The organism is Rhizobium sp. WYCCWR10014 (genome assembly GCF_001657485.1).
Lineage (GTDB): Bacteria > Pseudomonadota > Alphaproteobacteria > Rhizobiales > Rhizobiaceae > Rhizobium.
On the sequence record NZ_LXFU01000045.1, the window covers coordinates 114,086 to 170,010 of the forward strand.

Consider the following 55,925-nt stretch of genomic DNA (forward strand, 5'->3'; position numbering starts at 1 on the left):
GCTCTAAAAATCGGCCGCTTTCCGGACATGGGGCGACCTCTTTCCCGGCTACTGTAAAAATTGAACGCAACACATTCGTTTTGCTGGATTCCGGGGCATTTCTCGCCTTGCAGTCCAGAAAACCGCTCCTTATATACGCCGCATCACCGCAATCACGATTGCGTAATCTCAAGTAGACCCATCCCGTAAGGGGCTGTCAGGGAAATGCCTTCTCGGGGTTCCGACAGCTTGCTTCAAGGAGAGAATGACATGGCAAAAGTAATTGGTATCGACCTTGGAACGACGAATTCCTGCGTCGCAGTCATGGACGGCAAAGACGCGAAGGTTATCGAGAATGCGGAAGGTGCGCGTACGACCCCTTCCATGGTGGCATTTTCCGATGATGGCGAACGCCTTGTCGGCCAGCCGGCCAAGCGCCAGGCAGTCACCAACCCGACGAATACGCTCTTTGCAGTCAAGCGCCTGATCGGCCGCCGCTACGAAGATCCGACCGTCGAGAAGGACAAGCACCTCGTTCCCTTCACCATCGTCAAGGGCGACAATGGCGACGCCTGGGTCGAAGCTAATGGCAAGGGCTACTCGCCCGCACAGATTTCCGCAATGATCCTTCAGAAGATGAAGGAAACCGCCGAATCCTATCTCGGCGAAAAGGTCGAGAAAGCCGTCATCACCGTTCCCGCCTACTTTAACGACGCGCAGCGCCAGGCGACCAAGGATGCCGGCCGCATCGCCGGTCTTGAAGTTCTGCGCATCATCAACGAGCCGACCGCCGCAGCGCTGGCCTACGGTCTCGACAAGAAAGAAGGCAAGACGATTGCCGTCTACGACCTTGGCGGCGGCACTTTCGATATTTCGATCCTCGAGATCGGTGACGGCGTCTTCGAAGTGAAGTCCACCAACGGCGATACCTTCCTCGGCGGTGAAGACTTCGACATGCGTCTCGTCGAATATCTCGTCGGCGAGTTCAAGAGGGACAATGGCATCGACCTGAAGAACGACAAGCTTGCCCTGCAGCGCCTCAAGGAAGCTGCGGAAAAGGCAAAGATCGAGCTTTCGTCCTCGCAGCAGACCGAAATCAACCTGCCGTTTATCACGGCCGACGCCTCCGGCCCGAAGCATCTGACCCTGAAGCTGACCCGCGCCAAGCTCGAAAGCCTGGTCGACGATCTCGTCCAGCGCACGATCGCGCCGTGCAAGGCAGCGCTCAAGGATGCCGGCGTCACGGCTGCCGAAATCGACGAAGTGGTTCTCGTCGGCGGCATGAGCCGCATGCCGAAGGTACAGGAAGTCGTCAAGCAGCTGTTCGGCAAGGAGCCGCACAAGGGCGTCAACCCCGATGAGGTGGTCGCCCTCGGCGCCGCCATCCAGGCCGGCGTTCTGCAGGGCGACGTCAAGGACGTCCTGCTCCTCGACGTGACCCCGCTGTCGCTCGGCATCGAGACCCTTGGTGGTGTTTTCACCCGCCTGATCGAACGCAACACGACGATCCCGACGAAGAAGAGCCAGACCTTCTCGACCGCCGAAGACAACCAGCAGGCCGTGACCATCCGCGTTTCGCAGGGCGAGCGTGAAATGGCTGCCGACAACAAGCTGCTCGGCCAGTTCGACCTCGTCGGTCTGCCGCCGTCGCCGCGCGGCATGCCGCAGATCGAAGTCACCTTCGATATCGACGCCAACGGCATCGTCCAGGTTTCGGCCAAGGACAAGGGCACCGGCAAGGAACAGCAGATCCGTATCCAGGCTTCCGGCGGTCTTTCCGACGCCGACATCGAGAAGATGGTAAAGGATGCCGAAGCCCATGCCAGCGAAGACAAGAAGCGCCGTGAGGCCGTCGAAGCCCGGAACCAGGCTGAAAGCCTGATCCATTCCTCGGAAAAGTCGCTGAAGGATTACGGTGACAAGGTTTCCGAGGCCGACCGCACCGCGATCTCGGATGCGATCGCTGCATTGAAGACGGCGTCGGAAGCGTCCGAACCCGATGCCGACGACATCAAGGCCAAGACCCAGACGCTGATGGAAGTGTCGATGAAGCTCGGCCAGGCGATCTATGAAGCACAGCAGGCTGAAGGCGGCGCTGCCGGTGATGCCTCTGCGGAAAGCGGCGACAATGTCGTCGATGCCGACTACGAGGAAATCAAGGACGACGACCGCAAGAAGTCCGCGTAATCCGCGACGGCGTGGTTATGCTTCAACATCTGATCCGGCTGCTCACCATGGCAGCCGGAAAATCCATTTCCGGGGTTTAATCCTTAATGGCAAAAGCGGACTTTTACGAAACTCTGGGTGTAGCCAAGTCGGCGGACGAGAAAGAGCTGAAAAGCGCCTTTCGCAAATTGGCGATGAAATACCATCCGGACAAGAACCCGGATGACAAGGACGCCGAACGGAAGTTCAAGGAAATCAACGAAGCCTACGAGATGCTCAAGGACCCGCAGAAGCGGGCGGCCTATGATCGCTATGGTCATGCGGCCTTCGAGCATGGCGGCATGGGCGGCGGCGGCGGCGGATTTGCCGGCGGCGGTTTCTCCGACATTTTCGAGGATATCTTCGGCGAGATGATGGGTGGAGGGCGCGCGCGCCAGCGCTCGTCGGGCGGCCGCGAACGCGGCGCCGATCTTCGCTACAACATGGAAATAACGCTGGAAGAGTCTTTCTCCGGCAAGACGGCGCAGATCCGCGTTCCGACGTCGATCACTTGCGACGTCTGTTCGGGTTCAGGCGCCAAGCCCGGCACGCAGCCGAAGAACTGCGGCACCTGCCAGGGAACGGGGCGCGTGCGCGCGGCACAGGGCTTCTTCTCGATCGAACGGACCTGCCCGACCTGCCACGGCCGCGGCCAGATCATTCCCGATCCGTGCCCGAAGTGCCACGGCCAGGGCCGGGTGACGGAAGAGCGTTCGCTCTCGGTCAATATTCCCGCCGGCATCGAGGACGGCACCCGCATCCGCCTGCAGGGCGAAGGCGAGGCCGGCGCCCGCGGCGGACCGGCAGGCGACCTCTATATCTTCCTCTCCGTCAAACCGCATGAATTCTACCAGCGCGACGGAGCCGATCTCTATTGCGCCGTTCCGATCTCGATGACGACGGCCGCGCTCGGCGGAACCTTCGACGTAGCGACGCTCGACGGCACCAAGTCGCGCGTCACCGTGCCCGAGGGCACCCAGGTCGGCAAACAGTTCCGCCTCAAGGGCAAGGGCATGCCGGTGCTGCGTTCGGTGCAGACGGGCGACCTCTACATCCAGATCCAGATCGAGACGCCGCAAAAGCTCACCAAGCGCCAGCGCGAACTGCTTCAGGAATTCGAGCAGCTTTCCTCCAAGGAGAACAATCCCGAATCGACGGGCTTCTTTGCCCGCATGAAGGAATTCTTCGAAGGCTGAGCTGCGATCGACACGCCTATTGGGAAAGCCGGGGACGGAAACGTCTCCGGTTTTTTTGTTCCCGGAATCCTAAAGCGCGGCGCGATCTTTCAGATTCGTCCCTTGCGCTTTAAGTCTTTGTTTTTACGCATGTCGTTATCGCAAAACCGCTGCACACTTTTGCGCGACATGCCTCAATTTGCGACATCCGCCGTCCATGCCGGCGAATCTGTCCCGGATCGATACGGCCGCGGGCGGGACGACGACTTGCGTTAACGCAGCCAGATGATGCTGCTTGCAAGTTTTCCAAATGAATTCAGTCTCTGTCGTCAGTGCATGGCCCCGGGAATCGGAATCGAATTCGGGGTCATGAACCAAATCAAGTGATAGAGCGTCCTTAGCGCTAGCGGGAACAAACAAACCAAGGGTATCAGCCATGGCGCCAGCCTTTTCATCTCAGTCCGAAGACGTCGACGTTCTCGCCGGCGCCATCTACACTTGGTGCGCCGAGCGCAACATCAAGCTTCGCAGCCAGCAGGGCCTTTCCATCGCCAACATCGCGATCGATCTCTATCATGCCGGCCACCAGACGCAGGACGATCTGCTGATGGCGCTGCACGAATGCGAGATTCACTGAAGCGCGCCATCGAACCTCAATCAGGCGGGCCGCTTCCGGTCTTTGCCCTGGTGCACGTCATCCCCCCAATATTGCTGCACACCCGCATGTGTCCGGAAATCGTCCAGACCTTGAATAGGTCGTGCTTTCCGTGGGAGCCGTGATTGCTGCGGTGGAATCAGGCGGCGGTTTCGGCCGCTTCGCCCGTCATGAGGGTGACGATGGTCTTGACCGCTTCCTTGCCTGCCGGTGAGTTCAGCTTGTCGTAGCTCAGCGCAAGCGCATAGGCGTCGGGGCTGAGTTCGACACGGCTGCCGAATGGCGACATGCCGGCACCCTCGAAGAGCGCAGAGATCTCGACCTCGAGAAAAACCGCGATCTGGTGCAGCTTGCTGGCGGAAACGCGGTTCGTCCCCTTTTCGTATTTCTGGATCTGCTGGAAAGTCAGTCCGAGTGCTTCTCCAAGCTCGAGCTGGGAAACACGGCGAAGGGCGCGAAACTGTCTGACGTTGCGACCGACGATAATATCAACCGGATCTGGCACTTCATCACTCTCTTATACATAAACGTTCCGTTTACCATATCGTCTGCATCGGATAACTCAACCCTACAGTTGCAAAATTCAACCAACTTTTTTTGGGCTTTACGTTACGTCAGTAGCGTTAGAGGATGGCGGCAAACCCTGAATATCCGAAGCTGGAAGACATTGGCAATGACTGTCGACGGTATCGGTTTGGCGATGTCAGGGCATCTGCGATGGTTGTATTTTTAACCGAATTTCGAAAGTGTCATGGCTGCCGTTACACTTGGACGATGTCGGACATCAGGACTTCGGTCACGGGATCATCTGGAATATAGGTCCAGCGTGGCGCCAGCCGCCGCGTCCTGACGTCCGGCAGCATCAGCGGTACACGATCCACGGCCAAAAAGCTCCCAGCCTTGCCATCAGCGCCGCTTCGGCTTAGCTGTCACGCTTTATGATTCCGGACATTCGATGCCGCACAAGGTTTCTCTTTCCCGTCTGAAGCTGACAGACTTCCGCAACTATGTGGCGGCGGCCCTTACTCTTGATGGTCGGCATGCCGTGCTGACGGGAGACAATGGCGCCGGCAAGACCAATCTCATGGAGGCCGTCTCGCTGCTTTCGCCTGGCCGCGGTCTGCGTCGCGCAGCTTATGGCGATATCACCCGGGTCGGCGCGGCGGGCGGCTTTTCGATCTTCGCCGCGCTCGACGGCATGGAGGGCGACGTCGAGATCGGCACCGGTATCGAAACGGGCGAGGAGACCATCGCCCGCAGGCTGCGCATCAATGGCACGACGGCAAAGACTGCCGACGAACTGACCGACCATCTGCGCCTTCTCTGGCTGACACCGGCGATGGATGGTCTCTTTACCGGCGCCTCTTCCGACCGCCGCCGCTTTCTCGACCGGCTGGTGCTGTCGCTCGATCCCGCCCATGGCCGCCGCGCCAGCGATTTCGAGCGCGCCATGCGCAGCCGCAACAAATTGCTAGATGAAGGGCGTTTCGATCCCTCCTGGCTTGCCGGCATCGAGGAGCAGATGGCAAGCCTCGGCATCGCCATGGCGCTCGCCCGGCAGGAGATGCTCGGGCTGCTGACCCGGCTGATCGAGGAAAGCCGCGAAAGCTCGCCCTTCCCTTCGGCGTCGCTGCAGCTCTCGGGCTTCCTGGACGGTCAGTTCTCGCGCCCCTCGGTCGACCTTGAGGACGACTACGCGGCGATGCTGGCGGAGAGCCGCTACCGCGATGCCGGCGCAGGGCGCACGCTTGAGGGACCGCACCGGGCCGATCTGATCGTGCATCACCGCGAAAAGGCGATGGAGGCGGAGCGTTGCTCCACCGGCGAGCAGAAAGCGCTGCTTGTCGGCCTGGTGCTTGCGCATGCGCGGCTCGTCGGCAATCTCACCGGCCATGCGCCGATCCTGCTGCTCGACGAGATTGCGGCACATCTCGACGAGGGTCGCCGCGCCGCGCTGTTCGACCTTATCGACGGGCTCGGCGGCCAGGCCTTCATGACCGGAACGGATCGCGCGATGTTTTCAGCACTCGGCGACAGGGCACAGTTTTTCACGGTGGCCGACGGAAGGGTGTTCGAATGACGGAGGCGGCTTTTCCCGGCGTCGGGCGTCATGATAACATCGGCGCCATGGAACCGCTCAGCCCGGAAGAAATCGCGCGCTATCACCGCCACATCCTGCTGCCCGAGATCGGCGGCGCCGGCCAGCAGAAACTGAAAGCCGCCCGCGTGCTGGTGATCGGCGCCGGTGGCCTCGGTGCGCCGGTCCTGCAATATCTGGCCGCAGCCGGCATCGGCACGCTCGGGATCGTCGACGACGACCGGGTGTCGCTGTCGAACCTGCAGCGCCAGGTGATCCATGATTCCGGCACGATCGGCGAACTGAAGACGGAGAGTGCCGCCTTCGCCATCGCCAGGCTCAATCCGCATGTCCGACTGATACGCTTCGAGGAACGCTTCTCCCCGGAGGCCGCCCGCCGTCAGCTCTCGGGCTTCGATCTGCTGATCGATGGCTCCGACAATTTCGACACCCGTTATGCCGCCGCCGATGCGGCTGATGAAGCGCGCATTCCGCTCGTCACCGGCGCCGTCGGGCGGTTCGACGGCTCACTGACGGTTCTCAAGCCCTATGAAACGGCTGAGGACGGAACGCCCAACCCTAGATATCGTGACCTGTTTCCGGAAGCGCCGCCGGCCGGATTGATTCCCGCGTGCGCCGAGGCCGGCATCATCGGCGCGCTGACCGGCGTCATCGGCACGATGATGGCGATGGAGGCGATCAAGCTCGTCACCGGCACCGGTGAACCGCTGGTTGGACGGTTGCTGCTCTACGACGCACTCTCGGCCCGGTTCGACACCATCCGCTACAAACGACGCCGTACCACGCAGAGACAGGCGGGATGAGGATTGTTCCGCTTGATCAGGCTTTTACGCGCTGGGATGAACTGCTGGCGCTCATCCTTTCCGCCTTCGCCTCCATGAATGGCAGGATCGACCCGCCATCGTCGGCGCTCAAGCTGACGACGGCGTCGCTGGCCGAAAAGGCCGGGACCGAGATCGGCCATGTCGCTATCGACGGCGAAAAACTGATCGGTTGTCTCTTCCTGCGGCCGGAAACCGATTGTCTCTATGTCGGCAAGCTCGCCGTTCTGCCGGAAGCGCAGGGCAAGGGCCTCGGCAAGCGGCTGCTGACAATAGCCGAAGAGACGGCGGCAGCGCTCGGCCTTCCCGCTTTGCGGCTGGAAACGCGCATCGAACTCACCGACAACCACGCCGTCTTTGCCGCCTGGGGATTTTCCAGAACCGCCGAAAAGGCGCATCCCGGCTTTGCCAGGACGACATTCGTCGAGATGCGCAAGGTCCTTGCGCCTCCAATCTGCGTCGCCTGATTTACAGATTTCTTCAACGACCCGGCAGCACCCGATTCGGCGGCCTGTGACCGTCGATGAAGGTGCGGATATTGATGATGACCTTGTCGCCCATGTCGATGCGGCCTTCGATCGTCGCCGAACTCATATGCGGTAGCAGCACGACCTTACCCTCATTGGCGAGCTTGATGAGCTTCGGGTTGACGGCGGGCTCGTTTTCGAAGACGTCAAGGCCGGCGCCGGCAATCCGGCCCTCCCTCAGGCATTTGATCAGCGCCGCTTCATCGACCACGTCGCCGCGCGCGGTGTTGACGAGATAGGCCGTCGGCTGCAACAGCGCCAGACGGCGGGCCGAGATCAGGTGGAAGGTCGCCGGCGTCGACGGGCAATTGACCGAAACGATGTCGACGCGGGCAAGCATCTGGTCGAGGCTTTCCCAATAGGTCGCCTCCAGCTCGTCCTCGACGGCCGGATTGACGCGCTTGCGGTTGTGATAGTGGATCGACAGGCCGAAAGCTTTGGCGCGGCGGGCCACCGCCGTGCCGATGCGGCCCATGCCGACGATGCCGATCCGCTTGCCGTGAATGCGCCGGCCGAGCATCCAGGTGGGAGACCAGCCTGCCCATTCACCCGGCTTGTCGGTCAGCACGCGCGCACCTTCGCCGAGCCTTCTCGGAACAGCGAGAATCAGCGCCATGGTCATATCGGCGGTGTCCTCGGTCAGGACGTTCGGCGTGTTGGTGACGGTAATGCCCTTGCGCGCGGCCGCCTCGACGTCGATGTGATCGGTGCCGTTGGAGAAGCTCGCAATCAGCTTCATCTGCGGTCCCGCCTGCTCGATCAGCGCCGCGTCGATACGATCGGTGACGGTCGGCACCAGCACATCGGCGGTCTTGACCGCAGCGATCAGCTCGGGAACGGAGCGCGGCGCGTCGTCGATGTTCAGCTCGGCGTCGAAGAGTTCGCGCATGCGGGTTTCGACGGCATCCGGCAGCTTGCGGGTGATGTAGACCTTCGGTTTTTTCTTCGCTGTCATGGCTGCCTGTGGTGCCTTGTTCAGAGGTCTTTAACCAAGAGGGGTGATAATTTTCCCATTCCGGGCATTTTCTACCAGACCCGCACGCGAAGACAAACAAAACTCGTGGTGCAGCCGGGGAATGTCAGAGCCCGGACCGCGAGCAGGCCGGGCCTGCCCGCGAATTCGAGCAAACGGAAACTTCCATGCGCAGCAAAGTCCTGAAGTCCTGCCTCGCCCTTGCCATCGCTCTGGCTGCATCCATGGGAAGCGTCGAGTTCGCCCATGCGCAGGCGGCCAAGGGGCCAAGCGGACTGCCATTGCCGCGTTTCGTCACGCTGAAATCCAAGCGCGTCAACCTGCGCATCGGTCCGGGAACGGATTACGCCGTGTCGTGGATGTACCTGAAATCCGGCCTGCCGGTGGAGATCATCCAGGAATACGACAACTGGCGCCGCATCCGCGATGCCGACGGCACCGAAGGCTGGGTCAACCAGTCGCTGTTGTCCGGCCAACGCGCGGCGATTGCCGCCCCGTGGATGAAGACCAAGGGCAAAGGCATTTATGTCAATCTGCGCCGCGAGGCGCAGCCCTCCGCCTCGATCGTCGCCAAGCTGGAACCCGGCGTGATGATCACCATTGGCGAATGCAACGGCGACTGGTGCCGCGCCGAAACCGACGGCGCCTCGGGCTGGGTGGCGCAGTCGGAGATCTGGGGCGCCTATCCCGGCGAAGCCTTCAAATAAGCCCTGCCCGTTTGGCGGCCTCGGAAAGCGAGGTCATCGGGCGCGGGCCGATCTGCTGGATGACGATGCCGGCGGCCAGGCAACCGAGCTTGCCGCAATCCTCGAGAGACCGTCCCTGCGTGTAGCCATAGAGGAAGCCGGAGGCGAACAAATCGCCGGCACCCGTCGTATCCACAACTTCCTTGATTCGGATGGCATCGACGTAAAAACGCTCACGGCCCTTCAGGATGACGGCACCATTCTCGCTCATCGTCACGGCGGCGATCTTGCAATCGGCGGCGATCCTGTTCAGCGCCTCCTCGAAATCATCGGTCTCGTAGAGCGACAGCGCTTCCTGGCGATTGGCGAAGACGATATCGACCTTGCCGGAGCGCATCAGATCGAGGAATTCGCCGCGATAGCGGTCGACGCAGAAGCTGTCGGACAGCGTCATCGACACTTCGCGGCCATTTTCATGGGCGATGCGGGCACAATCGAGGATGGCTTCCTTGGCGCGCGGCGGATCCCAGAGATAACCTTCGAAATAGGTGACCTTGGCGTCGGCCACGACGTCGGTCTCGACATCTTCCGGGCCGAGCTCGACGCAAGCGCCGAGATAGGTGTTCATCGAGCGCTCGCCATCCTCGGTGACGAAGATCATCGAACGTGCCGTCGGCGGGAAGGTGCCCTTGGGTCGGGTCTGGTAGTGAACGCCCTGGGCGCGGATGTCGTGCGCGAAGATGTCACCGAGCTGATCTTGGGCGACATTGCCGAAATAGGCAGCCTTGCCGCCGAGGCTCGCCACGCCCGCCGCCGTGTTGCCGGCGCTGCCGCCGGAAGCTTCGAGCGCCGGTCCCATGCGCGAATACAAGAGTTCGGCACGTTCGGCATCGATGAGGTTCATCGCCGCCTTGGTGATCTTGTTGTCAATGAGGAACTGGTCGTCGCAGCGGGCAATGATATCCACGATTGCGTTGCCGACTGTCAGAACATCGAATCTTGTCATGAAATGGGGGGTCCCGGAATTTGTGATAGCCGGGGTTTGGTCTTAGCGAAATTTCCGCGGTTTGGAAGGATAAATGGTGGATGGCCTATCTATTTCTTCGCAAAAGTGCCGCCTATTCGTCATGTCCCTGTCATTTTCAATATCTAGAAATACTCGCAAGAAGACCGGCATGAGCAGCTTTCAGTTGCAGCCGGGCGCACGAGGGATGATCCCTTCGATCTTACCGGCGCGATGCTGACCACGGATGAACTGGCAGCTTCGTGATCCGGGGTTCCGGCAAGACCGGAGCGGAAAAGCGGGCTATGCCCGCTTTTTTTGTTTTGCCGATGCGGTTGATTGGACGGCGATTGGCTTTTCAATCCAAGCCGTTTGCTGCTACTGCATAATTCCTTAAATCGTAATCGATTTAAGGAATTATGCAGCAATTCAAAGTGCTACAGCGTCCTTTGCGCGTCTGAAAAGACGCGCGGCGCTGTAGTCGTCGAATACTCCCCGCGCAGAGCAGCCTCCCCTATGTCAGCCATCATTTTCGACGTCCTTCCCATCTTCATCCTGATTCTCATCGGCTGGGTGATCGTTCGTAGCGGATTGATGGCGTCGAATGTCGGCGAAGCGCTCAGCGAATTCGTCTTCAAGATCGCCGTGCCGCTTCTGCTTTTCCGCACCATCGCCGAGGCGGATTTTCACGGCGCCTCGCCCTTCCGTCTCTGGATCGTCTATTTTTCCGGCGTCGCCATCACCTGGACGGCCGGCCATATCGCCGCCACACGCCTCTTCGGCCGCGACGAACGGATCGGCGTGCTGGCCGGTGTTTCCTCGGCCTTCGCCAACAATATCTTCATCGGCCTGCCGCTCGTCGAACGCACCGTCGGCGACGAAGGGCTGGTGGCGCTGTCGATCCTGCTTGCCGTGCATCTGCCCGTGATGATGGTCGCCGGCACGGTGCTGATGGAGCATGCCGAGCGCAAGATCGCCGGCAAAAGCGATCGCAGCATGGTGCTCGTGCTTCGCCAGATCGCAGTCAACCTCGTGCGCAACCCGCTGGTGATCGGCCTTGCGGCCGGCATGGCCATGCACCTTTCCGGTCTCACCATGCCGACAACGCTGGCAACGGTCGTCGGGCAGATCGCCGGCATTGCCGGCCCGGCGGCGCTGATCTCGCTCGGCATGGCGCTGGAGAGATACGGCGTTTCCGGCAATCTCGGCATCGCCAGCGTCACCTCGAGCCTGAAGCTGCTGCTGCTGCCCGGCTGCGTGTGGGCGGCGAGCCGTCTCCTCGGTCTCAGCCCCGAATGGACGGCCGCGATCGTGCTGACCTCCTCCGTCCCAACAGGCGTCAACGCCTGGCTGATCGCCAATCGCTTCGGCGTCGGTCACAGCCTTGCCGCCTCGACGATCACCGTGACGACGGCGCTCGGCGCCATCACGGTCTCGCTCTGGGCCTATTTCCTCGGCGCCTGAGCTGATATCCGCACAAAGAAAAGCCCGGCTTGCGGGCCGGGCTTCGATGTCATGCGATTGTCTGCCGCATTACTGCGTCGCGGCGTTCGGATCCGGCAGCGGGCCGGGCGAATCGGCAAGCGTGTGCAGGTAGAGGATGACGTTGGCGCGCTCCTGATCCTTCGCCAGACCGGCGAAGCCCATGGCGGTGCCCGGAACGTCCTTCTTCGGCGCCAGCAGGAACTTGTTGAGATATTCGAAGGTCCACTTCTCGCTGCCACCCTTGGAGAAATCCTTCATGGGAGCGGAATAGGCGAAGCCTGCATGCGAGGCGATCGGGCGATCTACGACACCAAAGAGGTTGGGACCGACCTTGTTCGGTCCCCCTTTGGTGCCGTCATGACAGGCCTGACACTTCTTGAAGACAGTTTCACCGGCCTTGGCATCTGCAGAAGCGAGCAATTGCGCGATCGGAACGGCAACGGCAGGCGCAGCCTCACCGCCAGCAGCGGGCGCCTCTTCGGCAACGATCGCGAAACCTTCCTTTTCCGGTGCTTCGGAATGGAAGATCCCTTCGGACGCGATGGAGACAGACATCAGAACGAAAATCGTTCCAAGCAGCGCCCCGACGGCCGTATTGACGTATGAATTCATCTGCAATGCTCCCCTTGCAGCCGGCAGATCATAAACCGGACCATCTTGAAATCGCGCGGAACCTATGTCTTTTGGCTGTTCGTTGCAACTGTCTAAATGGTCTTGCGCATGAGACTTTTTGACACTTTTCAGCCCGGAATAGAAGGCCCGAACAATGAGTGATTCAAATTTAGACGGCGTGCTCGTATTGATCCCGGCGCGCATGGCCTCCACCCGCCTTCCGGGCAAGCCGCTGGCCGATATTTGCGGTCTGCCGATGATCGTCCAGGTGGCGATGCGCGCCAGGGAGGCCGCCATCGGCCGCGTCGTCGTCGCCGTCGACGACACCCGAGTGTTCGATGCCGTGGCCGCCGCCGGCTTCGAAGTCGTCATGACCCGTGAAGATCATCAATCGGGTTCCGATCGGATCTTTGAGGCGCTGACGAAAGTCGATCCGGACGGAAAGGCGAAGATCATCGTCAACGTCCAGGGCGATCTGCCGACGATCGATCCGGAAACGGTGCGTGCGGCCTTGTGCCCACTCGAGAACGAGGCGGTCGATATCGGAACGCTGACGACCGAAATCGACAATGAGGAGGACAAGACCGCGCCTCACATCGTCAAGATCGTCGGCTCACCGATTTCCGACGCCCGGCTGCACGCGCTCTACTTCACGCGCGCAACCGCCCCTTACGGCAAAGGGCCGCTCTACCATCATATCGGCCTTTATGCCTATCGGCGCACGGCGCTCGAACGATTCGTCTCGCTCGGTCCCTCGACACTCGAAAAGCGCGAATCGCTGGAGCAACTGCGGGCGCTGGAAGCCGGCATGCGCATCGACGCCGAGATCGTTGACACGGTTCCGCTCGGTGTCGATACTCCCGCCGACCTCGAAAAAGCGCGGCGCATCCTCTCCGCAAAGTCGAACTGACGGAACCATCATGAACATCAAGACCAACAGGATCGCCTTCCAGGGCGAATTCGGCGCCAATTCCGACATGGCCAGCCGCGACATGTTTCCGACCATGGAGCCGCTGCCCTGCCAGACCTTCGAGGATGCATTCACGGCGGTCGACAACGGCGATGCCGATATCGGGATGATCCCGATCGAAAACACGATCGCCGGGCGCGTCGCCGATATCCACCATCTGCTGCCGGAGTCGCGGCTGCACATCATCGGCGAATATTTCATGCCGATCCGCTTCCAGCTGATGGTGCTGCCCGGTGTTACCAAGGACGAGATCCGCACGGTGCACAGCCATATCCACGCGCTCGGCCAGTGCCGCAAGATCGTTCGCGCCAATGGCTGGAAGCCGGTGATCGCCGGCGATACCGCAGGGGCGGCGAAACTCGTGCAGGAAACCGGCGACCGCTCGATGGCCGCCTTGGCGCCCCGCCTTGCCGCCGATCTCTATGGGCTCGAGATTATCGCCGAAAATGTCGAGGATACGGAAAACAATGTGACCCGTTTCGTCATCCTGTCCCGCGACGAGGAATGGGCGCAGCGGAATTCGGCGGAAGAAAAGGTCGTCACCACCTTCGTCTTCAACGTCCGCAACATCCCGGCCGCGCTCTACAAGGCGCTCGGCGGCTTTGCCACCAACAACATCAACATGACAAAGCTGGAAAGCTACCAGCTCGGCGGAAAATTCGTGGCGACGCAGTTTTACGCCGATATCGAAGGCCATCCGAACGATCCGAACGTACGCCGGGCGTTGGAGGAACTGCGGTTCTTTTCTGAGAAAGTGCGCATCCTCGGCGTCTACAAGGGGCATGCGATGCGAGGCCTGCTTTAGAACAGGAAGAAGTCATCCTGTTCTAAATTAAATAGTTAGAGCATGATGTTGTCCGAAAACCGCTGACACTTTTCGGCATCATGCTCCAAGGCAAGCCCCGCAAGTCGCCTGAATTATTTATCCGGCTCACAGACACGCAACCGATGCCCATCCGGATCGAGCACGACGAAGGTCGGGCCGAAATCCAGTTCGGTTAGTTCCTGGGCGATCGGCAGACCGCGCTGGCGCCAGTCTTCATAATGTCTGGCGACGGCATTTTCTCCTTCGACCATGAAGGCCACTTCGCCGCGGTTGCCGATGGCGGAGGGCTGCGGCTCGACCTTGCTGCGCCGCCAGAGGCCGAGCGTGAAGCCGCCCTCAAGCGGAAAAGCGACGAAATTCGGCGCTTCCACGGCCGGTTCGCGGTTCAGTAGATTCCGGTAGAAGCTGGCGCTTTCACCGGGGTCCTTGACGTAAAGAATGATGAGATTAGGGCTGGTCATTTCGGTTCTCCCGTTGTTTAAGAATGGCGCCGCGAGAGATCTCGTCTGCTGACAAATCATGGCAGCAGACTACCGAGGGCGTTGCGATCGCAACGCCCCGCTCTCGTCGGGCAGAATGTTGATAAGGATGGGCGGCCTAAAGCGGTCGCGCATGTCGTTGTCGCAAAACCGCTGCACACTTTTGCGCGATATGCTTTAGAGCGGAAAACGGTCCTCGCAGCGCGGGTCGCGTCCGTCGATGAAGCCGAGGTCGCGCTTCAGGTAATCCGGTGTAGCTTCAAGATCGAGGCCGGTGCGGTCTCCTCTGCGAAATCGGAAAATGTTCATGACCAGGTGCAGCAGGCCGGACGGCGCTGACTGGCGGACATCGGCAAAAGTCTCGGCCGAAATGACATCGGCAAAGGACTCGGCCGCAAAACGGTCGTTGGTGAAATGAATGGCTGGAGGCGTTACCATGATCAGTACTCCTTCCTGGTGGATTGGCACTGATAATAACCCCATCTGCTGACAGTTTATGGCAGCAGCGTTCAGTTCTCCATCGGCACGTCCTGCGTCTCGCGCCATTCCTTGAGCAGCACCGTGCGGCGGCGCGGATAACGCACCTCGTGCAAGGCCATGTCGATGATGCGATCGGTGCGGAAATGGCGGAAATCCTGGCGCAGTTCGCACCAGGCCATGAGGACCCGCACATGCTCGTAATAGCCTAGCCCGAAAGGCCAGACGCGACGGCGCGAGATACGGCCCTGCTCGTCGCCATAGTGCAGTTCGAGGATACGCTCCAGGCGGATAGCCCTGCGGATGGCCGAGACGTCAGCCTTGTCCTCGTCCCTGCGTTTGGGACCGACGAAAAGTGCTGCCGAATCGATCATCTCGCGCATATCGGCCGGCAGCACGGCGGCAATCTTGGCCAGTGCATCGGCGCCGGCGCCGGCAAGGCGCGGCTCGGCGGCGCGGGCCACCCAGCGCGAGCCGAGGACCAAAGCCTCCAGCTCTTCTTCGGAAAACATCATCGGCGGCAGCATGAAGCCGGGCTTCAGCACATAACCGATGCCGGCTTCGCCTTCGATCATCGCGCCCTGGGCCTGCAGGCTGGCAATATCGCGATAGAGCGTGCGCAGACTGACCCCGGTCTCTTGTGCCAGCACCGTGCCAGTCACCGGCCGCCGGTAACGCCGGAGCGTCTGGAGCAGCGTCAGCAGCCGTTCCGAGCGGGCGACCGGCATGGCGCTACCGCTTCCACTCCACCCAATCGCGCATCAGGCGGTGGGCGATCGCCCCTTTCGGCGGCGAGGCCCTGCCTGTCGCGCTTGGGCGTTCCAGCATCTCGATCGTTTCCTCGCGGGTGAACCAGCGGCAATCCTCCAGCTCGGTCTCGTCGCGGCTGATTTCGGTGGATTTCGCCTCGGCGTAACAGCCGATCATCAGTGAATGCGGCATCGGCCAGGGCTGCGAGGCGTGGTAGCGGATGCGGCCGGTACGGATGCCCGATTCCTCCAGCGTTTCGCGGCGCACGGCGTTCTCGATCGTCTCGCCGGGTTCGAGGAAGCCGGCAAGGCAGGAATACATGCCGGGCGCGAAATGCGGGCTGCGGCCGAGCAGGCAGAGGTCGCGCTGCTCGTCAACCGTCAGCATGATGACGACGGGGTCGGTGCGGGGGAAGATCATGTGCTCGCAGGCGGCGCAGACACGCTTGTAGCCGCCGATGTGGATTTCCATCGCCGAGCCGCAGCGGCCGCAGAAGCGGTTGTCGCCATTCCAGCGGATGAGGCTTGCGGCCTGGGCGAATTCGCCGAGCAACACCTCGTCGATCAGCATTTCGCGAAATAGCGTGCGGCCGTCGGCGGGCTTGTACTGGCTGGTGAGGTCGTCGACGTCGATGCCGACGGGAACGGCAAGGCGCGGCTCGCCGCTCTTGCGGTAGCCGAGAAGTATGGTCTCGTCCCAATTCGGCTGCAATTCCTGCAGCTCGTAGCGGGCAAAGAGCGGATCGAGCACCTGGCCGTCATGCTTCAGCACCAGCTTATCTCCCGCGAAGGCGAAGATATGGGTGCCTTCCTTGGCCAGCGCCTTTTCGACGGACTGCTCGTCGCGATGCTCGGAATCGCGGTTGAGATCGTTAGCGGCAAAGGCCGTGAGATTGCTGGGTTCCGGATGCGGCACATCCGAATCGAAAAGCGAATGACTCATGATGAAAGGGCTTCCCGCAGCTTCGCTATAAATTCGTCTCTCTTTCCGTCCTCGTAGGGCTCAGCGCGCCCGAAGCCCCAGACGGGACCCGGCCAGTTGGCATCGCCTTCGAAGCGGGCAATGATATGAACATGAAGCTGGCGGACGATATTGCCAAGAGCCCCGACATTGATTTTTGTCGCTCCGGTGATCTCCTTCAGCGCTTTAGCGACCAGCTCTGTTTCGAAGGCAAGCAGGACCTGGTCGAGCGGTGTCAGCTCGAAGATTTCGGTGATACCAGCCCGGCGCGGCACGAGAATGAGCCAGGGCCAGCGGGCATCCCTCGACAATCTCAGATCGCAGAGGCCGGTGACCATGATGCTGACGCTGTCGTTTTCCAGCCGAGGGTCGAGCGCGAAACCTTTCAAAGGGCATTCCTCCTGTCTTTTCCTACGACTAGCAGTTTTTTTGCATGTTGGCTTGCTTTTGATGACGATATTGCCGATATGTGCATCCGGGAGGTTGGTGGTGGACGAGCCACTCGCCAACCGGGTCAGGTCCGGAAGGAAGCAGCCCTAACGAGCCCGGCACGGGTCATCGTGCCAGCCTCCCACCTTCTCTCCACGAAGTGCCCGACAGTCCGGGCGACAAGCAGGGCGATGAGCGACACCGAGCGACAATCAAAAGATGCCGCCTCGACGGGCACCGGATACCGAGTGCTGGCTCGCAAATACCGCCCCAAGGATTTCACGGACCTGATGGTCGGCCAGGAGCCGATGGTCCGCACCCTCACCAACGCCTTCGAGACCGGTCGCATCGCGCAAGCCTACATGCTGACCGGCGTGCGCGGCGTCGGCAAGACGACGACGGCGCGCATCCTGGCGCGGGCGCTGAACTACAAGACATCAGAAATCGACAAGCCGACGATCGACCTTCGCACGCCCGGCGAGCACTGCCAGGCGATCATGGAAGGCCGGCATGTCGACGTGATCGAGATGGATGCCGCCTCCCATACCGGTATCGACGATATCCGCGAGATCATCGAGCAGGTGCGCTACCGGCCGGTTTCGGCGCGCTACAAGGTCTATATCATCGACGAAGTTCACATGCTGTCGACGCAGGCGTTCAACGGTCTGTTGAAGACGCTGGAAGAGCCGCCGGAGCATGTGAAGTTCATCTTCGCCACCACCGAAATCCGCAAGGTGCCGATCACCGTGCTGTCGCGCTGCCAGCGCTTCGACCTGCGCCGCATCAGTGCCTCCGATCTCGTCGGGCTGTTCACGACGATCGCTGCCAAGGAAGGCATCGAGGCGGAAGCCGACGCGCTGGCGATGATCGCGCGTGCTGCCGAAGGCTCGGCGCGCGACGGCCTGTCGCTGCTCGACCAGGCGATCGCCCATGGCGCAGGCGTCGTGCAGGCGGAAGCCGTGCGCGGCATGCTCGGCCTTGCCGACCGCGCCCGGATCGTCGATCTCTTCCAGCACATCGTCAAAGGCGATGTGGCCGCAGCACTCGGCGAGTTCCAGAACCAATACGAAGCCGGCGCCAATCCGGTGGTAGTGCTGACCGATCTTGCCGATTTCACCCATCTGGTGACGCGGCTGAAATATGTGCCGGATGCGGCAAACGATCCTTCGCTCAGCGAGGTCGAGCGCACCAAGGCGGCGGAATTTGCGAAGGGCGTTGCGGTGACGACGCTGTCGCGCATCTGGCAGATGCTGCTCAAGGGCATTCCGGAAACGGAAGGCTCGTCGCGGACGGCAGGGGCAGCCGAGATGGTGCTGATCCGGCTTGCGCATGCCGCACATTTGCCGGCGCCCGAGGATGCGGCGCGGCGGCTTGCCGAATTTTCCGGCGACAATGCCGGGACACGGCCCTCCTCTCCGCCGTCCGGCAATGGCGGCGGCAACGGAACACGGGTTCCCTATCAAAGCAGTGTCGCAGCGCGTGCCGCGGAAACCGCGCCGAGCCAGCCGCCGTCTTCCGCGCCGGTGGCGATGCTGCGTGCCGTGCCGAGCAGCCAGCCGGAGACAATGGCTGTCGGGCGGATCGAGCCAAAACCGGCGGAAGCCCTGAAGCCGCTCGTCCCGGTCAATTCGGTCACTGATATCGTCAACCTCGCCACCGAGAAACGCGATCCGAAGCTGAAGGCGATGGTGCGCACCTTCCTGCGCCCCGTCCGGATCGAAGCTGGCCGGCTCGACGTCAGCCTGGCTCCCGGTGCGCCGACGACGCTGCTCAACGAGCTTGCCGTCAAGCTGAAGGAATGGACCGGCATCCACTGGATCGTCAGCCTCAGCCGCGACGAGGGCCTGCCGACGCTTGTCGAAGCGGAGGCCAGGACCCGGGAACAGCATGTGATCGACGCGCGCCAGGACCCTGACGTGGCGGCAATCCTTGCGCATTTTCCGGGTGCCAAGATCATCGACGTGCGCGTCCGGGCGCCCGAACCGGAGGAGGAAGGCGAGGCGACGCCGCCCGCCGCCGCCGAATCCGAGGAAGGTGACATCCTGCCCGGCGACGACATAGAATTCTAAAGTTTCAACAAGGAGCGAGACGATGCGCGACATCATGGGCATGATGGGCAAAGTCAAGGAAATGCAGGCCAAGATGGAGCAGATGCAGGCGGAGATCGCCGAGCTCACGGCCGAAGGCAAGGCGGGCGGCGGTCTCGTCGCCGTCGTCATATCAGGCAAGGGCGAGCTGAAGAGCCTGAAGATCGATCCGTCGCTGTTCAAGGAAGACGATGTCGAGATCCTCGAGGACCTGATCGTCGCCGCCCACAAGGACGCCAAGGACAAGGCCGAGGCACTCGCCGCCGAAAAGACCAAGGCGCTGACGGCAGGCCTGCCGATCCCGCCAGGCTTCAAGCTGCCGTTCTGAGGCGGCCCACATATCAAGGTGTGTGATCTAGTGCGCTTCGTCGGCTTGGGATTCCAGCATGGCCCGAAGCTTGTAGTGAATTGGGGCCGCTAGATATCGCGCCCGGTGTGCGCCCTGAAGCCTTCGGCCGAAGGTCTCCATTAGCTCGGGCATCGTAATCTTGTCTCCCGAAAAAGACGTGTATTCCATCGGCATCCCGGGCTCGACCACGCCGCCCCGGATGACGCGGCAATAGATGCCCGGACGGGCGGCGGCGGTGTAGCGTTTGACGAATTTCGGATCGGCCATCCTGGCGGCGAAGGTGGCGCAGGGCATACGGCATGCCGTGACCTCGAGGATGAGATCGCCGGCGGCGAAGCGGTCACCGACGGCGACGTCGCGATTGTCCAGATCCGATATCACCATGTTCTCGCCGAAAGTACCGGCCTCGTAGGGTCGGCCTAGTTGCTGCGCCCACCAGTCGAGCGTCAGCGATCCCTCGACATAGACCGCCTGGTCGACGCCGCCATGGTGTTTGCGGTTGCAGATCGCATCGCCGACAAGACCTTCGGCGTCGATCATCACCGCGCCGTTGACGGCGTGTTTGAAGATGCCGGTCTTGTAGCTCTTGCCCGGCAGTCTTTCTGGATTGCCGGTGCACAAGGCCAGGATTTTCATGGGATGGGCGATCCTTCAGCGATTCCGTTTTCGTTCCATATCAGTTAAGAACGGCGCATGGCAAAACGAGTCACCGGACCCGAAATCGAAAAACTCATCCAGCTTCTGGCGAAGGTGCCGGGCCTCGGGCCGCGCTCAGCGCGCCGGGCGGCACTGCATCTGATCAAGAAGAAGGACCAGCTGCTCGGCCCGCTGTCGAATGCGATGGGCGAGGCCTATGACAAGGTGAAGATCTGCTCGCGCTGCGGCAATGTCGATACGGTCGATCCCTGCATTGTCTGCACCGACACGCAACGCGATCAATCCGTCATCATCGTCGTCGAGGACGTATCGGATCTCTGGGCGCTGGAACGGGCAGGCGCGATGAACGCCGCCTATCACGTGCTCGGCGGCACGCTGTCGCCGCTCGACGGGGTCGGTCCTGACGATCTCAACATTCGCGGCCTGATCGACCGGGTCGGCGAAGGCGGCATCCGGGAACTGATCATCGCGGTCAATGCCACCGTCGAGGGACAGACGACGGCGCATTACATCACCGACCAGCTGCAGGGGCTCGACGTGAAGATCACGCGGCTGGCGCATGGCGTGCCCGTCGGCGGCGAGCTCGACTATCTCGACGAGGGCACGCTTGCGGCCGCGCTTCGAGCGCGGACGGCGATATGAGAGGTTTTCATATGCTGAAAGATGGTCCACGGCGGCTGCGGACATTCGCACTCGCTTTAACGGCAGCTCTCCTGCCCCTCTCCTGTTACGCGGCCCCTTCAAAAGCCGAGGTCGAGGTGCAGTTCGAAAAATGGGTGCAGGCCGACCTCTGGCCGGAGGCGAAGGCGAACGGCATTTCGGAGAAGGTCTTTCAAGCCGCTTTCTCCGGCATCACGCTGAACTGGAACTTGCCCGATCTTGCGCCGCCCGGTTTCCCGCCGCCGAAGGAGCAGAAGCAGACGCAGGCCGAATTTTCCTCGCCCGCTCCCTATTTCAACGAGGAGCAGTTGAAGAAGCTTGCCGCAACGGGACGCGGCTTTGCCGCCCAATACGGCTCGACGCTGAAGCGGATCGAAAAGACCTATGGTGTGCCGGGCTCGATCGTGCTGGCCATCTGGGGCCGGGAGACGGGCTTCGGTGCGGCGAAGATCCCGAATTCGGCGATCGAGGTGCTGGCGACCAAAGCCTTCATGTCGACGCGCAAGGAGATGTTCCGCACCGAGCTGGTGGCCGCACTCCATATTCTCGACGGCGGCGACGTCACACCGGCCAACTTCAAGGGTTCGTGGGCGGGCGCACTCGGCCAGCCGCAATTCATGCCGACCAGCTATCTAAAATATGCCGTGGATTTCGATGGCGACGGTCACCGCAATATCTGGACCTCGGTGCCCGATACGCTCGCCTCGATCGCCAATTACCTGGTCAAGAAAGGCTGGCAACGCGACCGCGACTGGGGCTTCGAGGTGTCGATACCCGAAGCGGTCTCCTGCGCGCAGGAAGGACCCGATCTGGCAAAACCGCTGTCGCACTGGGCCTCGCTCGGCATCGACCGCATCTCCGGCAAGGGCTTTCCCTCCGGCGAGATGAAGGCTGAGGGCATGATGCTGGTTCCGGCGGGCCGCGACGGACCGGAATTCATCGTCACCCCGAATTTCTACATCATCAAGGAATACAATAATTCCGATCTCTACGCGCTCTATATCGGCAACCTCGCCGACCGGATCGCCTATAATGGCGGCGCCTTCCAGGGCAGATGGGGCGATGTCGGCAAGATGCTGCGCTCGGACGTCGCCGCCATGCAGAAGGCGCTGGAACGGCAAGGCTATGATGTCGGCGGCTCCGACGGTCTGCCGGGCTACAAGACGCGGCGTTCGATCGGCCAGTGGCAGGCAAAGAACGGCATGAAGCCGACATGTTTTCCCGAGGCGACGATGAAGGGCAAGCTGAAGTAGGCGGCTTTAGAGACTGCGTTTCAAACCTTCATGGCTGGCGACGAAACCGAGCTTCTCGTAGAAGCGGATCGCATCCCCCCGCGTCTTGTCCGATGTCAGCTGCACGAGGCCGCAGCCGCGCTCGGCGCATTGGGCGATCGCCCATTCGATGAAGTGCGCGCCGAGGCCGGAGCCGCGAAGATCGCTTGCGACACGCACGCTTTCGATCTGGCCGCGACATGCCCGTCCTCGAAAGGCCGGGAACAAAACTCAGCTGCAGACAGCCGACGACCCGATCGGCCGCATCGGTTGCGACGGCCAGAAGCTGATTGGCGTCCGCCTCGATCGCGGCAAAGGCCGAGAGGTAACGCGCGTCGACGGGATCCGAAACGATCTCCCTGCTGCCGCCAAGATCGTCATCGGCCAGAAGCCGGACGATGGCAGAAAGATCGGATTGGCGGGCGAGCCTCAATCTATACATGCCTGATCTCTGCATATGGTCTCAATGATGCAGATCGATCGGCGCCTTGTGGAAGACGTCGTCGCCCGGCGGAATGGCCTGGCGTTCGATCATGCGGTGGACATGCAGCGGACCTTCGCCGCGGTGAAGCGCACGCAGCCTGTCGGTATTTTCGGCATCGGCCTGCGTGCGCCGCTGGTTGTGTCTAATGTATTCGACCCAGGTCGGCGTATGGTAGGTTTCCGTCCAAAGGCTGGGATTTTCGAGATCACGCATCAGAGCCCAGTTGCGGGCGCCGTCGCGGATGCGGATACGGCGGCGTTCGCCCATCAATTCCATGAACTCGGCAAGGTCCTCATCTCCGATCTCGTAATCGACCTGGATGACGATCGGGCCGCTGCGCGGCGTGATGTCGAGACTGAGGGCCGGTTCGGTGAAGCGGTTCAGCGGGTCGAGATTGAGCGAGGCGAAGGCCGGCATCGAAAAGCGCAGGCCGATCGCGATGCCGAGCAGCATGACGACGGATGACATCAGCAGCGCATCGGCAACGCCATAGCGATCGGCGGCAACACCCCACAGCCAGCTGCCGCCGGCGATGCCGCCGAAGGTGACGGTCTGATAAAGCGACAGCGCCCGGCCGACCACCCAGCGCGGCGTCGAAAGCTGGACGATGGTGTTGAACAGCGAAAGTGCGGAGACCCAGCAGGCGCCGGAAACGAGCAGCCCGGCTGAGGTGAGGACGGCACTCGGGCTGAAGGCGGCGATAACAGCACTCAGTGCAAAGCCGGCAAAGGAGAGACGGATGATCATCTCGCTGGAAAGCACCTGGCGAAGCCTGGCATTCAGCACCGCGCCGCCGATCGCGCCGATGCCGAAGGCACCGAGCATGAAACCATAGGTTAACGGCCCGCCGGCAACGAGATCGATCGCAACGACCGGCAGCAGCGCCAGGATCGAGCTGGCGCCGATGCCGAAGAGCAGCCCTCTGACGAGGACCTTTTCGAGATTGGGCGACATCGAGACATAGCGCAGGCCGGCAAAGATGGCGCTGCCGAGCGCCTCGCGCGGCAGGGTCGAGACGGGCGCGGCTGGCCGCCAGCGCAGCAGGGCATAGATCAAGGCGAAGTAACTCAGCGTATTCACTGCGAAGGCCGCGGCCGCGCCGGCAGCCGCGACGATGACGCCGCCGATTGCCGGGCCGACGCTGCGGGTGATGTTGAAACCCATGCTGTTCAACGTGACCGCGGCCGGCAGATCGGCGCGCGGCACCATGTCGCCGACCGAGGCCTGCCAGGAGGGATTGTTGAGCGCGGTGCCGCAGCCGATCAGGAAGGTGAAGAAGAGCAGCAGCCAGGGCGTGATCCAGCCGAGAAGGGCTGAGGCCGTCAGCAGCGCCGAGACGGTGAGCATCATGCACTGCGCCGTCAGCATGACCCGGCGGCGGTCATAATTGTCGGCCAGCGCACCCGATATCAGCGAAAACAGCATGATCGGCAGCGCCGTCGAGGTCTGCACCAGTGCGACCATGTCCTCCGATGCGGTGATCGTCGTCATCATCCAGGCAGCGCCGACCGCCTGGATCAGGCCGCCGAAATTCGAAGAAAGGCTCGCAAACCAGATGGTGCGGTAGGTATCATGCCGCAAAGGCGCCAATGTCGACGAAGTGTAGGCCACGATTTCTCCCGCTTTTGTTATTGCGCGCCAACGGCAATATATGCGCAAGACCGGCGCTGGCCATAGGCCTCATCACGTCGCCGGAAGCGAATTGGCCGAATCGGTCGCAGACCTTGCAATTTCGGAAAAACCCGACTATATGCCTCTCAAATTCTTGATCGCTTGATGAAGAGTGGGCCGCAAGGACCCGCTCTTTTTTATTAGCGCGATCGCCGAAAAAGCATGAAATTGCGAGGAGCGCACCGCTTGTCGGATCTGACAAACGCAGACAATGAACGTGAGCCGCGGCTGATTACCGAAACCGGGCTCGACCAGCGTCTTGCCGATATCATCGAACCCGTTCTCGTCGACCTGGGCTTCCGCCTTATCCGCGTCCGCATGATGAACCAGAACGGTGCGACGATGCAGGTCATGGCCGAACGCAACGACGGCACGATGACGGTCCAGGATTGCGAAGAAGTCTCGATGGCGATTTCTCCCGTCCTCGATGTGGAAGATCCGGTCGATAAAGAGTATCATCTGGAAGTGTCTTCGCCCGGCATCGACCGTCCGATGGTGCGGAAATCCGATTTCGTCCGCTGGCAGGGCCACCTTGTGAAATGCGAGACGTCGATCTTGATCGACAATCGCAAGCGCTTCCGCGGCAAGATCGTCGAAGCAGGCACAGATGGTTTCACGCTCGAGCGTGACCAGATCGCCTATGGGGAAGAGCAGAAGGTCACCATTCCCTTCACGGCGCTTAGCGATGCGAAGCTCATTCTGACCGACGACCTGATCCGCGACGCATTGCGCGCCGACAAGCTGGCGAAAGCCCAGGCCGCCAACCAGAACGAAGCGGACGACGAAGAATAACCGATCAACAGACCGCTCCAGGGACGGGAACCCTGGAGTAAAGACGGAGAAACAAGACAATGGCAGTCAGTGCGAACCGGCTCGAACTTCTGCAGATCGCAGATGCAGTGGCGCGCGAAAAAGTCATCGACCGCGAGATCGTGCTGGCCGCAATGGCCGATGCCATCCAGAAGGCGGCACGCTCCCGTTACGGCACCGAGTCCAACATCCGAGCCGACATCAATCCGAAGACCGGCGAAATCCGTCTGCAGCGCCTGCTTGAAGTCGTGGAGAAGGCCGAGGATTATTCGACGCAGATCCCGCTGGAGCTTGCCCGCGACCGCAACCCGGACGCCGCACTCGGCGACTTCATCGCCGATCCGTTGCCGCCGATGGATTTCGGCCGTATCGCCGCACAGTCGGCCAAGCAGGTAATCGTGCAGAAGGTGCGTGAAGCCGAGCGCGACCGTCAGTTCGACGAATTCAAGGATCGCGTCGGCGAAATCGTCAACGGTACCGTCAAGCGCGTCGAATACGGCAACGTCATCGTCGATCTCGGCCGTGGAGAAGGCATCATTCGCCGCGACGAAATGATCCCGCGCGAAAACGTCCGCTATGGCGATCGCGTCCGTGCCTATGTTTATGATGTCCGTCGCGAGCAACGCGGTCCGCAGATCTTCCTATCGCGCACGCATCCGCAGTTCATGGTGAAGCTGTTCACCATGGAAGTGCCGGAGATTTACGACGGCATCATCCAGGTGAAGTCGGTCGCCCGCGACCCGGGTTCGCGCGCCAAGATCGCGGTGATCTCGAACGACAGCTCGATTGATCCGGTCGGCGCCTGCGTCGGTATGCGCGGCTCACGCGTTCAGGCCGTCGTCGGCGAACTCCAGGGCGAAAAGATCGACATCATTCCGTGGAGCCAGGACCCGGCGACCTTCGTCGTCAACGCCCTGCAGCCGGCTGAGGTCGCCAAGGTCGTTCTCGACGAGGATGCCGAGCGTATCGAAGTCGTCGTTCCCGACGAGCAGCTGTCGCTTGCCATCGGCCGCCGCGGCCAGAACGTGCGCCTCGCTTCGCAGCTGACCGGCTGGGATATCGACATCATGACGGAGGCCGAGGAATCGGAACGCCGCCAGAAGGAATTCAACGAGCGCACCAACCTGTTCATGGATTCGCTCGACGTCGACGAGATGGTCGGCCAGGTTCTGGCTTCGGAAGGTTTTGCCGCGGTCGAGGAACTGGCTTATGTCGATCTCGACGAAATCTCTTCGATCGACGGTTTCGACGAGGAGACGGCGCAGGAAATCCAGCAGCGCGCCCGCGAATTCCTCGAGCGTCTCGAAGCCGAGATGGACGAGAAGCGCAAGGCGCTCGGTGTTCAGGACGAACTGCGGGAAATCAACGGCATGACCGCCCAGATGATGGTGGCGCTCGGCGAAGACGGCATCAAGACGATCGAGGACTTTGCCGGCTGCGCTGCCGACGATCTCGTCGGCTGGTCGGAGCGCAAGAACGGCGAAACGAAGAAGTTCGAGGGTCTGTTCTCGAAGTTCGACGTGTCGCGCGTCGAAGCAGAACAGATGATCGTCCAGGCCCGCCTTTCGGCTGGCTGGATCACGCAAGAGGACCTGGATAAGGGGACCGAAGAAGAGGTCACCGAAGCCGAACAAGAAGCATGATGACCGCGCATGAACCGGACGCTCCTCTCGAGGACGACGATCTTGCAGGGTATGACGTGAACGGACGCATGTGCATCGTGACGCGCGAAAGCGGATCGCCGGAAGAGCTGATCCGCTTCGTCGCCGCTCCCGATGGAACAGTTGTCGCCGACCTGAAGCGCGAGCTTCCGGGACGCGGATGCTGGGTGAAGATCGACCGGTCGCTGGTCGACAGGGCAGTGGCGAAGAAGCTCTTCGCCCGCGCGCTGAAGACGGATGTAAAGGCGGCGGACGATCTCGGCGCGAGTGTCGATCGGCTGCTCGCGGCGCAATTGATGCAGATGATGAACATGGCGCGGAAAGCCGGCCAGTTCGTCAGCGGGTCCTCGAAAGTGGATGCCGCAGTCAGAAGCGGAGCAGCCCTTGCGGTGTTCCACGCGACTGGCGCAGCGGACGACGGCGTCCGGAAAATCGACCAGGCCCGCAAGGCCTGGCACCTCGGAATGGAGACCGAGGAGGAGATACCTTCCTTCCGTCTCTTCTCGGAGAGCGAAATGGAAGGCCTGATGGGCCAGAATGCTTTTATCCATGCCGCAGTGCTTGCAGGGCAGGCGGGTGAAGGTGTAGTGAAGCGCGCAAAGATGCTCGAACAGTACCGTATTGGCGGTCAGTCCCGGGCAGCGGGCGGCGCTGGCCGGCAAAAACAATGAGGCGGTCACCGGCATCGGCCGGTCCCATCCTCATTGATCGACAGTATTGAACGACAGGGTCTGATCTAGTCATCGCTCCCTGTCCGAAGGAACGGGAACGAATGACCGATAGTAACGACGACAAGACAATCAGCGTAGCGGGCAAAAAGACACTCACCCTGAAACCATCGGGGATGAGCCAGGGCACCGTTCGCCAGGATATGGGTCGAGGTCGCACCAAGGCGGTCGTCGTCGAGACCCGTAAGCGGCGCCCGATGCGCCCCGAAGATGAAAAGCCGATCACACCCGTCGCTCCGGCGGCCCCTGTCCGCGCAGCCGAACCGGCGCCCGCACCCGTCGTGCAGGCGCGTCCGCAGCAGCCGACGCCGGCACCGCGGGTTCAGCAGGGCAACAACAACCAGACGAACCAGCGTCCGCCGCAGCAGTCTCACCAGCCGCCGCGCCAGAACGATCGCCCGCGCCCGGTGGTGCTGAACCACCTGTCGCCGGAAGAGATGGACGCCCGCCGCCGCGCACTCGCCGACTCCCAGGCGCGTGACGCCCAGGATGCGATCCGCCGCGCCGAGGAAGAAAAGCGCCGTGCCGCCGAAGAGGTGATCCGCAAGGCCGCCGAAGCGGAAGAAGCTGCCCGCAGGGCCACTGAAGAGGCTATCCGGCAGGCTGAAGCTCCCGCTGTTGCTGAACCCGCAGTCGCAGAACCGGCTCCGACCGAAGCACGCTCCGACGCGCCACGGCCGCCGCAGCCTGCATCGCCGGCACCGGCCGCACGCCGGCCCGATGCAGCTGGAGCACCCGCTGCCCGTCCGGCGCCCGGCGCTGCCGTCCCCGGCGCCGTTCGCGGCCGTCGCGAGGAAAAGGAAGACGACGATCGTGGCGCAGCGCGCGGCGGTCCTGTCCGTGGCCGCGTTGTTCGCCCGGAACCCGCAAAGCCGGTCACCACGCGTCCGAAGACGGATGAAGAGCGCCGTCGCGGCAAGTTGACGATCACCACTGCCAACGTCGACGGCGAGGACAATGCCCGCGGTCGTTCGCTCTCGGCGATGCGTCGCCGGCAGGAAAAGTTCCGCCGCGGTCAGATGCAGGAAACCCGCGAGAAGATCTCCCGCGAGGTGGTTCTGCCCGAGACCATCACCATTCAGGAACTGTCGCAGCGCATGTCCGAACGCGCTGTCGACGTCATCAAGTACCTGATGAAGGAAGGCCAGATGATGAAGCCGGGCGACGTCATCGACGCCGACCTTGCCGAACTCATCGCCGGCGAATTCGGCCATACGGTCAGGCGCGTGTCTGAATCCGACGTCGAACTCGGCATCTTCAACGTGTCCGACGACGATGGCGAACTGGTTTCGCGCCCACCCGTCGTTACCATCATGGGCCATGTCGACCACGGCAAGACCTCGCTGCTCGACGCCATCCGCCACGCCAACGTGGTCTCCGGCGAAGCCGGTGGCATCACGCAGCATATCGGCGCCTATCAGGTGGAGCAGAACGGTCAGAAGATCACCTTCATCGATACGCCCGGCCACGCCGCCTTCACGGCAATGCGTGCCCGCGGTGCGCAGGCGACCGATATCGCGATCCTGGTCGTCGCAGCCGACGACAGCGTGATGCCGCAGACGATCGAATCGATCAACCACGCCAAGGCGGCCGGTGTTCCGATCATCGTGGCGATCAACAAGGTCGACAAGCACGAGGCTGATCCGCAGAAGGTCCGCAACCAGCTGCTGCAGCACGAAGTCTTCGTGGAATCCATGGGCGGTGAAGTGCTTGACGTCGAGGTTTCGGCCAAGACCGGCAAGAACCTCGACAAGCTGCTCGAGGCGATCCTGCTGCAGGCGGAAATTCTCGATCTCAAGGCCAATGCGAACCGGACCGCTGAAGGCACTGTCATCGAAGCCCAGCTCGATCGTGGCCGTGGTTCGGTCGCGACCGTGCTCGTCCAGAAGGGCACGCTGCGTCCCGGCCAGATCATCGTCGCCGGCGACGTCTGGGGCCGCGTGCGTGCTCTCGTCACCGACAAGGGCGACCATGTTAAGGAAGCCGGCCCGGCAACGCCGGTCGAGGTTCTCGGTCTTTCCGGTACGCCGCAGGCGGGCGACAAGTTCGCCGTCGTCGAAAGCGAAAGCCGCGCCCGCGAAATCTCGGAATATCGTCAGCGTCTGGCCCGCGACAAGGCGGCTGCCCGCCAGTCGGGACAGCGCGGTTCGCTGGAACAGATGATGATGCAGCGCCAGAGCGTTGGCATCAAGGAGTTCCCGCTGGTCATCAAGGGCGACGTGCAGGGCTCGATCGAAGCGATTGCCGGCGCGCTGGAGAAGCTCGGCACCGACGAAGTCCGCGCCCGCATCGTCCATTCGGGCGCCGGCGGCATCACCGAGTCGGATATCTCGCTCGCCGAAGCCTCGAACGCGGCCATTATCGGCTTCAACGTTCGTGCGAATACGCAGGCACGCCAGTTCGCCGAGCGCGAAGGCATCGAAATCCGCTACTACAACATCATCTACGACCTCGTGGATGACGTGAAGGCAGCGATGTCGGGCCTCTTGTCTCCGGAGCGGCGCGAAACCTTCATCGGCAATGCCGAGATCCTCGAGGTGTTCAACATCACCAAGGTCGGCAAGGTCGCAGGTTGCCGCGTCGTCGAAGGCAAGGTCGAACGTGGTGCGGGCGTCCGCCTCATCCGCAACGACGTCGTCGTTCACGAAGGCAAACTCAAGACGCTCAAGCGCTTCAAGGACGAAGTGTCCGAAGTGCCGATGGGTCAGGAATGCGGCATGGCCTTCGAAAACTACGAGGACATGCGCGCCGGCGACGTCATCGAGTGCTTCCGCGTCGAGCATATCACGCGCACGCTCTAAGCTGCTGCGCCTGAACTTTTCCGAAAGCCATCCGCCAGCCGGCGGATGGCTTTCGGGCATCTGCCGACTTGACCTTTTGGACCAAAAGAGTCATGGACGCTCTCCTTTGACGGGTTCGATTCCCAGCCGCATCGGCAAATAGAGATAACAATGACCAGACCAACTTCTTCCGCGCCTTCGCAGCGCATGCTGCGCATTGGCGAACAGGTTCGCGCCGCTATCACCCAGGTGCTGCAGCGCGGCGAAGTGCGTGACGACGTCATCGAGGCGACCGTGATCTCGATCTCGGAAGTGCGCATGTCGCCGGACCTCAAGATCGCCACCGCCTATGTGACGCCGCTCGGCGTTTCCGACCACAGCGTCGTCATTGAAGCCCTGAACCGCCATACGAGGTTCATCCGCGGCCGGCTCGGGCCGCAGCTTCGGCAGATGAAATACATGCCGGAGGTGCGCTTCCGCGATGATACCAGCTTCGACAACTACAAGAAGATCGACGAGCTGCTGCGTTCGCCCGAGGTGAGCCGCGACCTCGACGGCGATAATGACGAACAATAAACAGAAGAGACGCATGTCCAAACCACGCAAACCCAAGGGCCGGCCGATTTCCGGCTGGCTGATCCTCGACAAGCCGGTGGATTTCGGCTCGACGGAAGCCGTTTCCAAGATCAAGTGGCTCTATAAGGCTGAGAAGGCCGGTCATGCCGGCACGCTCGATCCGCTCGCCTCCGGCATGCTGCCGATCGCGCTCGGTGACGCGACAAAGACCGTTCCCTACGTGATGGACGGCCGCAAGATCTATGAATTCACGGTGAGCTGGGGCGAGGAGCGCGCGACCGACGACCTCGAGGGCGAGGTAACCAAGAGTTCGGACAAACGCCCGAGCGAACAGCAGATTCGCGATATCCTGCCTGGATATATCGGCACTATCAGCCAGGTGCCGCCGCAGTTTTCCGCTATCAAGATCGCAGGTGAACGCGCCTATGATCTGGCACGCGAAGGCGAAACCGTCGAAATCCCCTCGCGTGAGGTCGATATCTTCCGGCTGACTTTGCTTGCCTGCCCGGACGCCGACAGCGCACATTTTGAAGTGGAATGCGGCAAGGGCACCTATGTCAGGGCGCTGGCGCGCGATTTCGGCCGCGAGCTCGGCTGCTACGGCCATGTGTCCGGGCTGCGGCGCACCTTCGTCGCGCCTTTCGCGGAAGAGGCCATGGTGCCGCTCGCGGATCTCGTGGCACTGGAAGCGATCGAGGATCTGGACGAGCGCCTGGCGGCCCTCGACGCGCTGCTGATCGACACCTGCGAAGCGCTATCCTCCCTGCCCCATCTCGTCATCAACGACGACCAGGCGCACCGGTTGAAGATGGGCAACCCGATCCTGGTGCGTGGCCGCGATGCGCCGGTTGCCGAAAGCGAAGCCTATGCGACGGCCCGCGGCAAGCTGATCGCGATCGGCGAGATCGGCCAGGGCGAGTTCCGCCCGAAGCGGGTTTTCGCCTGAGCCTATCTGGCTTTCTGACAACGACAGCGATTGTCAGCCGGTAGAGATGCGATATCTTCCCTGTCGGGCCATAGCGGCCCGAGGGGCCATGGGGGCCCGACAGAGGGAAAGATCATGCGCGGAACTGCAATCGGAATCCTGACGTTCTTTTCGATGTTTCTCGCCGTCTCCGGCGCTCGATCCGCCGAACGCTGGGCCGAGCTCCCGGCCTTTCCTTCGATGCCGGCGGCAAAGACGAGCGGCATGGCCGAGGTGAACGACATCAAGATGTATTACGCCGAATACGGCGAAGGCGACCCCATCCTGTTCATTCATGGCGGTCTTGGAAATGCCGAGGTCTGGGGTCACCAGGTCGCCGATTTTGCCAAAGATCATCTGGTCATCGTTGCCGACAGCCGCGGCCATGGGCGCTCGACGCGCAGCCAGCAACCCTTCGGTTACGATCTGATGACATCGGATTATGTGGCACTTCTCGACTATCTGAAGATCGACAAGGTGACGCTTGTCGGATGGTCGGACGGCGGCATCATCGGCATCGACATGGCAATGAAAAATCCGGAAAAGCTGACGCGCGTCATTGCCCAGGCAGCCAACGTCACGACCGACGGCGTCAAAGCTGACGTCATGGACAATAAGACCTTCAACGACTACATCAACGTCGCCGGCGAGCAGTACCGGAAGCTTTCGCCGACGCCGAACGAATACGACGCCTTCGTCAAGCAGATCTCCGAAATGTGGGCAACCCAGCCGGCCTGGACGGCCGCCGATCTTGGCAAGATCACGGTGCCGGTCACACTTGCCATCGGCGATCATGATGAAGCCGTAAAACTCGACCATACGGAAATGATGGCAAAACAGATTCCGGGCGCTAAACTCGTCATCCTGAAAGATGTGAGCCATTTCGCCATGCTGCAGGATCCTTCAGCCTATGACGGGATGATCCGGGGCGCCATGGCGGGCCGTTGAAGCCGCCAAGGATGACCCCTCTTTCCATCGATCCATATTTGGTTTATAGGCAGCGCCAGCATCGGGTACGCCCGTTTGCATTCACGGCCAAAGCTGGACGACATCCCGGCTTTTGGCGACTCTATCTCCTCCTCTTAGAAAGGATCACCCGATGTCGATCACTGCTGAGCGCAAGTCTGCGCTGATCAAGGAATATGCGACCGTTGAAGGCGATACCGGTTCTCCGGAAGTCCAGGTCGCGATCCTGACCGAACGCATCAACAACCTGACCGAACACTTCAAGGACCACAAGAAGGATAACCATTCCCGCCGTGGCCTGTTGACGATGGTTTCGAGCCGCCGCTCGCTTCTTGACTACCTCAAGAAGAAGGATGAAGGCCGCTATTCCAAGCTGATCACCAGCCTGGGTATCCGCCGCTAAGATTGTCCGGCGGGCGCTTTCCGAGCGCCCGCCGGATGTGTTTCGGGGCACGGTTCCCGATGAAATGTTCCAGCCGCGCCCTATCTTTTAGCGGTGGAAAGACCGGCAGACCCGGATGGGCCGGTTCTGCCAAACCAACCGTTGACCTGTCATGGGGCAGGATTGCCGGATGCTTTCGGCCAAGGCTTGTCAATGAGCTTTGGCCCGGTTTCTCAGGAACGCCTGAGGAAACCGAGGATGAAAAGCCTCCCGTTGTCTTGCCCGTGATACGTCACATTGATTGCGGTCGACTGTGCGCTGCGCCTTGATATCGGCGATGGCGCGTGCTCCCGCATTGAAGGACAAGAGATGTTTGATACACACACAGTGGAAATCGAGTGGGCCGGCCGCCCGCTGAAGCTCGAAACCGGCAAGATCGCCCGTCAGGCCGACGGCGCGGTTCTCGCCACCTACGGCGAAACCGTCGTTCTCGCCACCGTCGTCTCGGCCAAGGCGCCGAAGGCCGGCCAGGACTTCTTTCCGCTCACCGTCAACTACCAGGAAAAGACCTACGCGGCCGGCAAGATCCCCGGCGGCTATTTCAAGCGTGAAGGCCGTCCGAGCGAGAACGAGACCCTCGTTTCCCGCCTGATCGACCGCCCGATCCGCCCGCTCTTCCCGGAAGGCTACAAGAACGACACGCAGATCGTCGTCACCGTCATCCAGCACGACCTGGAAAACAATCCCGACGTGCTGTCGATGGTTGCCACCTCGGCAGCGCTGACGCTGTCCGGCGTTCCCTTCATGGGCCCGGTCGGCGGTGCGCGCGTCGGCTACATCAACGGCGAATACGTTCTCAACCCGCATCTCGACGAGATGGACGAATCGAGCCTCGATCTCGTCGTCGCCGGCACCTACGACGCCGTGCTGATGGTGGAATCCGAAGCCAAGGAACTCAACGAAGACGTCATGCTCGGCGCCGTCATGTTCGGCCACAAGGGCTTCCAGCCGGTTCTCGACGCGATCATCAAGCTCGCCGAAGTGGCCGCCAAGGAGCCGCGCGACTTCCAGCCGGCAGACTACTCCGCTCTCGAAACCGAGATGCTCGGCCTTGCCGAAGGTGAACTTCGCGAAGCCTACAAGATCACCCAGAAGGCCGACCGTTACGCCGCCGTCGACGCCGTCAAGGCGAAGGTGAAGGCCCACTTCCTCCCCGAGGAAGGCGAAGCCAGGTACACGGCCGAGGAAGTCGGCGCGATCTTCAAGCATCTGCAGGCAAAGATCGTCCGCTGGAACATCCTCGACACCAAGAGCCGCATCGACGGCCGCGATCTCGCAACCGTTCGTCCGATCGTTTCGGAAGTCGGTCTTCTGCCGCGCACCCATGGTTCGGCGCTGTTCACCCGCGGTGAAACGCAGGCGATCGTCGTTGCCACCCTCGGCACCGGCGAAGACGAGCAGTATGTCGACAGCCTGACGGGCATGTACAAGGAGCGCTTCCTGCTCCATTACAACTTCCCTCCCTATTCGGTTGGCGAGACCGGCCGCATGGGCTCCCCGGGTCGCCGCGAAATCGGCCATGGCAAGCTCGCATGGCGCGCGATCCGTCCGATGCTGCCGACGCCTGAGCAGTTCCCCTACACGCTGCGCGTCGTCTCCGAGATCACCGAGTCGAATGGCTCGTCCTCGATGGCGACCGTTTGCGGTACCTCGCTCGCGCTGATGGACGCCGGCGTTCCGCTGGCAAAGCCGGTTGCCGGTATCGCCATGGGTCTGATCCTGGAAGGTGATCGCTTCGCTGTTCTGTCCGACATTCTCGGTGACGAAGACCACCTCGGCGACATGGACTTCAAGGTCGCCGGTACCGCCGACGGCATCACCTCGCTGCAGATGGACATTAAGATCGCCGGTATCACCGAAGAGATCATGAAGGTCGCCCTTGGCCAGGCCCAAGGCGGTCGCGCCCACATCCTCGGCGAAATGTCCAAGGCCATCACCGAAAGCCGCGGCCAGCTCGGCGAATTTGCTCCGCGCATCGAAGTCATGAACATCCCGGTCGACAAGATCCGTGAAGTCATCGGCTCCGGCGGCAAGGTCATTCGCGAAATCGTCGAAAAGACCGGCGCGAAGATCAACATCGAGGATGACGGCACCGTCAAGATCGCCTCTTCCTCCGGCAAGGAGATCGAAGCGGCCCGCAAGTGGATCCACTCGATCGTTGCCGAACCTGAGATCGGCCAGGTCTACGAAGGCACGGTCGTCAAGACCGCCGACTTCGGCGCCTTCGTCAACTTTTTCGGCGCCCGTGACGGCCTCGTCCACATCTCGCAGCTCGCTTCCGAGCGTGTTGCCAAGACGCAGGACGTCGTCAAGGAAGGCGACAAGGTCTGGGTCAAGCTGCTCGGCTTCGATGAACGCGGCAAGGTTCGCCTGTCGATGAAGGTCGTCGACCAGGCCACCGGCCAGGAAATCCCGAACGAGAAGAAGAAGGAAGAAGCGGCCGAATAAGCCGCCTTCCAGGTTCAATACCGGGCGCGGGAATGCTTCCGCGCCCTTTTTGTATCCTAAAGCGCGGCGCGATCTTTCAGATCGTTAGCGCATAACCCCGAAAGTCGGAATGGATTTTCGGAAAGGGTTATGCGCAGATTCTAAAGTGATAGAGCGTCTTTAGCGTGTCTGAAAAGACGCGCGGCGCTCTAGCCGCACTTCAGGTCTTTGGTTTTGCGCATGTCGTGCTCGCAAAACCGCTGAACACTTTTGCACGACACGCTTTAAGACGAGACGAGACCATGAGCAGCGAGACGCTGAAGACCCTGTTCCATCCCTTTGCCAGCGGCACAGTCGCAGCGCCCGGCGAGGGCGAGCGCGTGCTCTTCCTCGGCGCCGAGGCAGGCTTTGCGCTGCCGGAAGGCTTTGCCGCCTCGCTCAGCGCCGTCCAGGGCTTCCGGCCGCTCTATCGGCAGCTGATGGCCCAGCGGATCGAAGCGAAGCCGGAGATCGACGGCGAGGACTACGATGCGGCTCTGGTGCTCTGCACCAAGCACAAGGGTGAGAACGAGGCCAATCTTGCCGCTGCTATCGCCCGTACGCGGCTCGGCGGCCTGATCGTCGTTGCCGGCGCCAAGGAAGATGGCATCCAGCCGCTACGCAAGCGGATGGAAGGTTTCAATCTCGCGGTCGACCACATGCCGAAATATCACGGCGTCGCCTTCTGGTTCGGCCGGCCGGCGGATGCAGACGAGATTATCTCCAAGATGGCAAAGGCGCCGGTGCGCGTCGACGGCCGTTTCAATGCGACCGCCGGCATGTTCTCGCATGACCGCATCGATGCCGGATCGGAACTGCTCGCCTCGCGCCTGCCTGAGGATTTCACCGGCGACGTTGCGGATTTCGGTGCCGGATGGGGCTATCTCTCCGTCGAGATGGCGCGGAAGTCGCGTGGACTGACGCGCCTCGACCTCTACGAGGCCGATCACGCGGCTCTGGAGGCTGCCAGGGATAATCTGGCTGAGAATTGCCCGAACGCGCCTGCGCGCTTCTTCTGGCACGATCTGGCGGGTGAGCCGGTCAAGGATAAATACGATCTCGTCATCATGAACCCGCCCTTCCATGAGGGACACGCGGCCGAGCCGGCGCTCGGCCAGGCAATGATCAAGACTGCCGCATCCGCCCTTCGCGGCGGCGGACGCCTGATGCTCGTCGCCAATCGCGGCCTGCCTTACGAGCCGGTTCTGGCGGCGAATTTCAGGGAAAGCGGCGAAACCTGCCGCAACGCCCGGTTCAAGGTTCTCTGGGCGAAGAAATAGGCTCAAGCGGCCTCGATACGATCTATCGACAGAAAAAGGCCGTGCGCATCATCTGCGTACGGCCTTTGAGTTTCAATCGATAGTGTTTATTCGACGTCCGCTTTGCGCAGCGTTTCCAGCGTCGGCATGGAGGTGACGTTGAAGCCGGCGTCTACGAAGTGGATTTCGCCGGTGACGCCGGAGGAAAGGTCGGAGAGCAGGTAGAGAGCCGAGCTGCCGACCTGATCGATGGTCACGGTCTTACGCAGCGGCGCATTGCGCTGGTTCCAGGAGAGGATCGCGCGGGCATCGGAGATGCCGGCGCCGGCAAGCGTGCGGATCGGGCCGGCGGAAATGGCATTGACGCGGATGCCGCGCGGGCCGTAATCGGCGGCGAGATAGCGCACCGAAGCCTCGAGCGCTGCCTTGGCGACGCCCATGACGTTGTAATTCGGGATGACGCGCGTCGAGCCATTATAGGTCAGCGTCAGCATGGCACCACCATCTTCCATCAACGGAGCGCAGCGCTTGGCGATCTCGGTGAAGGAGAAACAGGAAATGACCATGGTGCGGCTGAAATTCTCGCGCGTCGTATCGGCGTAGAGACCCTTCAGCTCGTTCTTGTCGGAAAAGCCAATGGCATGGACGATGAAATCGAGCTTGCCCCAGCGCTCGCTTATCGCGTCGACGACGGCATCGACCGAGGCGACGTCCTCGACGTCGCAGGGCAGCACGAAATCCGAGCCGACCTCGGCAGCAAGCGGCTTGACGCGCTTGCCGAGCGCATCGCCTTGATAGGTGAAGGCGAGTTCCGCACCCTGTGCGGCGAGAGCTTTTGAGATCCCCCAGGCGATCGAGTGGTTGTTGGCGACGCCCATGACGAGCCCGCGCTTACCCTGCATGATTCCCGTCATATTATTATTTATCCGTTATAGCGCTGGAAGACGAGCGTGGCGTTGGTTCCGCCGAAGCCGAAGGAATTGGAGAGGGCAATGTCGATCTTGGCGTCGTCGATACGCTTGCGCACGATCGGCACGCCTTCGAATTCCGGATCGAGCTCGGTGATATGGGCGCTTTCGCCGATGAAGCCTTGCTGCATCATCAGCAGGGAATAGATCGATTCCTGCACACCGGCAGCGCCAAGCGAATGGCCGGTCAGCGACTTGGTCGACTGGATGTGCGGGATCTTCGAGCCGAAGACTTCGCGGATGGCGCCGATTTCCTTGCTGTCGCCGACCGGCGTCGATGTGCCGTGCGTGTTGACGTAGTCGACATCGCCTTTGACGGTGGCGAGCGCCTGGCGCATGCAGCGGATAGCGCCTTCGCCTGAGGGCGCGACCATGTCGTAGCCGTCCGAGGTTGCGCCGTAGCCGACGATTTCGGCGTAGATCTTAGCACCGCGGGCCTTGGCGCGCTCCAGCTCCTCGAGCACCAGCACACCGGCGCCGCCGGCGATGACGAAACCATCGCGGTTGACGTCATAGGCGCGCGAGGCGCTGTCCGGCGTGTCGTTATATTTGGAGGACATGGCGCCCATGGCGTCGAAGAGGTTGGACATCGTCCAATCGAGATCCTCGTGGCCGCCGGCGAACATCACGTCCTGCTTGCCCCACTGGATCATCTCGGCGGCGTTGCCGATGCAATGTGCCGAGGTCGAGCAAGCCGACGAAATCGAATAATTGACACCGTGGATCTTGAACCAGGTGGCGAGTGTGGCCGATGCGGTCGAGGACATCGCCTTCGGCACGGCGAAGGGGCCGATGCGCTTCGGGCTGTTGTTCTTAATGGTGATTTCGGCGGCTTCGATCAGGGTGCGGGTGGACGGACCGCCGGAGCCCATGATGATGCCGGTACGCTCGTTCTGAGCGTAGTCTTTCTCTTCCAGGCCGGAATCGGCAAGTGCCTGCTTCATGGCCACATGGTTCCAGGCGCCGCCCTGCGACAGGAAGCGCATGGCGCGGCGGTCGACCAGTTCGGCAAGTTCCGCCGAACCGAGCTTCGGACTGCCCCAGACCTGGCACTTGAACCCATGTTCGGCGAAATCGCTCGAAAAGGAGATACCCGACTTTGCCTGCCGCAAGGATTCGGTGACTTCGGCTGCGTCGTTTCCGATCGAGGACACGACACCCAGACCTGTGACAACTACCCGTCTCATCTGATCAAACCTTTGTTGTTTTCGTCAGCCGCTCGAAATGCGGTTTCAGGCCGTCTTGTCTTTCGATAGACCGACGCGAAGGTCGGCCGCCTGATATATGGTCTCGCCGTCCGCCTTTAGCCAGCCGTCGGCGGTGCCGAGGACCAGACGGCCGCGCATGACACGTTTGAAGTCGATGCCATATTCGATCAGCTTCGTCTGTGGCCGGACCATGCCCTTGAATTTCACTTCGCCGGTAGAAAGCGCCATGCCGCGACCTTCTTCGCCGAGCCAACCCAGAAAGAAACCGGTCAGCTGCCACATGCCGTCGAGACCGAGGCAGCCCGGCATGATCGGATTGCCTTCGAAATGGCAGGGAAAATACCAATCGTCGGGACGAACGTCGTATTCGGCCCTGAGGTAGCCCTTATCGAAGGTGCCGCCCGTTTCGGAAATCTCCGTGATGCGGTGAACCATCAGCATAGGCGGCAGGGGCAGCTGCGCATTGCCGGGGCCGAACAGCTCGCCATGTGCGCAAGCGATGAGTTCTTCATACGAGAAGCTGGACTGTCTGGTCGTCATAAAGTTTCTGTTTCCCCCCGCGTCAAGCCGATGGATGTGAACGTGTAGTCCAAGTTCTTCAGAAAATGAAGCACAAGCAAGGCAGCTTCATTCATCTCCCCGGACCAGGCTTGCGCCATTATTTGGTGGTCGCATACAGGAAGGCTAGGGCTGGGACCAGACCTATTTGCGTCAAAAGCCCGTTTTTGCCGCGTTTATCAGGCTCCCGTCCCCATTGAACTATTGAAAGGCTCCGATGCAAAAGTTATACCCCTTAAAGAAACATGATTGCTTTATGCCAGAATAACCGGAGTTGGTTTTGATGACGGGTGCATTCCCGATCGCAATAGAGGTAAGGCTGCGCGGTGCAGGCCTGCGCCCCACCCGCCAGCGCGTCGCGCTCGGCGACCTCCTGTTTGCCAAGGGCGACCGGCATTTGACCGTCGAGGAACTGCATGAGGAGGCGGTTGCCGCCGGCGTGCCGGTGTCCTTGGCAACCGTCTACAACACGCTGCATCAGTTCACGGAAGCTGGTCTCATCCGCGTTCTCGCCGTCGAGAGCGCCAAGACCTATTTCGACACCAATATTTCCGACCATCACCATTTCTTCGTCGAAGGCGATAACGAGGTGCTCGACATTCCCGTCAGCAACCTGACGATCGCCAATCTGCCGGAACCGCCTGAGGGCATGGAGATTGCCCATGTCGACGTGGTGATCCGCCTGCGGGCGAAGCAGGGCTGACGACACCTCTAAAGCGCGTCATGCGACGCCCTTTAGATCTTTATTTTTGCATGTCGCTTCACATGACATCGTCTGGATGCCGGCCGGGCTTGTGCCTGTAGGTCGGGAAAGTCCAGCCGAACCACAGGGCTCCACCGCGCACGGCAAAGGCCGCCACGACGCCGCAGGCAGACGCCAGATAGAGCTGCATTCCGAGCGCATTGGCGAGCGTGAAGACGCCGGCACCGATGAGGGCTGCGGTCACGTAGATTTCCGGCCGCAACAGCACCGAAGGCTCGTTTGCCATCAGATCGCGCAGGATGCCGCCGAAGGTCGCCGTCAGCGTGCCGGTAACGATCGCGATGGTCGGCGAGCCGGTGGCGGCGAGGCCCTTGGCGGCGCCGATCACGCAATAAGCGGCAAGGCCGATCGCATCCAGCCAGATCAGCAGGCGATAGCGCGATTCCAGCAGATGGGCGGTGAAGAAAACGATGACGCCCACGATGCAGCAGACGAGGATATAGGCGGGGTTCAGCACCCAGAAGACCGGCACGCGGCCGAGCACGATATCGCGCACGGTGCCGCCGCCCGTTCCCGTCACCATGGCGAAAAACAAAAATCCGATCAGGTCCAGTTGCTTGCGCGAGGCCGCGAGCGCGCCTGTCGCGGCAAACAGCGCAATGCCGGCATAATCGAGATAGACGAGCAAGGACATGCGAACCTCGGAACCGGCAGAAGTTTCAGAGCATGATGCCGAAAAGTGTGAGCGGTTTTCGGACGACATCATGCTCTACCTGTTCTCGGGAAAGAACCACGGCGGCAAGGGCGGCGCAAGGCGGCGGCGTCATAAAGCGAAGGTCTTTATTCGATGCATGTCGTTGTCCCAAAACCGCTGCACACTTTTGGACGATATGCATGAGGCTACAGAGCCTTTACCCAAAAGAGGAAAGCCGTGAAAACGCTGGTGCTCGCCGTTCTGAATATCGTCCTGCTGCTTGTCATGCCGGCTGTCGCCCTCAGTCAGCAATCGCTGATTTCCGATCCTGAGATCTACGAGAAGAAACATTTCCAGGAGCAGTGCAAGACGGCCGAATTTGCCGACGGCTTCATCATCCGGCAGGACATCAACAATGATGGCCTGATCGACGCGGTGGTCAACGAAGGCCAGCTGACCTGCGACGGGCAGAAGGGGCCGCAATGCAACGACGACGGCTGCACCTATAATTTCTATCTGCAGGTTGCCGAGGGCGGTTATTTCATGATCGCGACGGCACAGATCTATGGCTACGATTTCGTCCAGCGCTTCGGCAACATGGTGCTGGCGATGAAGATGCATCCGCGTTTCTGCGACCGCACCGAAGGTGATCCCTGCATCGTGACGGCACGCGTCCGCGGCACGAAATTCGTCACCATCTCGAAAAAATAGCTTTCAGCCTGGATAGAGCTCCGACGTGCGGCCGGCGAGATAGTAGCCGACCAGGCCGTACCATTCGCGGATCGCCGTCGCCAGGTTCTGTGCATTGAGGTTCGGCTGAGTGAAATCGAGCCCGAGCCTCACCTGGCCGTCGGTGCGATAATCGGTCGGCCAGGGCACGATATCGATGCCGAGCTTGCGGAAGATGCCGACGGAGCGTGGCATGTGAAAACCCGATGTGATCAGCAGGCAGTTGGAAAGCCCCTGGCTTGCCAGGAATTCCTTAGTGTTAACGGCATTTTCAAAGGTCGTGCGCGATTGCCTCTCCTCGATCAGGCGATCCCTGCCAACGCCGAAGAGCGGGAAGAAACGCTCGGATACCGCCGCATCGCCTTCGTAGATGCCCGAAATGGAGCCGTCGCCGCCCGAAACCAGAATGCGCGACTGCGGAAATTTCTGCGCCAGCCGCAGGGCTTCGATGAAGCGATCGGCTCCAGCATTGAATTCTATGCCGTGGCGCGCCGTGTTCACCTCGTTTTCGAAGGCGCCGCCGAGCACGATCATGCATTGCAGGCTATCTGGATCGGTCGGCTTTGCGAAGCGCTGTTCGAGACCCTGCATGAGCAGGTTGCCGGCCGTGGTGTAGAGCGTGACGAAGAGGATGAGGGCTGAACCCGCTGCGCCGAGGATACTTAAAATACGCCAGCGCAGAAGGCCAGCAAGCAGGGCAAAGAAGACGAGGAAGAATGCCAGCGACAGCGGCTGAGCGAAAATCCAGACAAGCTTCGAAATCAGGAACAAGACCCACTCCTTCGGGATTGGCGGCGGTCCTTCCTATCCGATTCGACGGTGACAGGAATGCGACGGTTCTAAAGCGCGGCGCGATCTTTCAGATTCGCTTACCAGGCTTTAGGTCTTTGGCTTTGCGCATGTCGTTGTCGCAAAACCGCTGCACACTTTTGCGCGACATGCTTTATTTCGCGCGCTTGATAGCCGATCCCCTCGGCGCGATCTTCTGGTTGAAGCGGCGCTGAAGCGGCCGTGGGATAAGCATGGCGGCAAGCGCAAGCATCGTGGCGAAGAGGGAGACGAGCCAAAGCGCGTGCGCACCTGTCAGCCGCGTCAGGACGGCTCCGGCGATCGCGCCGAGCACCATGCCGCCCCAGGGCACGATCTGGATCGTCCATTCGACACGACGATCGCCGATGATCCAGCGGCCGATGCCGCGGCCGAAACGCGACAGGGCGCCGGTCACATAGGTCAGCCCGATCGGCAGGCCGTCGATATGCTCGACGGCGGCGTTCACCATGCCCATGGAAAAAACAATCATGTAGAACCGCGCGAGCAGCATGTTCTGCGCCGTCATCATCGAGGCGAGCGCCAGCATGGCACCGACGCAGCCGAGCACCACGAAAATGCGGCGTTGCGAAACATGAGAGATGACGATGCCTGCCGCATTGCCAAGCACGAAAACGACGATGGCGGAGATCAGGACCGCCGCATGATAAAGATTGCCCTCACTCAAGGCCAGTGCCGCCCGCGTGGTGTTTCCCGTCATGAACGAGACGAAATCGCCGGTCAGCAGAAGACCGGTGGCATCGGTCATACCGGCCAGAAACGAAATCGAGCCGACGAGGGCGAGCCCGGTCAGGGTTCGTCGGGTACGGATGATGCGGCGGCGTCTTGCTCTGGTCATTGGCTGAGGGTCCTGGAGCCGAATCGCTGAGATACCAGCAACGAACATACATCCTCTCATTGAGGAATTGGCAAAGGCGATCGGAAGCGGATGGGGGCGGACTTGAACGGCGGGACCTTTTCGGCGATAGAGATGGCGTTGCTTCAGATCGAAGCCCCGTAAGCGTTTACGTCAATCAAAGCGCAACCCGCCGATCGGCGCTGCGCAATTGTCTGATCGGCACCTTACGCAGATCAAAATGCCCAAAGGCAAACTCCCCAAACGCTACAATACGATCGTCATGCCGCTCATCCTCTCGCTGCTGATGACATAAGTCGTCTCGGCGATCAGCATCGTGAGAGCACAAGGCCTGACCGCGCCTGCCCTTGCCATGTGGCCCTCCGCATGGGCGCTCTCCTGGGCCATCGCCTTTCCCGTCCTGCTATTGGTGCTGCCGGTGGTCAACCGGGTGACGGCTGTTATTGTCGAGATGTGAAGTGCGAGGCACCGGCGGGCTGTGAGAGCGGCCTGCCGGAGTTGACGTGGGGCGATCAGCGGCTTTTCTTTGCGAATGCTCTGCCCGAGCCCGACTTCAGATATTTCCCGAAACCAAAGGCCTGCGCTTCATCGGAAAAAGCGAGATAGGTCTTGAGAGACCAAGGGGCGTATTTCGAGGTATGCAAAACCTTCTAGGCGTTGTGTTTTGCCAGGCGTGATTTCACGTCACTCGTCCCGCCAACCTCGCCCAGACAAGCCTACCCCAGGCCTTAGATCGTATACTCCGGTTCAGACAGGGTCTGGTCCATCGTAATGCCCGGAAGATTAAAGTGGCGCTTGCCTACCTGCCTCGCCGGAATGCCGGCGACCGATGTGTAGGCTGTAACGGCATTTACGACCACGCTGCCTGCACCCACCTTGGCGCCGACGCCAATTTCGATGTTGCCGAGAATCTTGGCTCCCGCTCCGATAAGAGCGCCGCGCCGCACCTTGGGGTGCCGGTCGCCGGTCTCCTTGCCCGTCCCTCCCAATGTAACATTCTGGAGTATGGAGACGTCGTCTTCGACGACCGCTGTCTCGCCAATGACCAGGCCGCTCCCGTGATCGAGCATGATGCTCCTGCCCATCTTTGCGGCGGGATGAATGTCGACGCCGAAAACTTCCGAAATTCGGCTCTGAATGTGGCGCGCCAAATGGAGGCGGTCATGATGCCAAAGCCAGTGGGCGACGCGTTGTCCCTGCAAAGCCACAAAGCCCTTGAAGTAAAGGAATGGCGTCAGGATTTCCGTGTTCGACGGATCGCGTTCCTTGATTGCGGTCAGGTCGGCGGCGGCATCGGCGACAATATTGCGATTGCCGACAAACGCCTGCGCAATCACCGCCAGCAGCTCTTCATGGTCGAGGTCGTGATTGGCCAGTTTGATCGCGACCCGCTGAGCGAGCGCCTGAGCGAAACTCGCATGATAAAGCACTGCGGAATTCATGGCGCGCGTGAGTGCTGCATCCTTGGCCGAAGCATTCACGGCCTCCGCGCAAAGAGCTTCCCATATCGCGGCGACCTGAGGCGAAGGGGATGGCTCCGTCGACAGATTGCTCAAGCTAACCAGTGGAACCGTCATGCTAGCTCCCTTCTGCATGCAGACGTTAAGTTAATCTGGCCCGCGATAGATGGTCTAAAATTACGGGAATCTTTGCCGCCGCTGCGGAATACCGTGTCCGGTGAGATAGAAAAATCCGAGTGTTCGGCTGACGTCGCGAAGCTCCGCCAGCGCTTGCTCTCGTCCCGGATGAGCGGATGCAAAACGCCCGAGATCGAGTATCGGAAGCGTTCTTGCTGCAGCAGTCACGGCATTATCCTTTTTGCTGAACTCACTCGAGCAAGGTGGGAAGATGAGCACTATGCCTTGCCCTTGCGGACAACGTCGGCAATCGTCACCTCCTTGGGAATGAGCTTGAGTTTGAAAAAGGTGTCGGCGATGCTCTGCTGCTGTGCGACGACGGTGTCGTCCAGGCTCTTGATCCCATAGGACTGGCGCTCGAGCGCCTTGACGAGGACAGGTTCAGGGATGCCGACCGATGGTGATAGCTCCGCAGCCGCAGCCGCGGTGTCGGACTTGGTCCATTCGTCAATCTCGGAAATGGCGTCAATCAAGACATCGATGGCCTCGGCGTGGCCGTCGACCAGCGCCTTGGTGCCGAGATAGAACTGATGATTGGGAACGATGCCTTCGCCATTTCTGAGTTCTCGCGCTTCGACCGCGACTTCCGCAGCTGCCTGGAAGGGATCCCAGATAACCCACGCATCGACCGCGCCCTTTTCGAAGGCTGCGCGGCCGTCGGCCGGGGCGAGGAAGGATGGTTCGACGTCCTCATAGGTCAAGCCGGCTTCTTCGAGCGCCTTGACGAGCAGGTAATGGACGTTTGAGCCCTTGTTGAAGGCGACCTTCTTGCCTTTCAGCTCCGCGACGGACTTTATGGGACTGTCCTTCGGAACAAGTATGGCTTCGCCGCGCGGGGCGGGCGGCTCGTGTGCGATATAGACAAGCGGAGCGTTTGCGGCCTGGGCGAAGATCGGCGGCGTTTCGCCGGTCGAACCGAAATCGACAGCGCCAGCGTTCAGGGCCTCGAGCAGCTGGGGACCGCCCGGGAACTCGGTCCATTCAACCGTATAGCCGATGGGTTCCAGTTTCTTCTCCAGCGTGCCTTTGCCCTTGAGAAGCACCAGCGTTCCATATTTCTGGTAGCCGATACGCACGACCTTGTCAGCGGCGCCGGCCAGCCGAACATGCGTCAAAGGTGTCGCGATGGCGCCCGCCACCACTGCAGTAAAAGCTCGCCTTGTGATCTTCATCATACCCTCCGGAATAAGACGAGACCAAATTAAAGCGTCTCTATATTTTTCATAGAATATACGTGCTCCGGTGTGCGCTTCTTCGGGATTCGCTTTTTTGTTCTGTTTCTACCGTGAGCAAAAAGAACTGCGCCGGGAAATCGACAACGCCAAGGCTGTGTTCAGGGCGCGACGCGCACGATCAGCTTTCCGAAATTTTTCCCTTCCAGGAGGCCAAGGAAAGCCTCTGGAGCGTTTTCAAGTCCGTCAACGATATCTTCCTTGTACTTGAGCCGCCCTTCGGAGATCCACGCTCCGGCCTGATGGGAGAAGTCGGCACGCTGGTCGGCAAATTCGCGCTGTATGAAGCCTCGTATGGTGAGGCTTTTCCGCAGGGTGGCACGCATCACCGCAGGAAGCTGATCACGTCCGCTCGAGACAGAGGATGTTTCGTTGTAATGCGCGATGAGCCCACAGACCGGTATGCGTGCGAAGTCGTTCAGCAATGGAAACACCGCGCTCCAGACGTGGCCACCAACATTCTCGAAATAGACATCGATTCCGTTCGGACAAGCGGCTGCGATTTGTGCCGGAAAATCGCTCGAATGATGATCTATCGCGACATCGAAGCCGAGCTCCTGGCGTAAGTGCTCACATTTCTTGGACCCGCCTGCGATTCCGACAACACGCGCACCGTAAATCTTTGCTATCTGCCCAACTGCCGAGCCAACCGCGCCGCTCGCTGCGGCGACCACAAGTGTTTCCCCGGCTTTGGGTTTGCCGATATTGCGAAGTCCGGCATAAGCCGTGAAGCCGGGCATTCCGAGAATGCCGAGTGCTGTCGTGATCGGTGCGGTTTCCGGATCGAGCTTCTGCAAGCCTGTACCATCGGAAATCGAATAGCTCTGCCAGCCGGAATGCGAGAGGACGATATCCCCCGCCTTGAACGCCGTGTTGCGGCTGCGCGCGACCTGCGCAACCGTGCCCCCTTCCATCACACCGCCGATTTCGACCGGCTTGGCATAGGACTTGGCGTCGTCCATGCGGCCCCGCATGTAGGGGTCAAGGGAAAGATAAAGCGTCTTGAGAAGAACCTCGCCCTCGGCGAGATCGCGAACCGTCTCCCGCTCGAGCCAGAAATTCGCAGCCACCGGCTTTCCGGATGGGCGCGATGCAAGGACGATGCGGGTGGTAACGGGTTGACCAGCCATGGGTGTGCTCCTCTTCGGACTTTTCCTTGGTGTATCAGGAATTTGCTTCTAGCCAACTGAGCGTTCGCTATCTGGACCGTCCCGGCGCACCCCCTGGTTGCGTCGCTGGCGCCCGTTCACAACCAGCATGGCTGGAAATGTGACCGCGCTCAGTTCGCCGTTTCTGACGCGCGTTCGCCGATCGAGTAGCGCGGTAAGCACCGCGCGATATGAAGCTTCATGGTGGTTTTTAGTCCGGCCGCGCTCACGCGGCCTTTGCTTTCGGCTTGGCGGCCTTGACGTGGGTTACGCTGCGGCGGCCGTCGACGCTGACGGGGACGTCGCCGTCGACGGTGGCGCGGCGCACGACCCGGTGCTGGTCGCCGTAGTCGTTGACAGCGTAGTGCTGGGTCGCGCGATTATCCCAGATTGCGACGTCGCCGGCTCTCCAGTGCCAGCGCACGGTATTTTCCGGGGCGGTAACGTAGGACTGGAAGACCTCGTAGAGTTTCGTGGAGTCGCTCTTCGACAAGCCGACGAGGCGCTGAACGAAATTGCCGAGCAGCAGCGATCTTTCGCCGGTTTCGGGATGGACACGCACGACTGGATGCTCGGTCTCGTAGATGGTCGAAGTGAAAACTTCCTCGAAATGCTTCTTCTCGTCAGCAGTGGCGCGAGGGCGCACGGCTGCGTAATCATAGGCATTGCTGTGAATGGCCCACAAATTGTCCGCCAGCAATTTGAGCGATGCTGGCAGACTTTCGTATGCGGCATGGGTGTTGGACCAGATCGTATCCCCTCCAGCCGCCGGAATGACGACGCCGCGAAGGACCGAGAATTTAGGATAGGCATCCACGAAGGTGACATCGGTGTGCCACTGGTCCGCCCTGCCGCCACCGCGGCTGGAATCGAGATTGAGGATGGAAGCCGTGCCGGCCACCGGGCCCTGAGTTGGATGAGGCACAAGGTCGCCCAAGCGGCGCGCGAAGGCTTCCTGTTCGGAATCGCCAAGATGGTCCTGATCGCGGAAAAAGATGACTTTGTGTTTCAGCAGAAGCTGGTTGATGGCTGCGACCGTCGCGTCCGAAAGGTCTCCGCCGAGGCGAATACCCCTGATTTCGGCTCCGACGCGGCCGGTCAGCGGCACGACATCGGACTCGGGAATGATCTGATTGACGAGAACTGGATTGCTCATGGATATCTCCTGTTTGATCTTGGAAGAAGACGGCAAGTCACATGCGCCCAACGACGCATCCGCCGGGCGTTCGAAAATCTCAATGTTGAAATCGACAGGGCTATGGGACGCTATAATCCATAAAATCAATAGACAAAATATTCTAATTTTGCCTGTTTACCCGAAACAGCCGCCTTCGATATTTTCTTATTGCCGGTGAATTCTCACTTGGGGCTTTCAGCGATGCATCTTTCCATCGCCAAGCGGCTTGCGCGTGGGTGCCTTGCGAGGGCTCTCATTCATTCAGCATCGTGAGAGCACAAGGCCTGAGCGCGCCTGCCCTTGCCATGTGGCCCTCCGCATGGGCGCGCGCTCCTGGGCCATCGCTTTTCCCGTTCTGCTATTGGTGCTGGCGGTGGTGAAGCGTTTGACGGCTGTTTTTTTTGTCAAGATGTGAAGAGCGCGAGGCGCCGGCGGGCTACGCAAGCGGCCTCCCGGAGTTGGCGTGGGCGGTTAGAGTCTTTTCTTTGCGAATGCTCTGCCCGACGCCGACTTCAGATATTTCTCGAAAGCAAAGGCCTGCGCTTCATTGGAGAAAGCGAGATAGGTCTTGAGAGACCAAGGGACGTATTTCGAGGTATGAGAGACCTCCCCGGCGTTGTGCTTCGCTAGGCGCGACTTCAGGTCACTCGTCACGCCAACGTAATAACGATCCGGAAATTCGACACTCTGGAGAATGTAGACATACTTCATGGAAGGATCATAGCCCGCCTATGTTGCTTCGCAACTTCGGCGCGGCAGCCTCCGCTTCCTTCTCGCGCTCGTCCGGTCAAGCCTTTCGGCTTGCCGAGCCGAAGCTCGAAGAGCGTAGGCTGGTGGAGCTAAGCGGGATCGAAGATTTCAACCGCCAACCCCTTGAAGCAACTGGAATATAAGGGTAATTACCGGTCATCATTGGTCAGAATGATTGGTCAGAATGGCAGGGAAAAGCAATAAGGGGTCCAAGCGACTGCTTGATCTAAAGGGGCAGACTTGGTGGTTTCGAATAGCCATCCCCCAGGCGTGTCGAAGCTATTTCAACGGCACGACGATGTACCTTCAGAGCTTGGAGACTGGGGACATCAAGGTAGCGATCGCGAGGCGAGATAAGCTTGAGCCAGAGGTTCGGGCGCTGTTTGCCCGCGTCAAGACGGGAGAGGTCATCAGCACCAGCGAGGAGCTGGCAGAGCTTAGAGGAGAGCTGTCCAAGGCGGCTATCGCCGAGGCACTAACCGAGGGCGGAGAGGCAGCCGAGGATGCGGTATGGGCCGCAGAGGCCGAAGCCGACAGCTTGCGAGGAAAAGCCCGCGAACGCTTCACAAGAGCCGTTGCTGGCGACCACCCCGTGGACCACTACCTTGATGCCTACCTATCAGCAATCAAGCTTGCCCCTAAGACAACCAACGAGCGGCGGGGCCTAATCAATCGCTTTGCTCGCTGGTGCATGGGGGAGAAGTACCGGCTTCCCGATATCACCCGCAAGGCTGCCGGTCGTTATGTGACCGAGATCGTCGAGCCAATGGACAGAAGCACCGCCAAGAAGCACATGACAGCTCTTCGCGGCTATTGGGAATACCTGATCAAGCGCGGCCACGTGGCGGGGACTGCTGAAGATAACCCCTGGCTCGGGCAGGAAGTGGCTAGCGGGCGTAGAAGGGTCGAGCGGGGGGACAATGAAGGCGAGCGGCCCTTCACTGAAGCCGAGCTGAAGACCCTGCTTTACTCGGAGTATCCCCATGGCATGGACAATGACCACCAACAACAGATTGCTGACGCGCTGCGTATCTCCTGCTTGTCTGGGATGAGGATGGCAGAAGTGCTGACGCTTTGGGTTGAGGAAGTCCACGATGACATCTTCGACATTCAGCAAGGGAAGACCCGCTCAGCAGCCCGAAAGGTGCCGATTCATCCTGACCTATTAGAGATCATCGCCCGCCGCACGAGAGATAAGCAGCCGAAGGAATGGCTGTTTCACGAGCTGAGCGAAGAGCGCGACCCCGGTGACACATTCGGGAAGCGTTTCAATCGCTACCGAAAACACCTGAAGGTCGATGACGTGCGGCCGGGTAAGCGGAGAAGCCTCGTCAACTTCCATTCAGCGCGCCGCTGGTTCATCACTCAGGCCCGACATGCAGGGCAGACAGTGGAGACGGTGAAGGATGTCGTCGGCCACGTCTCGGACAAGAAGAAGGACATCACCTTCGGCGTCTATACGCAGGGAGCCTCAGAGAAGCAGATGAGGGATTGTGTCGGGGCCGTGGTGCTGCCACGGAGTTGCTGATCTCAAATGCCACCCGCGCCTCTTCCGCAGCAATCCACAGATGCAGCCTGAACAGGAACCTTGCAGCTTTGCTTGGGCACGACTAGCGTCCCTTTGCGTTCATTCCTAGTGAGCCGTAAGGAGCCTCACCGCCCCTTCGCTAGAGGGTGAGAACGGGGGTCGCAGTGATCGACGCTGCGGCCTCCTCCGTGCTCACCATGTCCAGCCGTGCTTCAAACACGACAATGGCGCTTCGACAAACCGGAGGCCCGCAAGATGGCGGTTACATCCTCGGTGAGGAAAAGGTGAAAGCCGGTGGGATGGATGAAGCGATCAAGACTTATAGCTGACCCCACGCCTCGCTGGCCCATCGACACCAACCGCCCTGACTGCATTACTCAATGGAGAGACTGGAGACTGAACTGTCGTCCGCTTCTCAAGTTCAAGCCATTCTTTATCGGTGAGCAACTCACGCTGCGCTTTCGAAAAGCGCTCGGGTGGCTTTCTGGTGTGCTTATTCTTTCCCATTCGTCTGTCCTTTTTCGTGGCAACAGTGTCTTTTCTCCGTCCGCGATGCAAGTGAACGCGCACCTAAGGTGGTTTAGCCTCTGGACACCCCCCATGCATACTTCGTGCAGCGGTCTACACACTTCCTGAAATGGCGCCATCCCGACTTCGAGATTGCGCGGGAAGTGGTCACAGGCGGGGGCAAGAACCTCTTCGCGTTTCCTCGCTACTCTGGACCTGTGGGGCCAAACACGGCCTCTCAGTCCCTGATGAAGTGGCTGCGCAAGTCAGCATCGACCCCCTCCACGCGGTTCACTCCCTGTGCCACAACATGGCCGATAGATGCGACCTTGCCGGCGTTCATCCTACGGACAAGGCAGCCATACTCGGGCACCTCAACACGGGGGCGAGCGAGAAGCACTACGGTTTAGACGCGGTGAAGCGCGTCAGATTGAAGCGGGCGATGGAGAAAGCAATCGGGATGGACCTGACGCCGGGGGAGACGTGCGGCCTGCGGCTGAGGAATAGTCCACGTCAGTCTCTTCCACAGCGATCCACAAACGCAATCCTTACAGTTTTGTTTAGGTACGCCTAGCGTCGCCGTGCAGCTCATTTCCCAGTGAACTGTAAGGAGCTCACCGCCCCTTCGCTAGAGGGTGAGAACGGGGGTTGCAGTCATTGACACTGCGGCCCCTTCTCTTTGTGGCCGCGGGCTGCCATAATCTGCTCACAGTGTGGACGAAAGGCCCCTTGCCCAGCCTTTATCTTGAAGCTCGACTTAGTCCCCGCTATCACCGTCGCTCCCACGGTGCCTTAGGCTTGCGTATGCAGTTTCTCCAAACCAATCACGTTCCATGCTGACAACAATATTCGATGGTGATGGCAATTCGTTCAATGCTAAGGTCGAGGTGGAGGACTACGCCATCACGGTCCATAGTCGCGGCGGAGCATTCGGTAAGCCCAACCTTCGAAACCCTGACTACAGACGGGCACTCCGGACGATCCTCGAGCGCCTTATGGCTGGCAATGCGACGGTTTCCGGGGTTTGGCTGGACAGCACCGTTGCTCAGAACTGGCCGGAACTTGACCGTCAACTGTTGGACGCGGCGGAATTCACCCTCCCGGTTGACGAACTCGTCACACTGATTGGCCAGCGCGGAGCGGCAAAGGGTCGCCCGATCGGGACCAAGGGGCACGGCAACAGCACTAAGCGTGTCCGCATTGGCGTATCGGGCGCATCAGCGGGAGAGTTGGTGAAGCTCCTCAATTCGGATGTGCGTACACGTTCCTCACGCCTCCCCGCGGAGACGCTGAGGCGTGTCGAGCCTTGGATGATTGACGAGGCGATTGAGGCCTTCAAGTCCGGTGTGCAGCACGGCTTCCAAGATTCAACCGACTACGACGTCCTCTTGCCGACGGGCGAGCGTTTTCCACCGAAGGCAGTTTTCGGGATAGCTCTAACGGGGGTGATCGGCCACCCCGCTATGCCGAGCGATTTCTCGGGGGGCGTGGGGACGCCTTGCTTCGAAATCATCGAGGATGCGGGTTACCCAATCATCCCCAAGGACGAGGAAACGTCATCGCCCCACTCGGAGTTCGATGATGAGCGGTCTTGGGCCGAGGGTTCGCTTGTCCGCGTCCAGCACCTCCGCCGTGAGCGCGCACCGGGCCTCGCGCGAATGAAAAAGCGACGCTTCATCGAGAAACACGGACACCTCTTCTGCGAGCGCTGCGGTTTAATTCCATCGAGAAGCCTTGGGCCTTATGGTGACGCCTGTATCGAAGTTCACCACGACATGGTGGCAGTTGCCAAAATGGAAGGTAAAACGCACACCCGTCTGGAAGACCTAAAGTGCCTTTGTGCGAACTGCCACCGCATCATCCATGGTGAGGTCATGTAGTTTCCGCCCCGTCACTCTCAGGCAAACGCCCCGCGGCTGGCGGCCACTTTACGACCGAGACTGACAATGCCGGAAATGAACAATGCGAAGAAGTTGCGCGGGTGGAGTCTGCGCGATGCGGCCGACGCCTGAAAAAGAACCCTCTTGGAGATGGGTTGATGCATTACAGGAGCGGGCCGCACAGAGTATCGAAGTGCATGGCTGTTCTAATACACACCTCCGCACGGCCCAACGGTATTACGATCGGCGGCGTCTTTTTGTTCCCTCTTCGGCGGGGCTCCCACGTTTGTGTCTCTGTTAGCTCTCTACCTCGTCTGGACGAGGGCGGTGCAATTGCGGGCCACTAGGAGACGAGCCAGTCCGGCCGCCGGCACGCATGAAAGCCGAGCCGAGAGCGGGCCGCTCAGCATAAAACTGAACGACCCGCGGTGCAGGAATTGTATCGAGCGGCCAATCGCTATGACCCAACATACTTAGCGGCCTAGTCGTCTGTTCTCAGACGCTGACCCATTCTCATCACGGCAAGTAGATGGCTATTATATCCCTCGCGCTCCAATGGCGCCTATCCTGTTCCCAGCCAGTCCTACTTGGAACTTGTCATGCTGCCGCTGACGGCTCCCACACCTGTTGGTGCCCCGCTAAAACTCCACGGCTAAAACTCTAATTCCCCACGAGTTCCGGCGCGCGGTAGCTTCCGCCCTTGGTGAGCAACGCCCATATTGCTCTCGCAGTTTTATTGGCGAGCGCGATTGCGACCACTTTGAATGGGCGCCTGTCCATAAGCCTCCGCAGCCATCCAGAGCGTGTTCCGAACCGGCGAGCCGCGCTAAGTACACCCCTAGCGCCAATATAAAGAAGGGAGCGCAGATCACCGTTTCCCATCTTCGAGATTTTTCCCAATCGCAGCTTTTCGCCGCTCGAATTCTGCTTTGGCGTCAGACCGAGCCACGCCGAAAAGTGGCGAGCGGATTTGAAGCAGCCAGGATCAGGCACGTGCGCTAGAATAGCGGATGCTGTCAGTGTTCCAACGCCAGGAATAGCCGTCAGCCGGCAATGATCCTCGTCCTGCTTTGCATGGGCTGCGATCTGGTCGTCGAGCCGGTGAATTCGCACCGTAAGTGTCTCAATCTCCGCTAGGATTTCATCGAGCATGAGACGCGCCGCCGGAGGAATGCGAGCGTCGCCTCGCTCTGGAAGTGCAGCGACAAGTTTGCCGATATTCGTAATACCGCGATTTGCGACGAGGCCGAACTCAGCCATATGACCGCGCAGTGCGTTGATCGCATTTGTTCTTTGACGGACAAAGAAGGTTCGCGTGCGCAGAACCATGGTAGCCGCTTGCTGAGCTGCGGTCTTCACCGGCACGGACCGGATATCAGATCGTTTCATCGCTTGGCTTATGGCTAGGGCGTCGGCCGCGTCGGTCTTTCCACGGGTGACAAACGGCTTCACATACTGCGCCGGCAATATTCGTACCTCATGCCCCAACGCGCTGATCTCGCGCCCCCAGTAGTGGGCGCTTCCGCAGGCTTCCATTGCCACGATACAAGGGGAATGTTTCTCGAAGAACCGCCGAACCTCGCTGCGTCGTAATTTCCGATTGAATAACGTAGCGCCCTGCGCGTCCGCGCCGTGGACCTGAAATACCTGCTTGGCTATGTCCAACCCGATTGTCGCAATCTTGTCCATGCTCCGATCCTCTTGTTGAAGTTGCGGGAGCAATCTTTTGCTCGGAACGTGTAAGCTGTGTGACCGGGGGGCGATCAGGAGCTTTTGTGATGAAGGGTTGGTCGCCAATGCTGTAAATGCTGTAATTGCTGTAAATGCTGTGTTCAGATCTAACCTCGCTGGCGGCTTAGCACGAACTGGAGATTTTGATGCCTTCCCGACCGTCTCAACCAAGCAGTGAGTATGTTCGCGAGAAAATCAGTGTTGACAAACCGCGGCAACGTTTGCGCGACCTTCTGCTTGAAGGCGCTTCGTCCGACAGGACCGGGCCGGTTGGCGCCAGCTATTTCGACAGCTTGCGTGACCGTGCGTTGAAAGCCTCCAGATGACGCAAAGGTTTGTCGTTTCCACCAGCTGAGGGTGAAGTCAAGGGCCCACTCGTAGCTGCCATAAAGTGGCGGTCCGCCGCTCAAATGGAAATTACGACCCGTCTGCTGCAGAATTGCGCTCAATAGCCGCCGACCGGGATAGCTGTCCCCTTGGCAGTCTACGCAGACAGGCCAAGGTGATTGAAGAACCTGCGCACTCTCTGTATCCGGCTCTGAGCAGCTCCAGCGCCTCCAAGTCCTCGGGCATGACCATCTCAAGGGCGGCTGGATCAGAAATCTCGATGGGTACGCCACCATTCGTCTGCCGGCCGATACCGAAGAGCTTGCACCAGGTCCGAAGGCACAAGAATTTTTCTAATCAATCAATTCACCGACGATTTCACTAATGCCTTGATATCCATCCGCTTCCGCGCCGACCAATTCACCGGTGGATAAGTAATTGAAAATAAATGGATTTATTGCTCTTGACGCGAATCTTGAGTGAGAGTCTAACGGTGTTGTTCCGGCCGGGACAAACTTCAACT

At 60.6% G+C, this 55,925-nt stretch carries 54 protein-coding genes, 1 other RNA gene and 4 pseudogenes; 33 read left to right on the forward strand and 26 right to left on the reverse strand.

Translation table 11 applies throughout. The features are described from left to right. The first annotated feature begins 249 nt into the window (after positions 1-249). The 3 genes from dnaK to A6U98_RS24505 all read left to right on the forward strand — a co-directional run bounded on the left by dnaK (position 250) and on the right by A6U98_RS24505 (position 3,996). Positions 250-2,166 carry a molecular chaperone DnaK gene (dnaK, locus tag A6U98_RS24490; protein ID WP_003544373.1) on the forward strand — a complete coding sequence of 639 codons (1,917 nt, stop codon included), beginning with the start codon at positions 250-252 and terminating at the stop codon, positions 2,164-2,166. A gap of 86 nt (positions 2,167-2,252) precedes the next feature. After that, positions 2,253-3,380: a molecular chaperone DnaJ gene (dnaJ, locus tag A6U98_RS24495; RefSeq protein ID WP_011649969.1), complete on the forward strand. Its 1,128-nt coding sequence runs from the start codon at positions 2,253-2,255 to the stop codon at positions 3,378-3,380. A 415-nt stretch (positions 3,381-3,795) separates the two neighbouring features. Next, a complete protein-coding gene (locus A6U98_RS24505; RefSeq protein ID WP_018244284.1) occupies positions 3,796-3,996 on the forward strand; it encodes a hypothetical protein in 201 nt (66 codons plus the stop codon). A gap of 157 nt (positions 3,997-4,153) precedes the next feature. On the opposite strand, the gene A6U98_RS24510 is transcribed toward A6U98_RS24505, so the two are convergent. Beyond that, positions 4,154-4,519, reverse strand: coding sequence for a helix-turn-helix transcriptional regulator (locus A6U98_RS24510; RefSeq protein WP_064653526.1), 366 nt, complete (start codon positions 4,517-4,519; stop codon positions 4,154-4,156). Between the two features lie 450 nt (positions 4,520-4,969). Here A6U98_RS24510 and recF point away from each other — a divergent pair, with 450 nt between their 5' ends. Genes recF through A6U98_RS24525 form a run of 3 tightly spaced genes read left to right on the forward strand, consistent with a single transcriptional unit; the run spans position 4,970 to position 7,400 of the window. Then, positions 4,970-6,094, forward strand: coding sequence for a DNA replication/repair protein RecF (gene recF / locus A6U98_RS24515; protein ID WP_064653528.1), 1,125 nt, complete (start codon positions 4,970-4,972; stop codon positions 6,092-6,094). Then, entirely contained in the window at positions 6,091-6,915 is an 825-nt protein-coding gene (locus A6U98_RS24520; protein WP_064653530.1) for a molybdopterin-synthase adenylyltransferase MoeB, read from the forward strand. The genes recF and A6U98_RS24520 overlap by 4 nt, the downstream gene beginning before the upstream one ends. After that, positions 6,912-7,400, forward strand: coding sequence for a GNAT family N-acetyltransferase (locus A6U98_RS24525; RefSeq protein ID WP_064653532.1), 489 nt, complete (start codon positions 6,912-6,914; stop codon positions 7,398-7,400). Before A6U98_RS24520 ends, A6U98_RS24525 begins: the two co-directional genes overlap by 4 nt. 13 nt (positions 7,401-7,413) lie before the next feature. On the opposite strand, the gene A6U98_RS24530 is transcribed toward A6U98_RS24525, so the two are convergent. Beyond that, the gene (locus A6U98_RS24530) at positions 7,414-8,415 is read right to left on the reverse strand and encodes a D-glycerate dehydrogenase (RefSeq protein WP_064653534.1); all 1,002 of its coding nucleotides are present in this window, start codon (positions 8,413-8,415) and stop codon (positions 7,414-7,416) included. A 185-nt stretch (positions 8,416-8,600) separates the two neighbouring features. Here A6U98_RS24530 and A6U98_RS24535 point away from each other — a divergent pair, with 185 nt between their 5' ends. Continuing rightward, positions 8,601-9,140: an SH3 domain-containing protein gene (locus tag A6U98_RS24535; protein ID WP_025396646.1), complete on the forward strand. Its 540-nt coding sequence runs from the start codon at positions 8,601-8,603 to the stop codon at positions 9,138-9,140. Here A6U98_RS24535 and A6U98_RS24540 read toward each other — a convergent pair. Then, the gene (locus A6U98_RS24540; RefSeq protein ID WP_064653536.1) at positions 9,133-10,125 is read right to left on the reverse strand and encodes an adenosine kinase; all 993 of its coding nucleotides are present in this window, start codon (positions 10,123-10,125) and stop codon (positions 9,133-9,135) included. The two genes, A6U98_RS24535 and A6U98_RS24540, sit on opposite strands and share 8 nt — an antisense overlap. A 513-nt stretch (positions 10,126-10,638) precedes the next feature. Between A6U98_RS24540 and A6U98_RS24545 the strand changes: the two genes are divergently transcribed. Continuing rightward, entirely contained in the window at positions 10,639-11,586 is a 948-nt protein-coding gene (locus tag A6U98_RS24545) for an AEC family transporter (protein ID WP_064653537.1), read from the forward strand. Positions 11,587-11,655: 69 nt separating this feature from the next. Here the strand turns inward: A6U98_RS24545 and A6U98_RS24550 are convergent, their stop codons facing one another. Beyond that, a complete protein-coding gene (locus tag A6U98_RS24550; RefSeq protein WP_062941086.1) occupies positions 11,656-12,219 on the reverse strand; it encodes a cytochrome c family protein in 564 nt (187 codons plus the stop codon). 154 nt (positions 12,220-12,373) lie between these two features. Between A6U98_RS24550 and A6U98_RS24555 the strand changes: the two genes are divergently transcribed. Both A6U98_RS24555 and A6U98_RS24560 read left to right on the forward strand, forming a co-directional pair. Then, on the forward strand, positions 12,374-13,129 hold the full coding sequence (locus tag A6U98_RS24555; protein WP_064653539.1) for a 3-deoxy-manno-octulosonate cytidylyltransferase: 756 nt from the start codon (positions 12,374-12,376) through the stop codon (positions 13,127-13,129). A 10-nt stretch (positions 13,130-13,139) separates the two neighbouring features. Beyond that, on the forward strand, positions 13,140-13,994 hold the full coding sequence (locus A6U98_RS24560; protein WP_064653541.1) for a prephenate dehydratase: 855 nt from the start codon (positions 13,140-13,142) through the stop codon (positions 13,992-13,994). A 113-nt stretch (positions 13,995-14,107) separates the two neighbouring features. Here the strand turns inward: A6U98_RS24560 and A6U98_RS24565 are convergent, their stop codons facing one another. The 5 genes from A6U98_RS24565 to A6U98_RS24585 form a co-directional block, all read right to left on the reverse strand. Further along, positions 14,108-14,476 (reverse strand): VOC family protein, encoded by a 369-nt coding sequence (locus A6U98_RS24565; protein WP_003555800.1) that lies wholly within the window; start codon positions 14,474-14,476, stop codon positions 14,108-14,110. Between the two features lie 195 nt (positions 14,477-14,671). After that, positions 14,672-14,932, reverse strand: coding sequence for a hypothetical protein (locus tag A6U98_RS24570; RefSeq protein WP_064653543.1), 261 nt, complete (start codon positions 14,930-14,932; stop codon positions 14,672-14,674). A 71-nt stretch (positions 14,933-15,003) separates the two neighbouring features. Continuing rightward, on the reverse strand, positions 15,004-15,699 hold the full coding sequence (locus A6U98_RS24575) for a YafY family protein (RefSeq protein ID WP_011649958.1): 696 nt from the start codon (positions 15,697-15,699) through the stop codon (positions 15,004-15,006). Positions 15,700-15,703: 4 nt separating this feature from the next. After that, positions 15,704-16,663: an NAD(+) diphosphatase gene (gene nudC, locus A6U98_RS24580; RefSeq protein WP_064653544.1), complete on the reverse strand. Its 960-nt coding sequence runs from the start codon at positions 16,661-16,663 to the stop codon at positions 15,704-15,706. Continuing rightward, positions 16,660-17,070, reverse strand: coding sequence for an HIT family protein (locus tag A6U98_RS24585; RefSeq protein WP_026242289.1), 411 nt, complete (start codon positions 17,068-17,070; stop codon positions 16,660-16,662). The genes nudC and A6U98_RS24585 overlap by 4 nt, the downstream gene beginning before the upstream one ends. An 89-nt stretch (positions 17,071-17,159) precedes the next feature. On the opposite strand from A6U98_RS24585, the gene ffs reads away from it, so the two are divergent. The 3 genes from ffs to A6U98_RS24600 all read left to right on the forward strand — a co-directional run bounded on the left by ffs (position 17,160) and on the right by A6U98_RS24600 (position 19,525). After that, positions 17,160-17,256, forward strand: an RNA gene (ffs, locus tag A6U98_RS24590) — signal recognition particle sRNA small type. A gap of 45 nt (positions 17,257-17,301) precedes the next feature. Next, positions 17,302-19,179 carry a DNA polymerase III subunit gamma/tau gene (locus A6U98_RS24595; protein ID WP_064653546.1) on the forward strand — a complete coding sequence of 626 codons (1,878 nt, stop codon included), beginning with the start codon at positions 17,302-17,304 and terminating at the stop codon, positions 19,177-19,179. A 22-nt stretch (positions 19,180-19,201) separates the two neighbouring features. After that, complete coding sequence (locus A6U98_RS24600) at positions 19,202-19,525, forward strand: YbaB/EbfC family nucleoid-associated protein (protein ID WP_003555794.1); 324 nt, start codon at positions 19,202-19,204, stop codon at positions 19,523-19,525. Positions 19,526-19,552: 27 nt separating this feature from the next. Here the strand turns inward: A6U98_RS24600 and A6U98_RS24605 are convergent, their stop codons facing one another. Then, a complete protein-coding gene (locus A6U98_RS24605) occupies positions 19,553-20,182 on the reverse strand; it encodes an MOSC domain-containing protein (protein ID WP_064653548.1) in 630 nt (209 codons plus the stop codon). A 57-nt stretch (positions 20,183-20,239) separates the two neighbouring features. Here A6U98_RS24605 and recR point away from each other — a divergent pair, with 57 nt between their 5' ends. Both recR and A6U98_RS24615 read left to right on the forward strand, forming a co-directional pair. Further along, the gene (recR, locus tag A6U98_RS24610) at positions 20,240-20,845 is read left to right on the forward strand and encodes a recombination mediator RecR (protein ID WP_064653550.1); all 606 of its coding nucleotides are present in this window, start codon (positions 20,240-20,242) and stop codon (positions 20,843-20,845) included. 11 nt (positions 20,846-20,856) lie between these two features. Continuing rightward, a complete protein-coding gene (locus A6U98_RS24615; RefSeq protein WP_156667895.1) occupies positions 20,857-22,116 on the forward strand; it encodes a lytic murein transglycosylase in 1,260 nt (419 codons plus the stop codon). Between the two features lie 6 nt (positions 22,117-22,122). On the opposite strand, the pseudogene A6U98_RS24620 reads toward A6U98_RS24615, so the two are convergent. Together A6U98_RS24620 and A6U98_RS24625 are read right to left on the reverse strand one after the other, a co-directional pair. Next, a pseudogene (locus A6U98_RS24620) lies at positions 22,123-22,576 on the reverse strand (GNAT family N-acetyltransferase). Between the two features lie 21 nt (positions 22,577-22,597). Continuing rightward, a complete protein-coding gene (locus A6U98_RS24625; RefSeq protein WP_184499382.1) occupies positions 22,598-24,277 on the reverse strand; it encodes an MFS transporter in 1,680 nt (559 codons plus the stop codon). A gap of 198 nt (positions 24,278-24,475) precedes the next feature. On the opposite strand from A6U98_RS24625, the gene rimP reads away from it, so the two are divergent. The 10 genes from rimP (at position 24,476) to A6U98_RS24675 (ending at position 36,962) form a co-directional block, all read left to right on the forward strand. Further along, the gene (gene rimP, locus A6U98_RS24630; protein ID WP_003544329.1) at positions 24,476-25,081 is read left to right on the forward strand and encodes a ribosome maturation factor RimP; all 606 of its coding nucleotides are present in this window, start codon (positions 24,476-24,478) and stop codon (positions 25,079-25,081) included. A 59-nt stretch (positions 25,082-25,140) separates the two neighbouring features. Beyond that, on the forward strand, positions 25,141-26,742 hold the full coding sequence (gene nusA / locus A6U98_RS24635) for a transcription termination factor NusA (protein WP_027682237.1): 1,602 nt from the start codon (positions 25,141-25,143) through the stop codon (positions 26,740-26,742). Then, entirely contained in the window at positions 26,739-27,431 is a 693-nt protein-coding gene (locus A6U98_RS24640) for an RNA-binding protein (protein ID WP_017989926.1), read from the forward strand. The genes nusA and A6U98_RS24640 overlap by 4 nt, the downstream gene beginning before the upstream one ends. A gap of 101 nt (positions 27,432-27,532) precedes the next feature. Further along, on the forward strand, positions 27,533-30,289 hold the full coding sequence (gene infB, locus A6U98_RS24645; protein ID WP_064653556.1) for a translation initiation factor IF-2: 2,757 nt from the start codon (positions 27,533-27,535) through the stop codon (positions 30,287-30,289). 150 nt (positions 30,290-30,439) lie between these two features. Continuing rightward, positions 30,440-30,844, forward strand: a complete 405-nt coding sequence (gene rbfA / locus A6U98_RS24650) for a 30S ribosome-binding factor RbfA (protein WP_064653558.1) — start codon at positions 30,440-30,442, stop codon at positions 30,842-30,844. 13 nt (positions 30,845-30,857) lie between these two features. Then, positions 30,858-31,790, forward strand: a complete 933-nt coding sequence (gene truB, locus A6U98_RS24655; RefSeq protein WP_064653559.1) for a tRNA pseudouridine(55) synthase TruB — start codon at positions 30,858-30,860, stop codon at positions 31,788-31,790. A gap of 114 nt (positions 31,791-31,904) precedes the next feature. Beyond that, positions 31,905-32,756: an alpha/beta hydrolase gene (locus A6U98_RS24660; RefSeq protein ID WP_064653561.1), complete on the forward strand. Its 852-nt coding sequence runs from the start codon at positions 31,905-31,907 to the stop codon at positions 32,754-32,756. 151 nt (positions 32,757-32,907) lie between these two features. Continuing rightward, positions 32,908-33,177, forward strand: coding sequence for a 30S ribosomal protein S15 (gene rpsO / locus A6U98_RS24665; protein ID WP_003544317.1), 270 nt, complete (start codon positions 32,908-32,910; stop codon positions 33,175-33,177). A 348-nt stretch (positions 33,178-33,525) separates the two neighbouring features. Next, complete coding sequence (gene pnp, locus A6U98_RS24670; RefSeq protein WP_064653732.1) at positions 33,526-35,664, forward strand: polyribonucleotide nucleotidyltransferase; 2,139 nt, start codon at positions 33,526-33,528, stop codon at positions 35,662-35,664. A 281-nt stretch (positions 35,665-35,945) separates the two neighbouring features. Continuing rightward, entirely contained in the window at positions 35,946-36,962 is a 1,017-nt protein-coding gene (locus A6U98_RS24675) for a class I SAM-dependent methyltransferase (protein ID WP_064653563.1), read from the forward strand. An 86-nt stretch (positions 36,963-37,048) separates the two neighbouring features. Here the strand turns inward: A6U98_RS24675 and fabI are convergent, their stop codons facing one another. The 3 genes from fabI to fabA are packed head-to-tail and all read right to left on the reverse strand — an operon-like array spanning position 37,049 to position 39,657. Beyond that, positions 37,049-37,855: an enoyl-ACP reductase FabI gene (gene fabI, locus A6U98_RS24680; protein WP_064653565.1), complete on the reverse strand. Its 807-nt coding sequence runs from the start codon at positions 37,853-37,855 to the stop codon at positions 37,049-37,051. An 8-nt stretch (positions 37,856-37,863) separates the two neighbouring features. Further along, positions 37,864-39,096, reverse strand: a complete 1,233-nt coding sequence (fabB, locus tag A6U98_RS24685; protein ID WP_012759646.1) for a beta-ketoacyl-ACP synthase I — start codon at positions 39,094-39,096, stop codon at positions 37,864-37,866. A 45-nt stretch (positions 39,097-39,141) separates the two neighbouring features. After that, a complete protein-coding gene (fabA, locus tag A6U98_RS24690; protein WP_011649939.1) occupies positions 39,142-39,657 on the reverse strand; it encodes a 3-hydroxyacyl-[acyl-carrier-protein] dehydratase FabA in 516 nt (171 codons plus the stop codon). A 301-nt stretch (positions 39,658-39,958) separates the two neighbouring features. Here fabA and irrA point away from each other — a divergent pair, with 301 nt between their 5' ends. Then, positions 39,959-40,378 carry an iron response transcriptional regulator IrrA gene (gene irrA / locus A6U98_RS24695; protein WP_064653567.1) on the forward strand — a complete coding sequence of 140 codons (420 nt, stop codon included), beginning with the start codon at positions 39,959-39,961 and terminating at the stop codon, positions 40,376-40,378. A 58-nt stretch (positions 40,379-40,436) separates the two neighbouring features. On the opposite strand, the gene A6U98_RS24700 is transcribed toward irrA, so the two are convergent. Continuing rightward, positions 40,437-41,072 carry a trimeric intracellular cation channel family protein gene (locus tag A6U98_RS24700; RefSeq protein WP_064653569.1) on the reverse strand — a complete coding sequence of 212 codons (636 nt, stop codon included), beginning with the start codon at positions 41,070-41,072 and terminating at the stop codon, positions 40,437-40,439. On the opposite strand from A6U98_RS24700, the gene A6U98_RS36255 reads away from it, so the two are divergent. Both A6U98_RS36255 and A6U98_RS24705 read left to right on the forward strand, forming a co-directional pair. Beyond that, the gene (locus A6U98_RS36255; protein WP_082933983.1) at positions 41,071-41,313 is read left to right on the forward strand and encodes a hypothetical protein; all 243 of its coding nucleotides are present in this window, start codon (positions 41,071-41,073) and stop codon (positions 41,311-41,313) included. The two genes, A6U98_RS24700 and A6U98_RS36255, sit on opposite strands and share 2 nt — an antisense overlap. Then, complete coding sequence (locus A6U98_RS24705) at positions 41,310-41,783, forward strand: hypothetical protein (protein ID WP_064653571.1); 474 nt, start codon at positions 41,310-41,312, stop codon at positions 41,781-41,783. Before A6U98_RS36255 ends, A6U98_RS24705 begins: the two co-directional genes overlap by 4 nt. 3 nt (positions 41,784-41,786) lie before the next feature. On the opposite strand, the gene A6U98_RS24710 is transcribed toward A6U98_RS24705, so the two are convergent. Both A6U98_RS24710 and A6U98_RS24715 read right to left on the reverse strand, forming a co-directional pair. Continuing rightward, the gene (locus A6U98_RS24710) at positions 41,787-42,572 is read right to left on the reverse strand and encodes a YdcF family protein (RefSeq protein ID WP_064653573.1); all 786 of its coding nucleotides are present in this window, start codon (positions 42,570-42,572) and stop codon (positions 41,787-41,789) included. Between the two features lie 172 nt (positions 42,573-42,744). Further along, positions 42,745-43,467, reverse strand: coding sequence for a YoaK family protein (locus A6U98_RS24715; protein ID WP_064653734.1), 723 nt, complete (start codon positions 43,465-43,467; stop codon positions 42,745-42,747). A 238-nt stretch (positions 43,468-43,705) separates the two neighbouring features. Here A6U98_RS24715 and A6U98_RS36260 point away from each other — a divergent pair. After that, positions 43,706-43,942, forward strand: a pseudogene (locus A6U98_RS36260) (DUF2798 domain-containing protein). Positions 43,943-43,997: 55 nt separating this feature from the next. Here the strand turns inward: A6U98_RS36260 and A6U98_RS37815 are convergent. From A6U98_RS37815 to A6U98_RS24745, 7 genes and pseudogenes are all read right to left on the reverse strand, one after another. Next, positions 43,998-44,195: pseudogene (locus A6U98_RS37815) on the reverse strand (GIY-YIG nuclease family protein). Positions 44,196-44,213: 18 nt separating this feature from the next. Continuing rightward, positions 44,214-45,062 (reverse strand): serine O-acetyltransferase, encoded by an 849-nt coding sequence (gene cysE / locus A6U98_RS24725; protein WP_064653575.1) that lies wholly within the window; start codon positions 45,060-45,062, stop codon positions 44,214-44,216. Between the two features lie 60 nt (positions 45,063-45,122). Then, complete coding sequence (locus A6U98_RS36265) at positions 45,123-45,341, reverse strand: 2-oxoglutarate and iron-dependent oxygenase domain-containing protein (protein ID WP_348627441.1); 219 nt, start codon at positions 45,339-45,341, stop codon at positions 45,123-45,125. Next, the gene (locus tag A6U98_RS24730; RefSeq protein WP_064653577.1) at positions 45,341-46,294 is read right to left on the reverse strand and encodes a sulfonate ABC transporter substrate-binding protein; all 954 of its coding nucleotides are present in this window, start codon (positions 46,292-46,294) and stop codon (positions 45,341-45,343) included. Before A6U98_RS24730 ends, A6U98_RS36265 begins: the two co-directional genes overlap by 1 nt. Positions 46,295-46,455: 161 nt before the next feature. Continuing rightward, positions 46,456-47,484, reverse strand: coding sequence for an NADP-dependent oxidoreductase (locus A6U98_RS24735; RefSeq protein ID WP_064653578.1), 1,029 nt, complete (start codon positions 47,482-47,484; stop codon positions 46,456-46,458). Between the two features lie 244 nt (positions 47,485-47,728). Further along, positions 47,729-48,658, reverse strand: a complete 930-nt coding sequence (locus tag A6U98_RS24740; protein WP_064653580.1) for a TauD/TfdA family dioxygenase — start codon at positions 48,656-48,658, stop codon at positions 47,729-47,731. Between the two features lie 492 nt (positions 48,659-49,150). Continuing rightward, positions 49,151-49,390 carry a GIY-YIG nuclease family protein gene (locus A6U98_RS24745; RefSeq protein WP_064653582.1) on the reverse strand — a complete coding sequence of 80 codons (240 nt, stop codon included), beginning with the start codon at positions 49,388-49,390 and terminating at the stop codon, positions 49,151-49,153. 223 nt (positions 49,391-49,613) lie between these two features. Here A6U98_RS24745 and A6U98_RS24750 point away from each other — a divergent pair, with 223 nt between their 5' ends. From A6U98_RS24750 to A6U98_RS24760, 3 genes are all read left to right on the forward strand, one after another. Then, positions 49,614-50,957 (forward strand): tyrosine-type recombinase/integrase, encoded by a 1,344-nt coding sequence (locus A6U98_RS24750; protein WP_197496438.1) that lies wholly within the window; start codon positions 49,614-49,616, stop codon positions 50,955-50,957. Between the two features lie 164 nt (positions 50,958-51,121). Beyond that, positions 51,122-51,286, forward strand: coding sequence for a hypothetical protein (locus A6U98_RS36920; RefSeq protein ID WP_156667887.1), 165 nt, complete (start codon positions 51,122-51,124; stop codon positions 51,284-51,286). A gap of 1,011 nt (positions 51,287-52,297) precedes the next feature. Continuing rightward, positions 52,298-53,344 carry an HNH endonuclease gene (locus tag A6U98_RS24760; protein ID WP_064653585.1) on the forward strand — a complete coding sequence of 349 codons (1,047 nt, stop codon included), beginning with the start codon at positions 52,298-52,300 and terminating at the stop codon, positions 53,342-53,344. A gap of 660 nt (positions 53,345-54,004) precedes the next feature. Here A6U98_RS24760 and A6U98_RS24765 read toward each other — a convergent pair. Further along, complete coding sequence (locus A6U98_RS24765) at positions 54,005-55,033, reverse strand: IS110 family transposase (RefSeq protein WP_064653587.1); 1,029 nt, start codon at positions 55,031-55,033, stop codon at positions 54,005-54,007. Between the two features lie 212 nt (positions 55,034-55,245). Between A6U98_RS24765 and A6U98_RS37820 the strand changes: the two are divergent. After that, positions 55,246-55,401 (forward strand): annotated as a pseudogene (locus A6U98_RS37820) (type II toxin-antitoxin system ParD family antitoxin); the annotation flags it as partial. Between the last annotated feature and the right edge of the window lie 524 nt (positions 55,402-55,925).

Excerpts from the sequence above, each read along its gene's own strand:
- dnaK (WP_003544373.1), top strand. The coding sequence starts at position 250 with ATGGCAAAAGTAATTGGTATCGACCTTGGAACGACGAATTCCTGCGTC.
- dnaJ (WP_011649969.1), top strand. The coding sequence starts at position 2,253 with ATGGCAAAAGCGGACTTTTACGAAACTCTGGGTGTAGCCAAGTCGGCG.
- A6U98_RS24505 (WP_018244284.1), top strand. The coding sequence starts at position 3,796 with ATGGCGCCAGCCTTTTCATCTCAGTCCGAAGACGTCGACGTTCTCGCC.
- recF (WP_064653528.1), top strand. The coding sequence starts at position 4,970 with ATGCCGCACAAGGTTTCTCTTTCCCGTCTGAAGCTGACAGACTTCCGC.
- A6U98_RS24520 (WP_064653530.1), top strand. The coding sequence starts at position 6,091 with ATGACGGAGGCGGCTTTTCCCGGCGTCGGGCGTCATGATAACATCGGC.
- A6U98_RS24525 (WP_064653532.1), top strand. The coding sequence starts at position 6,912 with ATGAGGATTGTTCCGCTTGATCAGGCTTTTACGCGCTGGGATGAACTG.
- A6U98_RS24530 (WP_064653534.1), bottom strand. The coding sequence starts at position 8,415 with ATGACAGCGAAGAAAAAACCGAAGGTCTACATCACCCGCAAGCTGCCG.
- A6U98_RS24535 (WP_025396646.1), top strand. The coding sequence starts at position 8,601 with ATGCGCAGCAAAGTCCTGAAGTCCTGCCTCGCCCTTGCCATCGCTCTG.
- A6U98_RS24540 (WP_064653536.1), bottom strand. The coding sequence starts at position 10,125 with ATGACAAGATTCGATGTTCTGACAGTCGGCAACGCAATCGTGGATATC.
- A6U98_RS24545 (WP_064653537.1), top strand. The coding sequence starts at position 10,639 with ATGTCAGCCATCATTTTCGACGTCCTTCCCATCTTCATCCTGATTCTC.
- A6U98_RS24550 (WP_062941086.1), bottom strand. The coding sequence starts at position 12,219 with ATGAATTCATACGTCAATACGGCCGTCGGGGCGCTGCTTGGAACGATT.
- A6U98_RS24555 (WP_064653539.1), top strand. The coding sequence starts at position 12,374 with ATGAGTGATTCAAATTTAGACGGCGTGCTCGTATTGATCCCGGCGCGC.
- A6U98_RS24560 (WP_064653541.1), top strand. The coding sequence starts at position 13,140 with ATGAACATCAAGACCAACAGGATCGCCTTCCAGGGCGAATTCGGCGCC.
- A6U98_RS24565 (WP_003555800.1), bottom strand. The coding sequence starts at position 14,476 with ATGACCAGCCCTAATCTCATCATTCTTTACGTCAAGGACCCCGGTGAA.
- A6U98_RS24570 (WP_064653543.1), bottom strand. The coding sequence starts at position 14,932 with ATGGTAACGCCTCCAGCCATTCATTTCACCAACGACCGTTTTGCGGCC.
- A6U98_RS24575 (WP_011649958.1), bottom strand. The coding sequence starts at position 15,699 with ATGCCGGTCGCCCGCTCGGAACGGCTGCTGACGCTGCTCCAGACGCTC.
- nudC (WP_064653544.1), bottom strand. The coding sequence starts at position 16,663 with ATGAGTCATTCGCTTTTCGATTCGGATGTGCCGCATCCGGAACCCAGC.
- A6U98_RS24595 (WP_064653546.1), top strand. The coding sequence starts at position 17,302 with ATGAGCGACACCGAGCGACAATCAAAAGATGCCGCCTCGACGGGCACC.
- A6U98_RS24600 (WP_003555794.1), top strand. The coding sequence starts at position 19,202 with ATGCGCGACATCATGGGCATGATGGGCAAAGTCAAGGAAATGCAGGCC.
- A6U98_RS24605 (WP_064653548.1), bottom strand. The coding sequence starts at position 20,182 with ATGAAAATCCTGGCCTTGTGCACCGGCAATCCAGAAAGACTGCCGGGC.
- recR (WP_064653550.1), top strand. The coding sequence starts at position 20,240 with ATGGCAAAACGAGTCACCGGACCCGAAATCGAAAAACTCATCCAGCTT.
- A6U98_RS24615 (WP_156667895.1), top strand. The coding sequence starts at position 20,857 with ATGCTGAAAGATGGTCCACGGCGGCTGCGGACATTCGCACTCGCTTTA.
- nusA (WP_027682237.1), top strand. The coding sequence starts at position 25,141 with ATGGCAGTCAGTGCGAACCGGCTCGAACTTCTGCAGATCGCAGATGCA.
- A6U98_RS24640 (WP_017989926.1), top strand. The coding sequence starts at position 26,739 with ATGATGACCGCGCATGAACCGGACGCTCCTCTCGAGGACGACGATCTT.
- infB (WP_064653556.1), top strand. The coding sequence starts at position 27,533 with ATGACCGATAGTAACGACGACAAGACAATCAGCGTAGCGGGCAAAAAG.
- rbfA (WP_064653558.1), top strand. The coding sequence starts at position 30,440 with ATGACCAGACCAACTTCTTCCGCGCCTTCGCAGCGCATGCTGCGCATT.
- truB (WP_064653559.1), top strand. The coding sequence starts at position 30,858 with ATGTCCAAACCACGCAAACCCAAGGGCCGGCCGATTTCCGGCTGGCTG.
- A6U98_RS24660 (WP_064653561.1), top strand. The coding sequence starts at position 31,905 with ATGCGCGGAACTGCAATCGGAATCCTGACGTTCTTTTCGATGTTTCTC.
- rpsO (WP_003544317.1), top strand. The coding sequence starts at position 32,908 with ATGTCGATCACTGCTGAGCGCAAGTCTGCGCTGATCAAGGAATATGCG.
- pnp (WP_064653732.1), top strand. The coding sequence starts at position 33,526 with ATGTTTGATACACACACAGTGGAAATCGAGTGGGCCGGCCGCCCGCTG.
- A6U98_RS24675 (WP_064653563.1), top strand. The coding sequence starts at position 35,946 with ATGAGCAGCGAGACGCTGAAGACCCTGTTCCATCCCTTTGCCAGCGGC.
- fabI (WP_064653565.1), bottom strand. The coding sequence starts at position 37,855 with ATGACGGGAATCATGCAGGGTAAGCGCGGGCTCGTCATGGGCGTCGCC.
- fabB (WP_012759646.1), bottom strand. The coding sequence starts at position 39,096 with ATGAGACGGGTAGTTGTCACAGGTCTGGGTGTCGTGTCCTCGATCGGA.
- fabA (WP_011649939.1), bottom strand. The coding sequence starts at position 39,657 with ATGACGACCAGACAGTCCAGCTTCTCGTATGAAGAACTCATCGCTTGC.
- irrA (WP_064653567.1), top strand. The coding sequence starts at position 39,959 with ATGACGGGTGCATTCCCGATCGCAATAGAGGTAAGGCTGCGCGGTGCA.
- A6U98_RS36255 (WP_082933983.1), top strand. The coding sequence starts at position 41,071 with ATGCGAACCTCGGAACCGGCAGAAGTTTCAGAGCATGATGCCGAAAAG.
- A6U98_RS24700 (WP_064653569.1), bottom strand. The coding sequence starts at position 41,072 with ATGTCCTTGCTCGTCTATCTCGATTATGCCGGCATTGCGCTGTTTGCC.
- A6U98_RS24715 (WP_064653734.1), bottom strand. The coding sequence starts at position 43,467 with ATGACCAGAGCAAGACGCCGCCGCATCATCCGTACCCGACGAACCCTG.
- cysE (WP_064653575.1), bottom strand. The coding sequence starts at position 45,062 with ATGACGGTTCCACTGGTTAGCTTGAGCAATCTGTCGACGGAGCCATCC.
- A6U98_RS24730 (WP_064653577.1), bottom strand. The coding sequence starts at position 46,294 with ATGAAGATCACAAGGCGAGCTTTTACTGCAGTGGTGGCGGGCGCCATC.
- A6U98_RS24735 (WP_064653578.1), bottom strand. The coding sequence starts at position 47,484 with ATGGCTGGTCAACCCGTTACCACCCGCATCGTCCTTGCATCGCGCCCA.
- A6U98_RS24740 (WP_064653580.1), bottom strand. The coding sequence starts at position 48,658 with ATGAGCAATCCAGTTCTCGTCAATCAGATCATTCCCGAGTCCGATGTC.
- A6U98_RS24745 (WP_064653582.1), bottom strand. The coding sequence starts at position 49,390 with ATGAAGTATGTCTACATTCTCCAGAGTGTCGAATTTCCGGATCGTTAT.
- A6U98_RS24750 (WP_197496438.1), top strand. The coding sequence starts at position 49,614 with ATGGCAGGGAAAAGCAATAAGGGGTCCAAGCGACTGCTTGATCTAAAG.
- A6U98_RS24760 (WP_064653585.1), top strand. The coding sequence starts at position 52,298 with ATGCTGACAACAATATTCGATGGTGATGGCAATTCGTTCAATGCTAAG.
- A6U98_RS24765 (WP_064653587.1), bottom strand. The coding sequence starts at position 55,033 with ATGGACAAGATTGCGACAATCGGGTTGGACATAGCCAAGCAGGTATTT.